This is a genomic window from Salarchaeum sp. III (genome assembly GCF_036418315.1).
Taxonomy (GTDB): Archaea; Halobacteriota; Halobacteria; order Halobacteriales; family Halobacteriaceae; genus Salarchaeum.
In genome coordinates, this window is sequence record NZ_JAZHPG010000012.1 from 1 (window position 1) to 52588 (window position 52588).

General features: G+C 67.2%; 64 protein-coding genes, 2 tRNA genes and 1 pseudogene (1 of these 67 cut by a window edge). 34 read left to right on the plus strand and 33 right to left on the minus strand.

Annotation, left to right across the window (positions count from 1 at the left end):
* A pseudogene (locus U3A55_RS01130) lies at positions 1 to 408 on the plus strand (tRNA 4-thiouridine(8) synthase ThiI); the annotation flags it as partial.
* Complete coding sequence (locus U3A55_RS01135) at positions 405 to 857, plus strand: DUF5804 family protein (RefSeq protein WP_330989680.1); 453 nt, start codon at positions 405 to 407, stop codon at positions 855 to 857. The pseudogene U3A55_RS01130 and the gene U3A55_RS01135, both read left to right, overlap by 4 nt.
* A 290-nt stretch (positions 858 to 1147) precedes the next feature.
* Here U3A55_RS01135 and U3A55_RS01140 read toward each other — a convergent pair whose 3' ends face one another.
* Complete coding sequence (locus U3A55_RS01140) at positions 1148 to 2104, minus strand: PLP-dependent cysteine synthase family protein (RefSeq protein ID WP_330989681.1); 957 nt, start codon at positions 2102 to 2104, stop codon at positions 1148 to 1150.
* A gap of 98 nt (positions 2105 to 2202) precedes the next feature.
* On the opposite strand from U3A55_RS01140, the gene U3A55_RS01145 reads away from it, so the two are divergent.
* The gene (locus U3A55_RS01145; RefSeq protein WP_330989682.1) at positions 2203 to 2586 is read left to right on the plus strand and encodes a thioredoxin family protein; all 384 of its coding nucleotides are present in this window, start codon (positions 2203 to 2205) and stop codon (positions 2584 to 2586) included.
* Here the strand turns inward: U3A55_RS01145 and U3A55_RS01150 are convergent.
* The gene (locus U3A55_RS01150) at positions 2576 to 4672 is read right to left on the minus strand and encodes a thioredoxin domain-containing protein (RefSeq protein WP_330989683.1); all 2097 of its coding nucleotides are present in this window, start codon (positions 4670 to 4672) and stop codon (positions 2576 to 2578) included. The genes U3A55_RS01145 and U3A55_RS01150 overlap by 11 nt on opposite strands.
* A 135-nt stretch (positions 4673 to 4807) precedes the next feature.
* Here U3A55_RS01150 and U3A55_RS01155 point away from each other — a divergent pair, with 135 nt between their 5' ends.
* The 4 genes from U3A55_RS01155 to U3A55_RS01170 all read left to right on the plus strand — a co-directional run bounded on the left by U3A55_RS01155 (position 4808) and on the right by U3A55_RS01170 (position 8068).
* Positions 4808 to 5974 (plus strand): MFS transporter, encoded by a 1167-nt coding sequence (locus tag U3A55_RS01155; protein WP_330989684.1) that lies wholly within the window; start codon positions 4808 to 4810, stop codon positions 5972 to 5974.
* A gap of 77 nt (positions 5975 to 6051) precedes the next feature.
* A complete protein-coding gene (gene purD / locus U3A55_RS01160; RefSeq protein ID WP_330989685.1) occupies positions 6052 to 7338 on the plus strand; it encodes a phosphoribosylamine--glycine ligase in 1287 nt (428 codons plus the stop codon).
* A 54-nt stretch (positions 7339 to 7392) separates the two neighbouring features.
* Positions 7393 to 7848, plus strand: coding sequence for a ferritin-like domain-containing protein (locus U3A55_RS01165; RefSeq protein WP_330989686.1), 456 nt, complete (start codon positions 7393 to 7395; stop codon positions 7846 to 7848).
* Between the two features lie 25 nt (positions 7849 to 7873).
* Positions 7874 to 8068, plus strand: coding sequence for a XapX domain-containing protein (locus tag U3A55_RS01170; protein WP_330989687.1), 195 nt, complete (start codon positions 7874 to 7876; stop codon positions 8066 to 8068).
* Here the strand turns inward: U3A55_RS01170 and U3A55_RS01175 are convergent.
* The 4 genes from U3A55_RS01175 to U3A55_RS01190 form a co-directional block, all read right to left on the minus strand.
* Positions 8065 to 9186 (minus strand): DUF63 family protein, encoded by a 1122-nt coding sequence (locus tag U3A55_RS01175; protein ID WP_330989688.1) that lies wholly within the window; start codon positions 9184 to 9186, stop codon positions 8065 to 8067. The genes U3A55_RS01170 and U3A55_RS01175 overlap by 4 nt on opposite strands.
* A 41-nt stretch (positions 9187 to 9227) precedes the next feature.
* On the minus strand, positions 9228 to 9677 hold the full coding sequence (locus tag U3A55_RS01180) for an Lrp/AsnC family transcriptional regulator (RefSeq protein WP_330989689.1): 450 nt from the start codon (positions 9675 to 9677) through the stop codon (positions 9228 to 9230).
* 34 nt (positions 9678 to 9711) lie between these two features.
* Positions 9712 to 10503 carry an inositol monophosphatase family protein gene (locus U3A55_RS01185; protein ID WP_330989690.1) on the minus strand — a complete coding sequence of 264 codons (792 nt, stop codon included), beginning with the start codon at positions 10501 to 10503 and terminating at the stop codon, positions 9712 to 9714.
* A 111-nt stretch (positions 10504 to 10614) separates the two neighbouring features.
* Positions 10615 to 10699, minus strand: a tRNA-Leu gene (locus U3A55_RS01190).
* 135 nt (positions 10700 to 10834) lie between these two features.
* Between U3A55_RS01190 and U3A55_RS01195 the strand changes: the two genes are divergently transcribed.
* Positions 10835 to 11671, plus strand: coding sequence for a succinylglutamate desuccinylase/aspartoacylase domain-containing protein (locus tag U3A55_RS01195; protein WP_330989691.1), 837 nt, complete (start codon positions 10835 to 10837; stop codon positions 11669 to 11671).
* On the opposite strand, the gene U3A55_RS01200 is transcribed toward U3A55_RS01195, so the two are convergent.
* On the minus strand, positions 11614 to 12057 hold the full coding sequence (locus tag U3A55_RS01200; RefSeq protein WP_330989692.1) for a UPF0179 family protein: 444 nt from the start codon (positions 12055 to 12057) through the stop codon (positions 11614 to 11616). The two genes, U3A55_RS01195 and U3A55_RS01200, sit on opposite strands and share 58 nt — an antisense overlap.
* A 44-nt stretch (positions 12058 to 12101) precedes the next feature.
* Between U3A55_RS01200 and U3A55_RS01205 the strand changes: the two genes are divergently transcribed.
* Complete coding sequence (locus U3A55_RS01205; RefSeq protein WP_330989693.1) at positions 12102 to 12554, plus strand: AAA family ATPase; 453 nt, start codon at positions 12102 to 12104, stop codon at positions 12552 to 12554.
* Here U3A55_RS01205 and U3A55_RS01210 read toward each other — a convergent pair.
* The 4 genes from U3A55_RS01210 to U3A55_RS01225 form a co-directional block, all read right to left on the minus strand.
* Entirely contained in the window at positions 12544 to 12927 is a 384-nt protein-coding gene (locus tag U3A55_RS01210) for a DUF5820 family protein (protein WP_330989694.1), read from the minus strand. The two genes, U3A55_RS01205 and U3A55_RS01210, sit on opposite strands and share 11 nt — an antisense overlap.
* 204 nt (positions 12928 to 13131) lie before the next feature.
* Positions 13132 to 13206, minus strand: a tRNA-Glu gene (locus U3A55_RS01215).
* A 111-nt stretch (positions 13207 to 13317) separates the two neighbouring features.
* Complete coding sequence (locus U3A55_RS01220; RefSeq protein WP_330989695.1) at positions 13318 to 13779, minus strand: hypothetical protein; 462 nt, start codon at positions 13777 to 13779, stop codon at positions 13318 to 13320.
* A 60-nt stretch (positions 13780 to 13839) separates the two neighbouring features.
* Positions 13840 to 15810, minus strand: coding sequence for a 3-hydroxyacyl-CoA dehydrogenase/enoyl-CoA hydratase family protein (locus tag U3A55_RS01225; protein ID WP_330989696.1), 1971 nt, complete (start codon positions 15808 to 15810; stop codon positions 13840 to 13842).
* Between the two features lie 124 nt (positions 15811 to 15934).
* Here U3A55_RS01225 and U3A55_RS01230 point away from each other — a divergent pair, with 124 nt between their 5' ends.
* Positions 15935 to 16507, plus strand: a complete 573-nt coding sequence (locus tag U3A55_RS01230; RefSeq protein WP_330989697.1) for a DNA-3-methyladenine glycosylase family protein — start codon at positions 15935 to 15937, stop codon at positions 16505 to 16507.
* On the opposite strand, the gene U3A55_RS01235 is transcribed toward U3A55_RS01230, so the two are convergent.
* Positions 16508 to 17851 (minus strand): putative ATP-dependent zinc protease, encoded by a 1344-nt coding sequence (locus U3A55_RS01235; RefSeq protein ID WP_442978250.1) that lies wholly within the window; start codon positions 17849 to 17851, stop codon positions 16508 to 16510.
* An 87-nt stretch (positions 17852 to 17938) separates the two neighbouring features.
* Here U3A55_RS01235 and U3A55_RS01240 point away from each other — a divergent pair, with 87 nt between their 5' ends.
* From U3A55_RS01240 to U3A55_RS01260, 5 genes are read left to right on the plus strand one after another with little or no spacing between them, the layout of a single operon-like run.
* On the plus strand, positions 17939 to 18961 hold the full coding sequence (locus U3A55_RS01240; RefSeq protein ID WP_330989699.1) for a succinylglutamate desuccinylase/aspartoacylase family protein: 1023 nt from the start codon (positions 17939 to 17941) through the stop codon (positions 18959 to 18961).
* Between the two features lie 51 nt (positions 18962 to 19012).
* Entirely contained in the window at positions 19013 to 19438 is a 426-nt protein-coding gene (gene sdhC / locus U3A55_RS01245) for a succinate dehydrogenase, cytochrome b556 subunit (protein ID WP_330989700.1), read from the plus strand.
* A gap of 1 nt (position 19439) precedes the next feature.
* Positions 19440 to 19811, plus strand: a complete 372-nt coding sequence (locus U3A55_RS01250) for a succinate dehydrogenase hydrophobic membrane anchor subunit (protein WP_330989701.1) — start codon at positions 19440 to 19442, stop codon at positions 19809 to 19811.
* The gene (locus U3A55_RS01255; protein WP_330989702.1) at positions 19808 to 20650 is read left to right on the plus strand and encodes a succinate dehydrogenase/fumarate reductase iron-sulfur subunit; all 843 of its coding nucleotides are present in this window, start codon (positions 19808 to 19810) and stop codon (positions 20648 to 20650) included. The genes U3A55_RS01250 and U3A55_RS01255 overlap by 4 nt, the downstream gene beginning before the upstream one ends.
* A 3-nt stretch (positions 20651 to 20653) precedes the next feature.
* Entirely contained in the window at positions 20654 to 22483 is a 1830-nt protein-coding gene (locus tag U3A55_RS01260; RefSeq protein ID WP_330989703.1) for an FAD-binding protein, read from the plus strand.
* A gap of 316 nt (positions 22484 to 22799) precedes the next feature.
* Here the strand turns inward: U3A55_RS01260 and U3A55_RS01265 are convergent, their stop codons facing one another.
* On the minus strand, positions 22800 to 23654 hold the full coding sequence (locus tag U3A55_RS01265; protein ID WP_330989704.1) for a translation initiation factor eIF-2B: 855 nt from the start codon (positions 23652 to 23654) through the stop codon (positions 22800 to 22802).
* A 59-nt stretch (positions 23655 to 23713) separates the two neighbouring features.
* Here U3A55_RS01265 and U3A55_RS01270 point away from each other — a divergent pair, with 59 nt between their 5' ends.
* Positions 23714 to 24061, plus strand: coding sequence for a hypothetical protein (locus U3A55_RS01270; protein WP_330989705.1), 348 nt, complete (start codon positions 23714 to 23716; stop codon positions 24059 to 24061).
* On the opposite strand, the gene U3A55_RS01275 is transcribed toward U3A55_RS01270, so the two are convergent.
* Genes U3A55_RS01275 through U3A55_RS01290 form a run of 4 tightly spaced genes read right to left on the minus strand, consistent with a single transcriptional unit; the run spans position 24051 to position 29210 of the window.
* Positions 24051 to 26945 (minus strand): RtcB family protein, encoded by a 2895-nt coding sequence (locus U3A55_RS01275; RefSeq protein ID WP_330989706.1) that lies wholly within the window; start codon positions 26943 to 26945, stop codon positions 24051 to 24053. The two genes, U3A55_RS01270 and U3A55_RS01275, sit on opposite strands and share 11 nt — an antisense overlap.
* A 38-nt stretch (positions 26946 to 26983) precedes the next feature.
* Positions 26984 to 28006 (minus strand): DoxX family protein, encoded by a 1023-nt coding sequence (locus U3A55_RS01280; RefSeq protein ID WP_330989707.1) that lies wholly within the window; start codon positions 28004 to 28006, stop codon positions 26984 to 26986.
* Between the two features lie 43 nt (positions 28007 to 28049).
* Positions 28050 to 28457 (minus strand): archease, encoded by a 408-nt coding sequence (locus tag U3A55_RS01285; RefSeq protein ID WP_330989708.1) that lies wholly within the window; start codon positions 28455 to 28457, stop codon positions 28050 to 28052.
* Entirely contained in the window at positions 28458 to 29210 is a 753-nt protein-coding gene (locus U3A55_RS01290) for a DUF502 domain-containing protein (RefSeq protein ID WP_330989709.1), read from the minus strand.
* Positions 29211 to 29296: 86 nt separating this feature from the next.
* Here U3A55_RS01290 and U3A55_RS01295 point away from each other — a divergent pair, with 86 nt between their 5' ends.
* Genes U3A55_RS01295 through U3A55_RS01305 form a run of 3 tightly spaced genes read left to right on the plus strand, consistent with a single transcriptional unit; the run spans position 29297 to position 31787 of the window.
* Positions 29297 to 29776 carry a GNAT family N-acetyltransferase gene (locus U3A55_RS01295; RefSeq protein WP_330989710.1) on the plus strand — a complete coding sequence of 160 codons (480 nt, stop codon included), beginning with the start codon at positions 29297 to 29299 and terminating at the stop codon, positions 29774 to 29776.
* Between the two features lie 41 nt (positions 29777 to 29817).
* Positions 29818 to 30993 carry a DNA primase small subunit PriS gene (gene priS / locus U3A55_RS01300; protein ID WP_330989711.1) on the plus strand — a complete coding sequence of 392 codons (1176 nt, stop codon included), beginning with the start codon at positions 29818 to 29820 and terminating at the stop codon, positions 30991 to 30993.
* Positions 30990 to 31787, plus strand: a complete 798-nt coding sequence (locus tag U3A55_RS01305) for a DNA replication complex subunit Gins51 (protein ID WP_330989712.1) — start codon at positions 30990 to 30992, stop codon at positions 31785 to 31787. Before priS ends, U3A55_RS01305 begins: the two co-directional genes overlap by 4 nt.
* Here U3A55_RS01305 and U3A55_RS01310 read toward each other — a convergent pair.
* Together U3A55_RS01310 and cyaB are read right to left on the minus strand one after the other, a co-directional pair.
* The gene (locus U3A55_RS01310; protein WP_330989713.1) at positions 31784 to 32989 is read right to left on the minus strand and encodes a methionine adenosyltransferase; all 1206 of its coding nucleotides are present in this window, start codon (positions 32987 to 32989) and stop codon (positions 31784 to 31786) included. The genes U3A55_RS01305 and U3A55_RS01310 overlap by 4 nt on opposite strands.
* A 69-nt stretch (positions 32990 to 33058) precedes the next feature.
* On the minus strand, positions 33059 to 33625 hold the full coding sequence (cyaB, locus tag U3A55_RS01315) for a class IV adenylate cyclase (protein ID WP_330989714.1): 567 nt from the start codon (positions 33623 to 33625) through the stop codon (positions 33059 to 33061).
* Between the two features lie 113 nt (positions 33626 to 33738).
* Between cyaB and U3A55_RS01320 the strand changes: the two genes are divergently transcribed.
* Both U3A55_RS01320 and U3A55_RS01325 read left to right on the plus strand, forming a co-directional pair.
* Positions 33739 to 33927: a DUF7511 domain-containing protein gene (locus tag U3A55_RS01320; protein ID WP_330989715.1), complete on the plus strand. Its 189-nt coding sequence runs from the start codon at positions 33739 to 33741 to the stop codon at positions 33925 to 33927.
* A gap of 48 nt (positions 33928 to 33975) precedes the next feature.
* On the plus strand, positions 33976 to 34890 hold the full coding sequence (locus U3A55_RS01325; RefSeq protein ID WP_330989716.1) for an FKBP-type peptidyl-prolyl cis-trans isomerase: 915 nt from the start codon (positions 33976 to 33978) through the stop codon (positions 34888 to 34890).
* A gap of 305 nt (positions 34891 to 35195) precedes the next feature.
* Here U3A55_RS01325 and U3A55_RS01330 read toward each other — a convergent pair whose 3' ends face one another.
* Complete coding sequence (locus tag U3A55_RS01330; RefSeq protein ID WP_330989717.1) at positions 35196 to 35756, minus strand: nucleotide-binding protein; 561 nt, start codon at positions 35754 to 35756, stop codon at positions 35196 to 35198.
* Between the two features lie 76 nt (positions 35757 to 35832).
* On the opposite strand from U3A55_RS01330, the gene pyrB reads away from it, so the two are divergent.
* From pyrB to U3A55_RS01345, 3 genes are all read left to right on the plus strand, one after another.
* Entirely contained in the window at positions 35833 to 36735 is a 903-nt protein-coding gene (gene pyrB, locus U3A55_RS01335) for an aspartate carbamoyltransferase (RefSeq protein WP_330989718.1), read from the plus strand.
* Complete coding sequence (gene pyrI / locus U3A55_RS01340) at positions 36732 to 37190, plus strand: aspartate carbamoyltransferase regulatory subunit (protein ID WP_330989719.1); 459 nt, start codon at positions 36732 to 36734, stop codon at positions 37188 to 37190. The genes pyrB and pyrI overlap by 4 nt, the downstream gene beginning before the upstream one ends.
* A 186-nt stretch (positions 37191 to 37376) precedes the next feature.
* Positions 37377 to 38204, plus strand: coding sequence for a hypothetical protein (locus U3A55_RS01345; RefSeq protein WP_330989720.1), 828 nt, complete (start codon positions 37377 to 37379; stop codon positions 38202 to 38204).
* On the opposite strand, the gene U3A55_RS01350 is transcribed toward U3A55_RS01345, so the two are convergent.
* Positions 38205 to 38765 carry an NUDIX hydrolase gene (locus U3A55_RS01350; RefSeq protein ID WP_330989721.1) on the minus strand — a complete coding sequence of 187 codons (561 nt, stop codon included), beginning with the start codon at positions 38763 to 38765 and terminating at the stop codon, positions 38205 to 38207. It abuts the gene before it with no gap.
* Positions 38766 to 38920: 155 nt separating this feature from the next.
* Between U3A55_RS01350 and U3A55_RS01355 the strand changes: the two genes are divergently transcribed.
* The 7 genes from U3A55_RS01355 (at position 38921) to U3A55_RS01385 (ending at position 43075) form a co-directional block, all read left to right on the plus strand.
* On the plus strand, positions 38921 to 39109 hold the full coding sequence (locus tag U3A55_RS01355) for a DUF1918 domain-containing protein (protein ID WP_330989722.1): 189 nt from the start codon (positions 38921 to 38923) through the stop codon (positions 39107 to 39109).
* Positions 39110 to 39271: 162 nt separating this feature from the next.
* Complete coding sequence (locus U3A55_RS01360) at positions 39272 to 39688, plus strand: RNA-binding protein (RefSeq protein WP_330989723.1); 417 nt, start codon at positions 39272 to 39274, stop codon at positions 39686 to 39688.
* A complete protein-coding gene (locus tag U3A55_RS01365; protein WP_330989724.1) occupies positions 39688 to 40383 on the plus strand; it encodes an RNase P subunit p30 family protein in 696 nt (231 codons plus the stop codon). Before U3A55_RS01360 ends, U3A55_RS01365 begins: the two co-directional genes overlap by 1 nt.
* A complete protein-coding gene (locus tag U3A55_RS01370) occupies positions 40367 to 41023 on the plus strand; it encodes a class I SAM-dependent methyltransferase (protein WP_330989725.1) in 657 nt (218 codons plus the stop codon). Before U3A55_RS01365 ends, U3A55_RS01370 begins: the two co-directional genes overlap by 17 nt.
* Complete coding sequence (locus tag U3A55_RS01375) at positions 41020 to 41499, plus strand: Rpp14/Pop5 family protein (RefSeq protein ID WP_330989726.1); 480 nt, start codon at positions 41020 to 41022, stop codon at positions 41497 to 41499. The genes U3A55_RS01370 and U3A55_RS01375 overlap by 4 nt, the downstream gene beginning before the upstream one ends.
* A gap of 3 nt (positions 41500 to 41502) precedes the next feature.
* Complete coding sequence (gene psmA / locus U3A55_RS01380) at positions 41503 to 42270, plus strand: archaeal proteasome endopeptidase complex subunit alpha (RefSeq protein ID WP_330989727.1); 768 nt, start codon at positions 41503 to 41505, stop codon at positions 42268 to 42270.
* A 79-nt stretch (positions 42271 to 42349) separates the two neighbouring features.
* A complete protein-coding gene (locus U3A55_RS01385) occupies positions 42350 to 43075 on the plus strand; it encodes a ribosome assembly factor SBDS (protein WP_330989728.1) in 726 nt (241 codons plus the stop codon).
* On the opposite strand, the gene U3A55_RS01390 is transcribed toward U3A55_RS01385, so the two are convergent.
* The 4 genes from U3A55_RS01390 to U3A55_RS01405 form a co-directional block, all read right to left on the minus strand.
* Positions 43072 to 43698 (minus strand): helix-turn-helix domain-containing protein, encoded by a 627-nt coding sequence (locus U3A55_RS01390; RefSeq protein ID WP_330989729.1) that lies wholly within the window; start codon positions 43696 to 43698, stop codon positions 43072 to 43074. The two genes, U3A55_RS01385 and U3A55_RS01390, sit on opposite strands and share 4 nt — an antisense overlap.
* A gap of 45 nt (positions 43699 to 43743) precedes the next feature.
* A complete protein-coding gene (locus U3A55_RS01395) occupies positions 43744 to 44130 on the minus strand; it encodes a group I truncated hemoglobin (RefSeq protein WP_330989730.1) in 387 nt (128 codons plus the stop codon).
* A 119-nt stretch (positions 44131 to 44249) separates the two neighbouring features.
* Positions 44250 to 45002, minus strand: coding sequence for a hypothetical protein (locus tag U3A55_RS01400; protein WP_330989731.1), 753 nt, complete (start codon positions 45000 to 45002; stop codon positions 44250 to 44252).
* A gap of 211 nt (positions 45003 to 45213) precedes the next feature.
* Entirely contained in the window at positions 45214 to 45534 is a 321-nt protein-coding gene (locus U3A55_RS01405; protein ID WP_330989732.1) for an FUN14 domain-containing protein, read from the minus strand.
* Between the two features lie 81 nt (positions 45535 to 45615).
* On the opposite strand from U3A55_RS01405, the gene hflX reads away from it, so the two are divergent.
* Positions 45616 to 46923 (plus strand): GTPase HflX, encoded by a 1308-nt coding sequence (gene hflX, locus U3A55_RS01410; protein WP_330989733.1) that lies wholly within the window; start codon positions 45616 to 45618, stop codon positions 46921 to 46923.
* A 40-nt stretch (positions 46924 to 46963) separates the two neighbouring features.
* On the opposite strand, the gene U3A55_RS01415 is transcribed toward hflX, so the two are convergent.
* The 5 genes from U3A55_RS01415 to U3A55_RS01435 are packed head-to-tail and all read right to left on the minus strand — an operon-like array spanning position 46964 to position 50955.
* Entirely contained in the window at positions 46964 to 47761 is a 798-nt protein-coding gene (locus U3A55_RS01415) for an SDR family NAD(P)-dependent oxidoreductase (protein WP_330989734.1), read from the minus strand.
* A 57-nt stretch (positions 47762 to 47818) separates the two neighbouring features.
* Positions 47819 to 48301: a cyclic pyranopterin monophosphate synthase MoaC gene (gene moaC, locus U3A55_RS01420; RefSeq protein ID WP_330989735.1), complete on the minus strand. Its 483-nt coding sequence runs from the start codon at positions 48299 to 48301 to the stop codon at positions 47819 to 47821.
* The gene (locus U3A55_RS01425) at positions 48294 to 49721 is read right to left on the minus strand and encodes an NAD(P)H-hydrate dehydratase (RefSeq protein ID WP_330989736.1); all 1428 of its coding nucleotides are present in this window, start codon (positions 49719 to 49721) and stop codon (positions 48294 to 48296) included. The genes moaC and U3A55_RS01425 overlap by 8 nt, the downstream gene beginning before the upstream one ends.
* A gap of 39 nt (positions 49722 to 49760) precedes the next feature.
* Complete coding sequence (locus U3A55_RS01430; protein WP_330989737.1) at positions 49761 to 50039, minus strand: acylphosphatase; 279 nt, start codon at positions 50037 to 50039, stop codon at positions 49761 to 49763.
* Between the two features lie 25 nt (positions 50040 to 50064).
* Positions 50065 to 50955, minus strand: coding sequence for a DNA-3-methyladenine glycosylase family protein (locus U3A55_RS01435; RefSeq protein WP_330989739.1), 891 nt, complete (start codon positions 50953 to 50955; stop codon positions 50065 to 50067).
* A gap of 94 nt (positions 50956 to 51049) precedes the next feature.
* On the opposite strand from U3A55_RS01435, the gene U3A55_RS01440 reads away from it, so the two are divergent.
* Positions 51050 to 51385, plus strand: a complete 336-nt coding sequence (locus U3A55_RS01440; protein ID WP_330989740.1) for a DUF555 domain-containing protein — start codon at positions 51050 to 51052, stop codon at positions 51383 to 51385.
* Between the two features lie 39 nt (positions 51386 to 51424).
* On the opposite strand, the gene U3A55_RS01445 is transcribed toward U3A55_RS01440, so the two are convergent.
* Positions 51425 to 51658 (minus strand): UPF0058 family protein, encoded by a 234-nt coding sequence (locus U3A55_RS01445; RefSeq protein ID WP_330989741.1) that lies wholly within the window; start codon positions 51656 to 51658, stop codon positions 51425 to 51427.
* Between the two features lie 126 nt (positions 51659 to 51784).
* On the opposite strand from U3A55_RS01445, the gene U3A55_RS01450 reads away from it, so the two are divergent.
* Positions 51785 to 52183 (plus strand): translation initiation factor IF-2 subunit beta, encoded by a 399-nt coding sequence (locus tag U3A55_RS01450; protein WP_330989742.1) that lies wholly within the window; start codon positions 51785 to 51787, stop codon positions 52181 to 52183.
* On the opposite strand, the gene U3A55_RS01455 is transcribed toward U3A55_RS01450, so the two are convergent.
* The gene (locus U3A55_RS01455) at positions 52180 to 52365 is read right to left on the minus strand and encodes a DUF7836 family putative zinc-binding protein (RefSeq protein ID WP_330989743.1); all 186 of its coding nucleotides are present in this window, start codon (positions 52363 to 52365) and stop codon (positions 52180 to 52182) included. The genes U3A55_RS01450 and U3A55_RS01455 overlap by 4 nt on opposite strands.
* A 43-nt stretch (positions 52366 to 52408) precedes the next feature.
* Positions 52409 to 52588 carry the 3' end of a DUF2267 domain-containing protein gene (locus U3A55_RS01460; RefSeq protein WP_330989744.1) on the minus strand. Its footprint extends 213 nt past the window's final position, so 180 of the gene's 393 nt are visible here — the last part of the coding sequence; the start codon falls outside the window, past its right edge; its stop codon occupies positions 52409 to 52411.

The window sequence follows — 52588 nt, forward strand, 5'->3', positions numbered from 1 at the left end:
CGCGTCGTCGAGGAGACGGGCGCGGAGCGGATGCTCGTCTACCGCCGCCTGATGTACCGCATCGCGGAAGCCGTCGCCCAGGAGGCGGGCGCGGTCGGCGTCGTCACGGGCGAGGCGCTCGGCCAGAAGTCGAGTCAGACCGCGGCGAACTTCGCCGCCGTGGACGACGCCACCACGCTCCCGATTCACCGGCCGCTGTTCACGCGGGACAAACAGGACATCGTCTCGCAAGCCCGCGACATCGGGACGTTCGACACCGCCACCGTCAACGCCGGCTGTAACCGCATCGCGCCCGACTACCCCGAGACGAACGCCGACCCCGCCGCGATTCGCGCGGCCGTCCCTGACGACCTCGCCGACCTCATCGACTCGGCGGTCGCCAACCGCGAGCGCGTGGAGGTAGCATGACGCGGGTCTGTCTCGTCGAGGACGACGACTCAAGCCTCCCACTCGACCTCTACGGCTACGACACCGCCCGCCACGCGCTCGCCACCTACGACATCGCCGAACCCTGGGACAACACGGTCGTCCTCGACACCGTCAGCCTCGGCGCCGCCGTCAGCCTCCTTAACGACCTCAACTGGTACCTCGCCCGCCTCACCAGCGACGCCTTCGTTCAGGACCCCAGTGTCAGCCGCCACGAGTGGCTCTCCCGCCCCCTCGCCCGCGAAATCCGCGACGGAAACGTCTCCCCCGACGACCCGATTAATCGCCTCAAGGTCTACGGCGTCGAAAACGGCCGCCTCGTCGACCCGACCAACGTCCTCCGCGGCAGCGGCGGCGACGGCGACTACGAACGAAGCGAATACGAGGACACCGTCGTTGTGAGAGTCACCCAGGACGAGTTCTTCGCATGAACGTTTTTACTCGGCGGGTCGGCGAAGGCGACCGCTTGAATAAACCCCTTCACGAAAAAGCCGAACGCGCCTCCGTCGCGTTCGGTGAATCGGCGACCTGCCGGGCTCTTTGAGCCGCTCGGTCGCCGAACGCTCCCACGTTCTTTCTGTCACACAGCGTGGCATCCGCGAGCGACCGGCTTGGAAAGCCCGAGCGACGCGGTTCCCCCGAGCGCGACGCGCTCGGTCTTTTTGGTGAAGGTTTTTGCCGCGAGTGGTCGCGCTTCGCGCGACCCGAGTGGTAAAAAAGTTCAGTTGAAGGTTCCTGCCGAGAGGTAGCGTTCGCCGGAGTCGGGGAGGATGGTGACGACGAGCGGGCAGTCGTCGTACTGGCCTCCGTCCGCGAGCGCGGCGGGTGGTTCGGGGCAGTCGAGTTCGGGCTGGGCGAGGCGTTCCGCGACGCGGGAGGCGACGATGGACGCCGCGCCGCTGGATTGGCCGACGAGGATGCCTTCCTCGCGGGCGAGCCTGCGGCATTCGGCTTCGGCGTCGTCCAACGGGACGGTTTCGACGGTGTCGAGGAGGTCGGTGTCGAGGAGGTCGCTGACGAACCCGGGACCCATGCCCTGGTAGTCGTCCTGCCCGGGTTCGCCCGTGGTGAGCACGGGGTTCTCCGCGGGTTCGACGCCGACGACGTCCATGTCGGGGTACTCCTCCAGGAGGCGGGTGGCAGTTCCGGTGATGGTGCCGCCGGTGCCGATGGCGGCGACGAGCGCGTCCACCTCGCGGCCCTCGACTTGCTCGATGATTTCCTCGGCGGTGGTGCGGTAGTGCGCGCGGGGGTTGGCTTCGTTCTCGAACTGGCTGACGAGGTAGGTGGCGGGGTTCTCGCGCGCCATCTCGGCGGCGCGGTCGTTCGCGTCCGTCATGTCGCCGTCGACGAGTTCGAGGTCCGCGCCGTAGGCCGCGAGGAGGCGTCGGCGTTCCTCGGACTTCGATTCGGGCATCACGATGGTGAGGTCGTAGCCGCGCGCGGCGCAGACGACCGCCAATCCGATGCCGGTGTTCCCGCTGGTCGCCTCGACCAGCCTGTCGCCCGGTCGGATGTCGCCGGTTTCCTCGGCGGCGCGAACCATCTCGCGCGCGGGCCGGTCCTTCCCGGACCCGCCGGGGTTGAAGGATTCGACCTTCGCGGCGACGGTCGCACCCTCGGGCGACGACAGGCGAACCAGCGGCGTTCCGATGGTGTCGAGGATGCTCGCTTTCATTGTTCGCACTAGGGACATCCAGGCGTAAACACGTACTGGACGCCGGCAGGGAGTGCCGCGACGTACCCGTTAAGCCCCCCGAGCACGTACTCGGGTGTATGACTCTCGACTGCATGACGCCGACCGCGGACTGGGACGAAGCCGCTCACGAGGACGCCGTGAAGACGCTCGCATCGCTGGACGACTCCACGCAGTTCCGAGTGTGGGGCGCGGACTGGTGTCCGGACTGCACGGGTCAGCTTCCCGCGTTCGCCGCGGCGCTCGCCGCCGCCGACGTGTCCGACGACCGCGTCTCCACGTACTCCGTGGAGCGCGAGAACGGCGTGAAGACCGGCGAGAAGATGACCGAGTACGAGGTCTCGCTCATCCCCACCGTCGTAGTGGAGGACGCGGACGGCGACGAACTCGCGCGGTTCGTCGAGGAGGAAGACCAGCCTATCGCCGAGTTCCTCGCGAGCGAACTCCGCGCGATCACGGCCTGAACTCCCGAACCCACTCCTCGATTTCTCCGGCGGTCGTGAGCGGCGGCGAGCACGCGCGCCGACACACGTACGCCGTCGCCCCTGCTCCCGTCTCCCCGCTGGCTTCCCGGCCCGCCCAAATCGGCGGGGCGTCCGAAACGTCGAGGTCGTCCAGCCACCCCGCGAGCGCGCCGTCGGTCGGCGGTCGCCGGGAGAGCAGGCGGTCGGGGAGGTAGGTGTCCGCGATAACTCGCCGCCAGTCTTCTGGAAGTTCGTCGGCGGCGACGGTGAGTTCGAGGTGGCCGGTCTCGTGGGTGTCCGCGGCGAGCGCGAGCGACGCGTGCCCGAGGGGCGACTCCCGTATCTTCGCGCCCTGCGTCTCCAGCGCCCGCTCTGCCACCTCCGCGAACCCCTCGTCGGGCGCGAACGCGTCCAGCGCGAGCAGGGTCTCGCAGGCGACGCCCACCGGTGACGGGGTGGAGCGGTCTTCGGTCTCCTGCGGGCGCGCGAGCGGCGTGTCGGGCGTGCTGAAGTAGAGCGCGCCCGTCCCCGAATCGTAGAACTGTTCGACGAGTTCGCGGGCGAGCGACAGCGCGAACACGAGGTGGCGGTGGTCGCCCGTCGCCTCGTACGTCGTGAGCGCGCCGCGCGCGAGGAAGGCGTAGTCGTCGAGGTAGCCCGGCCCCGAGCGCTCCCCGTCCAGCCACCGACGCGCGAGCACTCCATTTCCGTCCCAGAGTTCCTCGCGCGCGAAGTCGAGCGCCGCGGCCGCCCGCTCCGCGTACGCGTCGTCCAACACCAGTCCTGCCTCGGCGAACGCCCGTACGGCGAGGCCGTTCCACGCCGAAATCACCTTCTCGTCCCGGGCGGGTCGCGTCCGTTCCTCTCGCGCCTCGAAGACCTGTTCGCGGGCGCGGTCGAGGCGCTCTACGACCTCAGATTCGTGCAGGTCGTGGTCGTCCGCCAGCGCCGCCACGGACGCCGCGACGGTGAGCACGGTGTCGCCCTCGAAGTTCCCGGTCTCGGTGACGCCGTAGCGCGCCCGGAACAGCGCGGCGTCGGTGTCGTCCGCGACGGCGGCGTCCACCTCGTCCGGCGTCCAGACGTAGAACGACCCCTCCTCGTCGCCGCTGCGCGCGTCCAGTGTCGCGTAAAACCCTCGGCCGTCGCTGAGCTCGCGGTCGACGAAGTCGAGCGTCTCCCTCGCGATTTCCGCGTACCGGTCGTCGCCCGTGACCTGGTGGGCGGCGGCGTAGGCGCGTGCGAGTTCGGCGTTGTCGTACAGCATCTTCTCGAAGTGCGGCACCGTCCAGTCCCGGTCGACGCAGTACCGGTGGAAGCCGCCGCCGACGTGGTCGCGGAGGCCGCCGTCCGCCATCGCGTCCAGCGCCCGAGTCGCGGTGTCGAGGTACGCGTCCTCGCCGGTGCGGTCGGCGGCGCGGAGGAGCGCGTGCACCCGGCCGGGCTGTGGGAACTTCTGCTGGCCGCCCCAGCCGCCGTGCTCGTCGTCCGCGCGCTCCCTGGCCTCGTCCGCGACCGCGGTGAGCGCGTCGCTCCCCGGCGCGTCGTCGAGCGGGTCGGGCACGTCTTCGAGTTCGCCCCGGGCCGCCGCCGTCCACTGGTCGGCGCGCGCCTCGATGTCCTCGCGCTCCGTCCGCCACGACTCCGCGATGTCGTCCAGGAGTTGGCGGAACCCGGGCTGGTTCCGGCTCGCGTCCGGCGGGAAGTACGTCCCGACGTAGAACGGCTTCAGGTCGGGGGTGAGCCAGACGGAGAGCGGCCAGCCCCCGCCGCCGCGCACGAGCTGGCAGACCGTCATGAACACGTCGTCCAGGTCGGGGCGCTCCTCCCGGTCTATCTTCACGGGCACGAACTCCGCGTTCAGCTTCTCCGCGATATCGGGGTCGGAAAAGGACTCTTCTTCCATCACGTGACACCAGTGGCAGGCCGAGTAGCCGATGGAGACGAACAGCGGGCGGTCGCGTTCTCGGGCGGCCTCGATGGCCGCGTCGTCCCACGGTTGCCAGTGCACCGGATTGTCCGCGTGCTGACGGAGGTAGGGGCTTCCCTCTTCGTTCAGTCGGTTCCGCGCGAGCGGGTCACTCATACCGCTCCTTCGCGGGCCGCCCGGAAAAGCACGGAGTTCGCGGCCGCCCCGCGTGGTACGTGCGTACCGTGTGACTCTAGACACATAGTGTCTATCGATCGATACGTTATTTGGCGTGCCAAGCCCTCCCCCTGTATGGGTATTCGCTCACGCTTCCAGCCGGCGGTGCTCGCCGTCGCGCTGGCGACGTTCGCCTGCTTCCTCGGCATCGGCATCGTCGACCCGATACTCCCCAGCATCGCGCGCGAACTCGGGGCCTCGCACTTCATGGTCGAGTTCCTGTTCACCAGCTACCTCCTCGTGATGGGTGTCTCGATGCTGTTCGCGGGCGCGCTCGCCACCCGCATCGGAAGCAAGACCACGCTGCTCGCCGGCCTCGCTATCGTCGCCGTCTTCTCCGGGCTCTGCTACTTCGCGCAGTCGGTCGAGACGCTCGCCGTCCTCCGCGGGTTCTGGGGGCTCGGCAACGCCCTGTTCACCACGACCGCGCTCGCCATCCTCGTCGGCGTCGCCACCGGGAACGCCGAGCGCGCCATCGGCCTCTACGAGGCCTCCCTCGGCTTCGGTATCGCGTGCGGCCCCCTCATCGGCGGCGTGCTCGGCCGACAGGCCTGGCAACTCCCGTTCGCGGGCGCGAGCGTTATCCTCGCGGCCGCGTTCGTCTTCTCCGCGCTCACCGTCACCGAACCCGACGCCGAACGCCAGCAGACCGTCCGCGACGTCGTCGCCACCTTCCGCCACACCGGCGTCCGCACGAACGCGCTCGTCGGCCTCCTCTACACGTTCGGGTTCTTCACGCTCCTCGCGTACACGCCCCTCATCCTCGACCTCGCCACCTTCGAACTCGGGCTCGTGTTCTTCGCGTGGGGAATGCTCGTCATCGTCGGTTCCGCCGCTCTCGCACCCCGCCTCAACCGCCGGTTCGGCACGCCCGAAGTCACGCGCGCCACGCTCTCCGTCTTCGCCGTCGTCTTCGCCGTGATGTGGCTCTCGGACGGCAGCACGAGCGCGCTCGCCGCACTCACCGTCGCCGCCGGCCTTCTCTGCGGCGTTCTGAACGCGAACCTCACCACGCTCGCCATGGGGATCTCCGGCCACGGCCGCTCCCGCGCGTCCGGCGCGTTCAACAGCCTCCGATTCACCGGCGGCGCGCTCGCCCCTATCACCGCCGGGTACGTCGGCCAGCAGTACAGCGCGACCACTCCCTACGTCCTCGGGGCGCTCGCGCTCCTCGCCGGCATCGGCCTCCTCTCCGCGCGGTTCGGGGAGTTCCGGTTCACGGCACCCGACGCCCAGCACTAATGGGGTAGGCACGAACACGCATACTCACCCGCTCGTTAAGAGCAACCTTTACACTCCTTTGCTTACTCTCCTCGGGCATGACCGAGACCGTGCTCCTCGTCGGCGGTGGCGGCCGCGAACACGCCGTCGCTCGCTCGCTCGCGCCGGACTGCGACCTCCACGCGTGCGCGAGCAACCGCAACCCCGGAATCGACGCGCTCGCCGAGTCCTTCGAGACGCTGGACGAGACCGACCCGGACGCGGTCGCCGCGCACGCCGAGGCCGTAGACGCCGACCTCGCAGTCGTCGGCCCGGAAACCCCGCTCGCCGAAGGTGTCGTCGACGCGCTCGAAGCCGCGAACGTGTACGCGTTCGGGCCGCGGGAGGCCGACGCCCGCATCGAGACCGACAAGGCGTTCCAGCGGGAGTTCATGCGCGAACACGATATTCCGGGCTGTCCCGACTTCGAGACGTTCACCGACACCGAGGCCGCCTGCGAGTACATCGACGCCTACGACGGCGACCTCGCCGTGAAGCCCGCGGGTCTCACTGGCGGGAAGGGAGTGAAGGTCACGGGCGACCAGGTGACGAAAGAGGAAGCGAAGGCGTACCTCCGCGCGGAGGACTACGACGAGGTCGTGCTGGAGGAGCGGTTCGTCGGCGAGGAGTTCACGGTGCAGGCGTTCGTCGCGAACGGTGACGTACGACCCACGCCCGCCGTGCAGGACCACAAGCGTGCGTTCGAGGGCGACGAGGGCCCGAACACCGGCGGGATGGGGAGTTACTCGGACGCCGCCCGGACGCTCCCGTTCATGACTGCCGCCGACTACGACGACGCCGTCGGCGTGCTGGAGGCCGTTGTGGACGCCCTCCCCACGTATCGCGGCGTGCTCTACGGCCAGTTCATGCTCACCGCGGACGGCGTGAAGGTCGTGGAGTTCAACGCGCGCTTCGGCGACCCGGAGGCGATGAACACGCTCCCCGTCATGGAGACACCCTTCCTGGACGTGCTGACGGCCGCCCGGGACGGCGAACCCCTCCCCGACCTCGGGTTCGAACCCACCGCAACCGTCTGCAAGTACGCCGTCCCCGCCGGCTACCCCACCGACCCCGAGGCCGGCGCGCGCGTCACCGTCACCGAGGACTCGGTGGGCGAGAACGCCATCCTCTTCTACGCGAGCGTGGACGCCCGCGACGACGGCGTCTACACCACCACCTCCCGAAGCTTCGCCGTCGTCGGCTTGGGCGACACCATCGAAACCGCGGAGGAACGCGCGAGCGCCGCCCTCGAAGGCGTCGAGGACGGCTTCCGCATCCGCGAGGACATCGGGACCGCGGACCTCGTGCAGCGCCGCGTCGACCACGTCGACCGCCTGCGCGACTGACCGCACGCGAACCCAGCGAGTAGTTCTAAGTAGCTGCCAGTCGTCCCTCCAGGTATGTCGAAAAACGAAGTCACTCGGTTGCTCAAGCAGGCGTACCAGGACGAAATCGAGACCGTGATGAACTACATGTCGAACTCCATCGTGCTCGATGGTGTTCGCGCCGAGGAGATCAAGGAGTCCCTCCAGACGGACATTCAGGAGGAACTCGGGCACGCGGAACAGCTCGGCGAACGCCTCAAACAGCTCGACGAGTCCCCGCCCGGCTCCGGCGAGTTCGAGGCGCACCAGGAGAGCCTGCAGCCGCCCGCGGACACCACGGACGTGCTCTCCGTCATCGAGGGCGTCATCGAGGCCGAGGAGGACGCCATCTCGACCTACCGCGACCTCATCGACGCCGCGGAGGACGCGAACGACCCCGTGACCGAGGACCTTGCGGTGACGTTGCTAGCGGACGAGGAAGCCCACCGCACGGAGTTCCGCGGCTACCGCAAGGAGTACAAGAACGACTAACACCTCGTAGGGGCGACGTGCCGGTATGAACGCTATCTACGTCGTCCTCGCGCTCGTTACGGGTGCGATTACGGGCGCGCTGTTCCGATTTCTGGACGTGCCGATTCCCGCGCCGCCCAGCCTCGCGGGCGTAATGGGTATCGTCGGTATCTACGTCGGGTACAAGCTCGTGGAGTACGCGGGCGTCGAGTACGATATCGTGGAGGCGCTCGGCCTCTAGATGCCGAAGGTCGCACGGAGCATGTCGCGCGTCCCCGGACCGAGACCGACCGCGAGCACGGCGACGAGGAGGAGTACGGCGAACCGCGGGTTCTCCTCGTAGAGGTCGTCGTTGAACAGCCAGACGACGAACGTCGCCGCGACCAGTTTGAGAAGCAGGAACCCCCAGGCGTCCCCGATGACGGCCGTGATGCTCCCCGGGACGTACTGCTGGGTGAGGTCGATGACGGCGCTGTTCACGGGGTGTTTCGGGACGAGGTCGCCGTTCGGGTAGCCGAGTTCGCCGCCCCAGTCGAGGCCGATGACGTTCGACACGCCGTCGACGGCGTGTCCCCAGATGACGACCGCGCCCGCGACCCCGGTGCCGTAGTTGATTTCGGGCGCGAACGCGTCCGCGCCCTTGTAGATTGCCGCGGCGAGTACGGTGGCGATTCCGATGGTGAGTATCGTGAAGACGGGGAGGAAGTGGACGTGGTCGGTGGTCGCGGCGAGGTACCCGAGGTACGCGAGCGAGGCTGCGAGCACCGTGCTCCCGATGGCGGCGAGCGGCCGATAGAAGTCATCGGTGTAGTCGCGGCGGGCGAGCCAGACGGCGAGGACGAGCGCGCCGACCGCGACGAAGAAGACGGTGAAGTAGATGAGCGGACTGATGATGAAGGAGTTCCACGGGTAGGGGACGGCACTCCCGCCGATCGCGTCGTTCGCGTCCTCGACGACGCGGAGCGCGCCGCCGAAGAACACGAACGGCAGGAGCGCGAACAGTAGCCGGCGGTTCTCGCCGACCTTCAGGCGGTCAAGGAGGAAAACGACGCCGCTGAGCATCACGATGAGCGTCACCATGTACCCGACCTCGCTCACGAGCGTGTACCCGGGGTACGCCACGGGTTCGGTGGCCTGCGCGCACTGCACGGTGCTGTCGATGAGGACGGGGCTGCCGCCGTTCCAGGCCGCGCACGCCGCGCCGTGGGCGTCCGCGTACACCGGCCCCCAGAAGTAGTGCCAGACGAACCCGCCGTACACCGTGTCGTAGAAGAGGACGGACCCAACAACGAGCGCGAGCACGGCGGCGCCGACGCCCGCCGTCCACGCTCGCTCGCGGTCGGTCTCCGGGAAAGTCATGTGCGGGAAATCGTCTCAGCGGCCGCTTTACGCTTCCGGTCTCAGACCGGGAGTTCGTGCGTCCGGTACTCAGTGTCGAGGACGACCATCGTCTGGGAGCGCGAGAACCCCTCCACCTGCGCGATGCGGTCGAACATGAGTTCGCGGAGTTTCGCCGTGTCGGGCGCGTACACCCGCATCACGATGTCCCACTCGCCCGTGGTGAGCGTTATCTCCTGCACGCCGTCGATGCTCTTCAGGAGGTCGAGCGCCTCGTCCTCCCGGCCCTGCTCGACCCGCAGTCCGACGATAGCTGAGAGCCCGTAGCCGATGGCTTCCGGGTTCACGTCGGCGTGGTAGCCGCGGATGACGCCCTCCTCCTCCAGGCGCTTCACGCGGTCGTGGACGGTCGCGCTCGACATGTCGATACGCCTCGCTATCTCGCTGAACGCGACGCGCGCGTCCTCCTGAAGCGCCCGGAGGATGGCGCGGTCCGTGTCGTCGAGGTCCATAGTCCCCGTGGGTATTGCGCGCCCAATACGTTTGCTACTCGATTGCACGCCGCGCGGCGGCGAGCACCTCGCCGTGGCGGGTGTCGTTCGACGCCACCAGACCGGTGCTGTCCGGCGTCCACGGTTCGCCCTCGATGTCCGTCACGCGCCCGCCGGCCTGCCGAATCATGTGCACGCCCGCGACAGTGTCCCACGGATTGGCCTCGACGTTCGTCACCGTCGCCTCCAACTGTCCCGCGGCCACCATCGACAGCGTCACCTGCGCGCTCCCGAACCGCCGCATGTCGCCGAACCGCTCGACGACGCCCTCGCAGATGCGCGCGTACTCGTCGCGGTCCGCAAGCGGCCACCAGATTGTCGGCGACACCGCGAACGCCTCCGGGTCGTCCTCCGCGCTCACCGACACCGGGTCGCCGTTCAGCCACACGCCCTCGTCGTTCGAGACGTAGGTATCGCCGAGCGCGGGCAGGACGTTCGCCGCCGCGACCGCCTCCCCGTCCTCCACCGCCGCGACGCTCGTCGCCCACAGCGGGATGTCCCGCACGTAGTTGTTCGTCCCGTCGATGGGGTCGATGACCCACACCGGCCCCCGGTCGGGGACCTCCTTCAGCTCGTCCTCCTCCTCGCCCACGATGGCGTCCTCCGGGAAGGAGTCCCGAACCACCTCGATGACCTCGCGCTGGGCGTCCCGGTCCGCGTGCGTCACCACGTCAGTCTTCCCACCCTTCGTCTCCACCTCGATGTCCGTCCGGAAGAACTCGTCCGCCACGCGCGCACCGGCGCGCGCCGCCGACTCGACTACGGAAGCCCGCTCGTGTTCGCTCATAGTCGATGAACCGAGGGAACCGGCAAGAAAACGTCGATAAAGCGACCGCTATCGAGCGTTCGAGTTTGCGGGGGAAGTCCGCCTCGCGGACTTCCACGCATGGAATGACCATGCGGGGGAAGGGATTCGAACCCTTGAACTCCTACGAGAGCGGGGCTTGAACCCGCCGCCGTTGACCAGGCTTGGCGACCCCCGCACGCACCCGTGAATCCGGGGGTCGCGCGCTTAAGGACTGCGGATTACGGTGTGGTCGCGAATGCGGCGCGGGGACGCCGCAGTGCGTGTGGGGGAGCGCAACGCACTTCCCGAGCGCGCCCCTCCACTAGACTGAATGCGTGTCGAACAGTTGGGCGACGGCGACCCGGAGCTGGCCGTCGTCGGCGGAGTGCACGGCGACGAACCCTGTGGGGTTCGCGCGGTCGAACGACTCCTCGACGACGACCCCGACGTCGAACGCCCCGTGAAGTGCATCGTCGTCAACGAGAAAGCGCTCGAACGCGGCGTCCGATACGTGGACGCGGACTTGAACCGGTCGTTCGCGCCGGACACACCCGTGGACGCCCACGAGCGACAGCTCGCGCAGGAGCTCGCGGCCGAGGTTCAGGGGATGACCGTGTTCTCCATCCACTCGACGCAGTCGCACGCGGACCCGTTCGCGGTGAGCGACGGGCGCGCCGAGCACGTCCAGCGCATCGTCCCACGGCTCTCCGTCGTGGCGCTCGTGGACACCCACGACTTCGGTGAGGGCCGCATCTTCGCCGCGGACGCCGACATCGTCGAAGTCGAAGCCGGCCTTCAAGGCTCCGCGACCGCGGCGGAGAACGCGTACACGCTCGCCCGGGAGTTCCTCACTGTCGAGCGCGCGCTCCCCGGTGACACCGTCGAGCGCGAACTCCCCGCGTTCACGATGGGCGACCCGATTCCGAAACCCGCAGCCAAGGAGTACGAGGTGTTCGCGGAGAACTTCTCGTTCGTCGAGGAGGGCGACCCCGTCGCCGCCGCCGACGGCGAGGTCATCCGCGCCGACCGCGACTTCTACCCCGTGCTCCTCTCGCCGTACGGGTACGCGAACCAGTTCGGCTACCACGGACAGAAACAGGAGTCGCTCGGTCAGTCGCCCTCGGGCGCGAACTCCACAAGCGTCAACTCCCGGCCGAGCGCGCAGTAGTCGTGCGGCGGGTCGCCGACGATTTCGTCTATCTTCCGGTTCTCGTCGAACTCCACGCCCATCGGCTCGCAGTACTCGTGGCTCGGGCACTCGGTGTGCGGACACGGCCCCGAGAGCTGTCCCTTGCTGCCCGCGTACGCGCCCTTCGACGGGACGTTCGCGCGAACGCTCGCGGGTTCCACGTCCACTGCGACCACGCCGCCGTCGTGCACGCCGCAGTCGAGCTCCTGGCCGTTCTCCCGGACGTCAGTGACCTCGTACCGGACGCCCTCATCGAGGTTCAGGCACTGCTTGCGGTACGGACAGCCCTCGCACGCGCTCGCTTCGCCCCGGTAGACGAACTCCGTCCCGGAGTCGGCGAGCCGCGTCCCGACGAGCGTCAACATAGTCCGGAATTGCCGGCGAACACGCATAAGCCTCCCGTCACCGCATGAGCCTGCTCGCCGTCTTCGGCCCGCCCGCCGCCGGGAAGACCACGCTCGCGAACCGACTCGCGGGACGCTTCGACGCACCCGTCCTCCATTCGGACGACTACAACACTCGCACCTACGAGCGCCTGCTCGACGACGCGCGCGACCGCCTCCGCGAGCACGGCCTCGTCGTCCTCGACGGCACGTTCCACGACCCCGACTGGCGGGCGTGGACGCGCGACATCGACGACGCATACTTCCTGTACGCCACCGCCGACCTCGACACCTGCCTCCGACGCGACTGGGAGCGTGCGGACTCGATAGGCGAACCGGGCGTCAGAACCATCCACCGCGCGTTCCGCGAGCAGGACGCGACCGCGGACGCCGACTTCGTCGTCGATACGCGAATCCTCCCCGAAGAAACAGCGTTCGCGCTCGCCGGCGAGCGCGTCGCTGACTGGCTCAGTTCGTGAGTCGGTCGAGCTCGTCCAGGTACTCGTCGCGGGGAACCTGGTAGGCGTCACGGTACGCAACCTCCCCGCGCGAGAAGCGCTCCGCGAGGTCGGTCGCGGCCGCCACCGCCTCCGCGCGCGTGTCAACGGTCTCGTCCGCCTCCCGAGCCCGGACCTCGGGTTCGAGCGACAGCGAGACGTGCCACGGCCCGGTCGTCCGGTCGCGCTGTCGCAGCCGTTTTTCGGGACTGCGACGGCTCACGTAGATGGTCGGCATACAGGGCGCGGGGAAGTCGGCGCCGTCGAACACGTCCGGCCGGAACACGAGAACCGCGCGCCCGCCGTCCTCGTCGCTCCACACCGTCCACCCCTCGGGCAGCGACCACTCCGTCATCACTCCGAATTAGGACGGATTCCGGATAAGGCGTTCGGGGAACGTCGCCACTACAAAGAATAGCTCCGTGAGAATGCTCGATAGGGGATTCTGAACCTCGGTCACTCCGCGTCGCTCCGTTCCCTGGTTCAAATCCCCGCCGACTCCACGGTGTTCGGGAGGTTCTGGCGAGAGACGCCACTGCGCAAGGTTGGTCTTTGAAAATGCTCGATAGGGGATTTGAACCCCTGTCGGGGGCTCGAAAGGCCCTCATGATTGGCCGGACTACACCAATCGAGCGTTCGCATTCTGAGTGAGTGGATACGCACTCTTAAATCTCTCTAATCGCGTCGAGTATGGAAGACGGAACCACGCTCCGCCCCCCGCAGCTGGGCGCGTCCCGAAATCGGCTTAGTCGGTGGCGTCCCGTCCGGTGTACCAGACGAGTCCGGCGGCAGCGAGAAAGACGGTTGCCAGCAGGAACCCACCGCCCGCTGTCGACCGCCCCTCGAATTGTCGGAATATCTGGTACGTGGTGCCGTTCTCGGTGCGGACGAACATGGTCTTCCCGAGGTGGGTGTCGAGCGAGCCGAAGTGGTACTCGCCGTCGATGCGGACGACCGAGACGCGCTCGACGCCCGCGACCGAAATCGTCCACTCCCGCACGTCGACGGGGCCGTGGTCGATGACCGTGTGGACGCTATCGCGAGCGTCCGCGGGGAGCGAGGAGACGTTCGTGGTGCGGTCCGCGGGTGGGTCGTCCGCCTGCTCGGCGAACGCGACGCCGCTCTCGCCGGTCGTCGAGACCGCGACGAGGCTGCCAGCGGCGAGCACCACGAGGAGAACGACCGCCACGCGTCGGATGTCCGCCATCGAACAGAAGTCGGCGGACGCGTGGTAAGTGTCTTCGGGCGGTCAACCCGTTCGTTAGCGCTATTTGCCCTGGAAGTCGGGGTCGCGGTCGCCCATGAACGCGGTGACGCCCTCCATGAGGTCGTCGGTGTTCATGAGCTGGCCGAACGCCTGCGCCTCGGCTTCGAGGCCGGCTTCCGTGCTGTCGCGGCCGGCGCGCATCGCGCGCTTCGTGTACTTCTGCGCGAGCGGCGGGCCCTGCGCGAGGTCGCGAGCGAGGTCGAACGCCTCGTCTTCGAGGCTGTCGTTCTGCGTGACCTCGTTCACGAAGCCGTAGGACTCCATCTCGTCGGCCTCGTAGCGGTCGGCGGTGAAGATAATTTCCTTCGCGCGGCCCTCGCCGACGATGTTCTTCAACCGCTGGGTGCCGCCCCAGCCGGGGAGCAGGCCGAGGTTGTGTTCGGGCTGGCCGAACTCGCTTCGCTGGCTGGCGACGCGGAGGTCGGCGCAGGTCGCCATCTCCATGCCGCCGCCGAGACAGTAGCCGTCGATGCCGGCGACGACGGGGAGGTCGACGCGTTCGAGTTTGCCGAACGTGGACTGGCCGAGCCGGGAGAGTTCGACGGCGTCGAGCGGGTCGGCGCTCCCGGCCATGGACTGCACGTCCGCGCCGGCGCTGAACGCCTGGTCGCCCGCGCCCGTGATGAGGATGGCGCGCGCGTCCTCGTCGTCGTCCAGCACGTCGATGGCGGTGCCGAGTTCGTCCAGCAAGGCCTCGTTCACGGTGTTCATGCGGTGCGGGCGGTCGAGCGTGATGCGTCCGACGTTCTCCGTCACTTCGATGCTGATGGTGTCGAAGTCCTGCTCGGTCTCCTCACCGCCGTGCTCGGGGTGGAAGCTCTCCGCCGTATCGGCGAGTTCGACGAGGTAGTCCGCGGGCGCGTAGCGCTCCGCGCCCGTTTCCTCGTGGAGGTCGTCGAGCGTGTCTCGGAGCGTCGCGAGCCCAGTGTCGTCGGCGAGGCGGGCGGGGCCGTCCGGGAAGCCCGCGCCGAGCATCACGGCCTCGTCGATTTCCGCGGGGTCGGCCACGTCGTTCCCGACGAGCTTCGCGACCTCGTTCGCCATCACGGCGGTGAGCCGGAGGCGCACGTCCTCTGAGGACTCGTCGGTCGGCACGTCAGCGCCGCCGTCCTCGTAGTCGTAGAACCCCTGCCCGGACTTCTTCCCGAGTTCGTCCGCCTCAACCTTCTCCACGAGGAGCGGGCACGGCTCGTACGCCGCGCCGAGCACCTCGTTCATGTACTCGAGCACGTCGAGCGCCACGTCGATGCCGACCTGATCCGCGAGCTCGAACGACCCCATCGGGAGGCCCATGTCGTACTTGGTCGTGCTGTCGACCTCGGCGATGGTCGCGTCCTCCTCGTGGACGGTCCACGCGGCCTCGTTGAGCAGCGGGACGAGCACGCGGTTCACGATGAACCCCGGGCTGTCCTTCCGGACGCGAACGGGCGTCTTCCCGAACTCGCGCGCGAGGTCCTCGGTCAGGTCGAGCACTTCGTCGTCGGTGTGCTCGCCGGAGATGACTTCCACGAGCTGCATCCGAATCGGGGGGTTGAAGAAGTGCATTCCGCAGAAGCGCGCGGGCCGCTCCGTCACCTCGGAGAGCTCCGTGATGGAGAGCGAGGAGGTGTTCGTCGCGAACACCGCGTCCTCGGGCGCGTGGTCCTCAAGCTCCCGGTAGACGTTCTTCTTGATGTCCATCTTCTCGGGGACGGCCTCCACGACGAAGTCCGCGTCACCCGTCGCTTCCTCCATGTCGACGACCGGAGTTACGCGGTCGAGCGTGCTCTCGGCCTCGTCCTCGGTTATCTGACCGCTGTCGGCGAGCTTATCGAGGCTCCACTCGATCTGCTCGTAGCCGTTCTGCACGAACTCCTCCTTGATGTCTCGGAGGTTCACGTCGTACCCCGCGAGCGCGGCGACTTCCGCGATGCCGTGGCCCATGCTTCCGGCGCCGAGCACCGCGATGGTGTCGATGTCTTCGATGTCCATATTCGAGGACTCACACGGACGCCGATTGAAGGTTTCCCTCCCGCCCGACGTGAACGATTCGCGGGTTTACACGGGTTTTCACGGGTGACGTAACGCCTATTCTCGTCCCCGCCCTTCCACGGGTATGAGCGACCCCCACGAATTCCTCCGCGACGACCCCCATCTCGGGCCGCTGGTCGAGACGCACGGCGAACTCACCATCGAGCCCGCTGAGGACTTCTTCGCGCGGTTCGTCACTTCGGTCATCCGTCAGCAAGTGTCCATGGCGTCGGCGGCCGCGACCCGCGAACGCCTCTTCGACGCAGTCGAGGTCACCCCGGAAGGCGTTCTGGAGGCTGACGACGACCTGCTGCGGGACGCCGGTCTCTCACGGCAGAAGACGCGGTACGTGAACGAAATCGCCGGAGCGTTCGCCGAGAACGACTACAGCCGGGAGTTCTTCGCCGGGATGAGCGACGACGACGTGCGCGCGGAACTCACTTCGATTACGGGCGTCGGCGAGTGGACCGCGGACATGCAACTCCTGTTCGCGCTCGGCCGCGAGGACGTCTTCCCCGTCGGCGATTTGGGGATTCGAAAGGGAATGCAGACCGTCTTCGACGAGGAGATGACGCGCGCTGAGATGCGCGAACGCGCCGAGCGCTGGAGTCCGTACCGGAGTTACGCGACCCTCTACCTCTGGCGCGAACAGGACTAGCTACTCCTCGCTCAGCTCCTCCTCCTCGGCCTCCTCTCTGTCCGTCACTCGGGTCACGTCCACCTGGTAGTGCTCGAGGATGTCCCGGCCGAGCAGGAGCGGGTAGTCCATGTGGCCGCGGTCCTCGAGGCTCGCCGCGACGGTGTGGCGGTCGCCGTTCACGCTCACGACGATGTCCACGACGGGCCGCGCCTTCCCCTGTTTCAGGCTGCCCGACTTCACCTTCGTCATGCGCTTGATGGGGCCGGCGCCGATTTTCGCGGCGAGCGTCGTGTCGAGACTGGTGCGTGAGGCGCCCGTGTCGGACTTCGCGAGCGTGCGCTCGGTGCCGCTCGTCCCCGAGACGAGGACTTCCTCCGTGTACCCGATGACGCGCTGCTCCGCCGGCTGGCTCGGCGTTCGCGGCGCGCCGGACGGCATCGTGGTGTCGAACCGCCCGCGCAACTGTTCGACGTCGGCGTCGTTCACGCGTCCGCCCGCTCGCTGGACCGCGAGCCGCGCGATATCGGGGGCGGGACTCGTCCCGGTCGCCTTGAACAGGCCCTTGAACCCCGCGGTGGGGTTGACTTCGAGGACGTACCAGCCGTCCTCACCCTCCACGAGGTCGACGCCCGCCATGTCGAGGCCGAGCGTCGTCGCCGCGTCCCGCGCGAGCGATTCGGCGTCCGCGGGGAGGTCTGTAACCCCCTCCACCTCCCCGCCGAGCGCGACGTTCGTCCGCCAGTCGTTCTCGGGCGCGAACCGCCGCATCGACGCGACCACCTCGCCGTCCACGACGTACACGCGGAGGTCGCGGTGCCGGTCCTCGTCGCGGTCGATGAGCTCCTGGAGGAACGCGTACCGCTCGCCCACGCGCGGGTTCACGTCCTCCTCGCGTCCGACCTTCCACGTGCCGCCGCCGTGCGTCCCGATTGCGGTCTTGAACACTGCCTCCTCCCCGAACCGCGGGCGCTCCTCGTTCAATCGGTCCGCGGACAGCGAGAGGAACGCGTCCGGAACGCGGAGGCCGGCGGCAGTGAGGTGGGTGGCGGTCGCGTACTTGTGGAACGCCGTCAGGACGCTCGACGGCTCGTTCAGCATCGGCGTCACGCCCTCCAGCGTGTGCGCCAGCCCGAGCAGTTCCGCCGGCTGCTCCGTGTTCGAGAGGAGGAGACGGTTCACGACCACGTCGACGTCCGGCTCCAGCGTCACCGAGCCGTCCCGCACGTCCACGGACAGCGTCTCCTCGCGCAACCACGTCCCCTCGTGGCCGAGGTCCTCCACCGCGTTCAGGATGGCTTTCGTCTCCTTCGAGGTGTGCAAGCTCAGAACCCCCACGTGTACCGAATCAGTCATACGTGAGATGACTCGGGCGCGGGCTAAAGACGTGCCGCATCCACCCGGTTCGCCCGCCAGCACACGCTTTTACGCGTCGAGCGCCCAGGTCACGTAATGACAGACGGGGCGTTCACGTACAACGGCGGCCGGGTCGACCCGGGGGAGACCGCCGACATCAGGTACAGCATCAGCGAGACGTACCTCGGCGACCCCGTCCGCGTCCCGGTTACGATAGTGAACGGCCCCCACGACGGGCCGACAGTGTTCCTCTCAGCCGCGGTTCACGGCGACGAACTGAACGGCATCGAGGTCGTGCGGGAGGTCGCGCAGGACTGGCCGCACGACAACCTCCACGGCACGCTCGTCTGCCTGCCCGTCGTGAACGTCCCCGGGTTCATCGCCCAGCAGCGCTACCTCCCCGTCTACGACCGCGACCTCAACCGCTCGTTCCCCGGCGACGACACCTCGACGAGCGCGAAACGGATGGCGCACCAGCTGTTCACGAACTTCGTCGAACCCTGCGACTACGGCGTCGACTTCCACACCTCGACGCGCGGCCGGTCGAACATGCTGCACGTTCGCGCGGACATGGGAACCCAGGACGTCGCGGCGCTCGCGCGGGCGTTCGGGTCGAACGTCATCATCGACAGCACCGGCCCCGAGGGGACGCTCCGCCGGGAAGCGAGCGACGCCGGCGCCCCCACCATCACGGTCGAGATGGGGGAAGCCCACCGGTTCCAGCGGCGGTTCATCGACGAAGCGCTCGACGGCGTCGCGAGCGTGCTCGCCCAGTACGGCCTCCACCCCGCCGACCCCGTCGACTGGCCGGGCTGGCGGACCGTCATCGAATCGGGCGAGAAGACGTGGCTGCGCGCGGACGCCGGCGGAATCGTCGAAACCCACTACGAACACGGCGACCTCGTTCGCGAGGGCGACACCGTCTGCACCATCACGAACCCGTTCAAGTCCACGCGGGACGAGGTCGCCGCGCCCTTCACCGGCCTGCTCGTCGGCCTCCTCGAAAACCCGGTCGTCTACCCCGGGAACCCGCTCTGCCACCTCGTCGAACTCGACGAACGAACCCGGCGCGCGTACGAACGCGACCGCTCCGGCACGATGCCCGAACGCCCCGCGTAGGATGCGGGGTTAGTAACTTCTATGTGGAGCGGGTCCAGAGGTTCACGTGGTATGAGTCAGTCGTACGACCGGGGCCTCATCGAGGACTTCGGCCGATGGCGGGAGTTCTCGGCCGGCATGTGGGCCTGGGTGTTTCATAAGTTCACGGGATGGGTACTCATCGCGTACCTGTTCACGCACATCTCCGTTCTCAGCACCGCGATTCCGGCGGCAGACGCGTCCGCCGCGGTCATCGCGAACGGCGAGGACGTCTACACCCAGACGCTTCACGGCCTCGAAAGCATCGTCATCGTCCGGTTCCTCGAGGTCGGATTGCTCGCGGTCGCCGTCTTCCACATCCTGAACGGCATCCGCCTGCTCCTCGTGGACCTCGGACTCGGACTCGAACAGCAAGACAAGAGCTTCTACGCCTCGCTCGTCCTCACTGGCGCTATCGTCGTGGCGAGCGTGCCGACCTTCCTCTCGGGGGCATTCTAGCATGGCAGAACGTTACTCCTCATTCAATCGCGGCGGTCTTGCGTGGTTCCTGCAGCGAGTCACCGCGGCGTTCCTCGTGGTGACGCTCGCGTTCCACTTCTTCCTCCTGCACTTCTACAACCACGCGCCCGAAATCACGTTCGCGGGCAGCATGGGGCGGATGGAGGTACCGGCGTACTGGCTGACGATGGTGTTGTTCCTCGGAACAGCGACGTTCCACGGCGTCAACGGCGTCTACAACGCGCTCGTCAATCAGGGAATCAGCGGCACGCCGAAGCGCGTCGCGAAGTGGGTGCTGATCGTCGCGGGCGTCGCCCTGTTCGTGCAGGGACTCCGCGTCTCGTTCGCACTCGCCGGAGGTAGTCTACTATGAGCACGCAATCACCGGACACGCAGACGGAGTCGGAGACGGACCCGCAGGCGGAACGCCTCGAACGGAAGGAAGAACGCGCGAAGGAAACCGAATCCTCCGCCACCGAGACGGCGGAGGACACGGTCGAACTGAAGGTCTTCCGGTACGACCCCGAAATCGCGGACAAACAGGAACCGCGCTTCGACACGTTCCACGTCCCGCGAAAACAGGGGATGACCGTGCTGGACGCGCTGATGCACGCGCGCGACCACTTCGATTCCAGCCTGACGTTCCGGCACTCCTGCCGGCAGGCGGTCTGCGGGTCGGACGCCCTGTTCATCAACGGCAGCCAGCGCCTCGGCTGTCAGACCCAGATTCAGGACCTCAACAACTCGGACACGGTCCGCGTGGAGCCGCTCCCGCACGCCGACGTGGTGAAGGACCTCGTCGTGGAGATGGAGCACTTCTACGACCAGATGGAGTCCGTCGAACCCTACTTCGACCCGAACGAGGAACCCGAGGGCGAGCAGCTCCAGTCCCGCGAGAACCGGGAGAAAATCAAGATGAGCACGCGCTGCATCTGGTGTGGCGCGTGCATGTCCTCCTGTAACATCGCCGCTGGCGACAACGAGTACCTCGGTCCCGCGGCCATCAACAAAGCTTACCGGTTCTACTTCGACGACCGAGAGGGAGAGGACCGCCAGCAGGAACGCCTCGAAATCATCGAACAGGAACACGGCGTCTGGCGCTGCCAGACTCAGTTCTCCTGTACCACGGTCTGTCCGAAGGACATCCCGCTCACGGAACACATCCAAGAGCTCAAGCGGGAGGCCGTGAAGAGCAATCTCAAATTCTGGTAAATCATGTACGAACACGACGTACTCGTAGTCGGTGCAGGCGGCGCCGGACTCCGTGCGGCCATCGCGGCGCACGAGGAAGGCGCGGACGTGGCGCTCGTCACGAAACTCCACCCGGTTCGCTCCCACACGGGCGCGGCCGAGGGCGGTATCAACGCGGCGCTGCGGAACGGCGACTCGTGGCAGGACCACGCGTACGACACGATGAAGGGGTCGGATTACCTCGGTGACGCCCCCGCCGTCGAAACGCTCGCGCAGGACGCGCCTGAGAACGTCATTGAACTCGAAAACTGGGGGATGCCGTTCAGTCGGGAGGACGACGGCCGCGTCAGCCAGCGGCCGTTCGGCGGCCTCTCCTTCCCCCGCACCACGTACGCGGGCGCGGAGACCGGTCACCACCTCCTCCACACGCTCTACGAACAGGTCGTCAAGCGCGGCATCGAGGTGTACGACGAGTGGTACGTCACGAACGTCGCCGTCACGGACGAGGACGACCCGAACGAACGCAGCTGCCACGGCATCGTCGGCTACGACGTGCAGACCGGCGAACTCGCGGGCTTCCGCGCGAACGACGGCGTCATCCTCGCGACCGGCGGGATGGGGCAGGTGTTCGACCACACCACGAACGCGGTCGCGAACACCGGCGACGGCGTCGCGATGGCGTACCGCGCGGGCGTTCCGATGGAGGACATGGAGTTCATCCAGTTCCACCCGACGACGCTCCCCTCGACGGGCGTTCTCATCAGTGAGGGCGTGCGCGGCGAGGGCGGCATCCTCTACAACACGGAGGGCGAACGCTTCATGTTCGAGTACGGGTACGCGACCAACGACGGCGAACTCGCCAGCCGCGACGTGGTCGCGCGCGCCGAACTCACGGAAGTGAACGAGGGCCGCGGGTTCGAGGACGAGTACGTGATGCTCGACATGCGTCACCTCGGCGAAGAACGCATCCTCGACCGACTCGAAAACATCCTCCACCTCGCGGAGGACTTCGAGGGCGTCGACGGCCTCGAAGAACCGATGCCGGTCAAGCCCGGCCACCACTACGCCATGGGTGGCATCGAGACAAACGAGCACGGCCAGACGTGCATCGACGGCCTGTACGCCGTCGGCGAATGTGCGTGCGTGAGCGTGCACGGCGGGAACCGCCTCGGCGGGAACGCGCTCCCCGAACTCATCGTGTTCGGGAAGCGCGCCGGCTCGCACGCCGCCGGCCGCGACTTCGGCGAACCCAAGATTCAGACGGGACGCCCCGCGAACCCCGACCTCGAAGACCTCGACACCACCGCTTCCCTCGGAACCGTGAGCGACGACGACGCCGCTGCCGACGGCGGCCTCGCCGCCGCTGACCCCGAGACGGTGGTGAACGACGCGGTCGAACGCGAGGACGAACGCATCACTCGCCTCCTCGAAAAGGACGAGGGCACCCAGCACGCCGAAATCCGCTCCGACATCCAGAAGACGATGACCGCGAACGTCAACGTCTTCCGGGAGAAAGGCGCGCTTCAGGACGCCCTCCACGACATCCGTGACGCCCGCGAACGCTACGACGACGTGTACGTCGCGGACAAATCCCGGACGTTCAACACCGACCTCCAGCACACTCTCGAAACCCGGAACATCCTGGATATCGCGGAAGCCCTGACGATGGGCGCGCTCGCCCGCGACGAGTTCCGCGGCGCTCACTGGCGCAAGGAACACCAGGAACGCAAGGACGACGAGTGGCTCAAACACACCATGGTCTCCTGGAACGACGGCCAGCCCGACCTCTGGTACCGCCCCGTCCTCCTCGAAGGAGAAGGGAAGACCTACGAGCCGAAAGAACGCTCCTACTAACGGACTTTTTTACTCAGCGGGTCGCCGGAGGCGACCGCTTGAGTAAAAACCTCCACTATTCGCGAGAAGCAACGCTTCTCGCTATACAGCCAGAACGCGCAGCGTTCTGGCGATAAAAACGCTCGCTCCGCGAGCGAGTGAATCGCGGCGCGTCGCGCCGCGCCGCGAACCTTCTTCTCACTTCGCAGTAACTCGTACTCCGAGCGTTCAAGTACGATAGCGCGGCCAGCGGTCGGTATGTCCTGACTGGCGGGGCGTGCCGGACTCGCGAAATTCGGGGACGACCGGCGCGCTCGCAGGAGTCCTCGTGTTCGCCCTAGAACGTCTGTACGCCGTCCTCGGTGACGACGCGGTCGAGGAGACGGGTCGGCGTCTCGTCGTACGAGGGGTTCGCGACCTCGAACCCCTCAGGAGGTTCGCGGATGACTTCGCTGGCGGTGCGGAACTCGTTCTCGAACCGGAACCCCTCGCCGTTGACGATTTTCGCGCTCGACCCCGCCACCGTGACGGGCGTGTCCGTGTCGTTCGCGGTCGCGCAGAGCGGGTACGTGCCGACGCGATTGTAGAGCGTGTCGTCCACGATGCAGTCCATCCCGACGACGACTTCGTCGCAGTCGTCGAGGTAGTAGCCCGCGGCGCCGTCCACGATGAGCGTCGGACTGACGCGGTCAATCTCGGCGAGCACGCGTGCGGCCTTCCGCCCGAGGTGTCGCGGACGCGCTTCGGTCACGTACACGTCGAGGTACGCGCCGCCCTCCGCCGCGAGTTCGATGGCCTCCAGGACGGTGGTTGAGTAGTCGTGCGTCAGGATGGTCGCACCGTCATCGAGCGTCTCGGCGACGTGCTCCGCGGCCGCGTGCTTCGCGGATTCGACGCGTTCGACCACGCGGTCGACCGCCGCGCTCGTCTCGGCCTTCGCGACCTCGACTGATTCGGGGTCCGCGTTCCGGACCGCGTTCACGATCTCGCGCTGCGTCGTGACGAGACTCGCGTGCGAGGGGCTGGCGCGCCGGAGCGCGCGACTGTTCCGCTCCAGCGCCCGCACGTACTCTTCCACAGTCGGGAACTCCTGGTCGTCGAGCTCGCGGAGCGCCCGCGCGGCCTTCACGGCGACGACCGAGGAGGAGTGCGTTCGCATCTCCCGAAGTTCCTCGGCGGTCTCGTCTATCATACTCGGGGCGTCGCCGCCGCGGGGGAAATGCGTTTCGCCCCGCAGTCCCACTGTCGAGTATGGCCGACGTGACGTACTACTGTCCGCGCTGCGAGACGCTCGCGACCGTCGAGCGAGACGCCTACCTCGCCGATAAGTCCGTGACGCCGTATCCGCTCGAAGGCTGGTCGTACGAGTCGCCGACCGCGCTCCCGCACGCGGACGCGGACGGCGTGCGATTCGTCTGCGGGGAGAGCGACGGCGTCGAGTGGAGTGCGGACGGCTGCGGGGAGCCGTTCTACCTGAACTTCGTCCGGCACGACGAGGGACGGGAGATCGAGTCGGAACCCACGTCGGAGTACGTGGAACTCAACGTCGGGTCGAGCGAGCCACGCGGCCCGCGGGGGCCGGGCGGCCCTACCCCTTGATGTTGCAGACGGGGAACGTCCGCGCGACCTTGTCGCCGATACCGAGGTCGTCGGAGACGCGGATGACTTCGTCCACGTCCTTGTAGACGCCGGGCGCCTCCTCGGCGATGGTTTCGCCGCTCTGCGCTTTCACGTAGATGCGGTCGTGCTCTTCGAGGCCCGATTGCACGTCGGCCGCGTCGAACTGCTGTTTCGCGCGGGTGCGGCTCATCAGACGGCCAGCGCCGTGTGCGGTGGAGCCGAACGTCACGTCGAGGGAGTCCGCGCCGCCGCGGAGCACGTAGCTCCCCGCGCCCATGCTTCCCGGGATGATGACGGGCTGCCCGACATCGCGGTAGGCGGGCGGGACTTCCTCGCGGCCCGCGGGGAACGCGCGCGTCGCGCCCTTTCGGTGGACGTAGAGGTCTCGCTCCTCGCCGTCGACGGTGTGTGTCTCCCGCTTCGCGATGTTGTGCGCCACGTCGTAGAGCAGGTCCATCTCGAGGGCCTCCCACGACGTGTCGAACACGTCCGCGAACACCTGACGGGTTTGGTGCATGATGAGCTGACGGTTCACCCACGCGAAGTTGATGGCGGCGCACATCGCGCCGTAGTACTCGTCCGCGAGCTCGGAGTCCGCGGGCGCGGCTGCGAGGTTCTTGTCCGGGAGGCTGTCGAGGAAGTCCGGGTGTTCGTCCTCGATGCGCCGCAGGTAGTCAGAACACACCTGATGGCCGAGGCCGCGCGACCCGCAGTGAATGAGCACGACGATTTGGTCTTCTTCGAGTCCGTACGAGTCCGCCACGTCCGCTCGGAAGATGTCGGTGACGCGCTGGACTTCGAGGAAGTGGTTTCCCGACCCGAGACTCCCGATCTGGTTCGCGCCGCGGTCCTTCGCCTTCTGACTCACCGCGCTCGGGTCGGCGTCCGGCCGCCGCCCCTCGTCCTCGCAGTGTTCGAGGTCGCCGGGGACGGCGTAGCCTTCCCGGAGCGCCCACTCCATCCCGTCCTCCAGAATTCCCTCGACCGCGCTGTGACTGGAGTCCACGACGCCACCGCCACCGAGTCCCGTGGGGACGGCGTCGAACAGCGCGTCCACGAGTTCTTCTTCACGTCCCTGCACGTCCTCGTAAGTGAGGTTTGTCTTCACCATCCGGACGCCGCAGTTCGAGACGACGAACCCGTTCGCGACGAACGTGTGCGCGTCGTGGTCGACACCGATGTCGTACACGGGCTTCGTTCCGAGTTTGTCGATGGATTCGATTTCCACGTCGACGACGCCGTCCCCGTGGAGCGCCGTTCGGTCAGCGTACTCGTCGAAGTCGGGGAAGTCGCTCGCGGGACGCGGTCGTTCGGCGCGCTCACCGTAGATGCTGCGTTCGATGAATCTGTCGTTCACGCTGTCGAACGCGTCTTTCACCTCGGAGGGGGAGACACCACCGTCTGCCATCGCGCGTGCGTCCGCCGCAACGCGAGCGCGGGCATCGATGTGGCGTTCCTTTCGCTTGAGGTACTGTGCGGTGAGCGCCGACCGACGACGCTTCTCGGCGTTGTATCGGTAGCCGATCGTCGTGAGGAACCGCACGAGGTTCTCGGATTCGCTCGACACGCCGAACCGGAATCGAACTGTCTCGTGGGTCGCGTTCTCGCCGCGCTCGACGATCTCGAGCGCGTTCGTTCGAACCCCGATATCGTTCAGGTGCCGCATGAGATCACGCATGAACGCCTCGCCCGCGTCTTCTCGCTCTGCGATGCGGTTGTGCGAGACCGACGGCGCGTAGAAGTTCTTCGCGGAGACGGTGTCCGGGGTGCTCATTTCCGCCCCGAAGAACGCCGAGAGGTAGAGGGCTTTCTGCCAGTCTGCGAGCCTATCGAGGTAGTCGGGAGTCGTGAACGCGGACTCGACTTTTCGACTGGTCGGTGCGCCGAGCCGAACGAGCAGTTGCTTGAACGCGTTCGATGTCGATCGGACGCTGTACTCGGTCGCCTCGAACTCGCTTCCGCCGACGCTGTGCTCACGATCGCGTTCGTACACGCGTGATGGCGTGAAGCCGATGGATTCGATGTCGGTTCGGATCGATTCGAGGTCTTCCGGGTTCGCGTAGAACCACGTCTGGGTTCCGCTGAACGACCCGTCTCCGGTGTGGTAGCCGACGAGCTTGAGGAGGCGATGAAACGCGTCATCCGTCGACTTCAGGGGGAGGAGGTCGCGATCTTCGAGCACACGAACGAGCTGTGGGTCTTCGTCGGCGAAGTCGCTCGCGTCGAGCACCGTGAACTCCGGCGGGGTCTCGTCGGGCAGTCCCTCGAACGGATTTAGTCGAATCATATCGCCTTCCTCGAGATTGTCGAGTTCGACCTTCCCGTTGGGCGTGACGAACGGGTGGTCGCTCGTCGCCTCGACGGTGTCTCCGGTCGCGGTCGTTACTTCGTAGACCGTTTCGCGCGAGGTCTCCGTGAAGAGGTGGACGTCGGCTGCGACCTCAGTTCCGTCCTCCGCGACGACGCTGACGCGTCGGTTCTCGAATTCCTCGTCCAGTCTACGAATCGGTCGATACCGTCCGAAGGGAAGGGATACCTCCGCGTCTCCGGAGAGGCAGTTGATGTCGAATCCGACGCCGCCGGGGCTGATGCAGCCGTTTTCGGCGTCCATCGCGGCGACGCCGCCGACGGGGAAGCCGTAGCCCTGGTGGCCGTCGGGCATGCAGAGCGCGTGCTTGACGACGCCCGGGAGGTGGGTGACGTTCGCTATCTGTTCGAGCGTGTCGTCGTCCTTGATGTGTTCGAGGAGCGATTCGCTGGCGAGCACGCGGGCGGGCGTAGTCATGCCGTCCTCCTGGGGGAGTTCCCAGACGTGTTCGCGGACGCGTTCGAGGGTGACGCCGTCGGCGTCGAACGTGGTCATATCGTTCGGTGGGGCGGGACGGAAGAATACGTTTCGTCCTAGACGTCGTGCGCGGGGGTTTCGTCGGGCGCGCCGCGGTCGTGGATGTACGCGTCTATCGAGTAGGGACCGGCGCCGAGGACGAACAGCGCGCTGGTCATCCCGAAGAGCGTGACGTGTGCGAGAACGGGGTCGTCGGGCAGGCCGAACAGGGTGGTGGTGAGGACGACGAATCCGACGGCGGCGGTGGCGCGCGTGAACAGGCCGGCGAGGAGGAGGACGCCGATGGCGAGTTCGGTGAGTCCGGCGCCGACCACCCACAGGCCGGGGTCAACCGGGACGACGGTGGTGAGGTCGTACTTCTCGACGACTGCGAGCGCGGGCCCAGGGTTTGCGAGTTTCTCCCAGAAGCCGAGGATACTGAAGTTGATGCCGAGGCCGAGGCGGAGGACGACGGGCGTGTACTGTCGGTAGGGTTCGATTGCTTCGTTGAACCAGCTTACGGCGCCGTGAACGGGGTCGATTCGGCCGAACGTGGTGTTGGGAGCGTCCGCGACGCGGTGGAGGAGGTGGTCGGCGCTCGGCCGACCGCTCCCGACGAGGAGTAGGGCGAGGAAGCCGCCGACGTACTCGCTCGCGAGGACGAGACTGGGGTGGACGGCGAGGCCGACGAGGTAGCCCGCGAGACCGACTGCGGCGACGGCACGGGTGGCGAGCCCGAACAGCAGGAGGAAGCCGATGGCGACCTGGAAGATGCGTGTGGGGGCGGCGACACTGGGGCTGAAGAAGTAGCCGGCGAACCCGGCGCCGACGAGCGGTAGTCCGACGGCGAGTCGGAGCATCCACGGGAGGAACGCCTCGTAGTCGGTGAGCGCGTCCCGGAGAGCCTGCACGTCGGACTGCACGGGTCGGTAGCGGAGGTAGCCGGCCATCGCGGCGAGGACGCTGAGTGCGCCGATGCCGAGTAACGCGGCGTTCGTGGGGTTAGAGAGTACGTCCACGAGGAACTGTATCGCGCGGACGCTCGGCGCGCCGTCGACGACGTACTCGACGTGAGCGGGGGCGGTCGCGAGGCGCTGCATACGCCAATCGTCAGGCCGCTCGGCTAAAAGTCTGGTCGCGGCGTCAGACGTCGAAGACGACGTACGCCCGCCAGCCGTCGTCGGTCTCCTCGATGGCCATCTCGGAGTACGTGACTGCTTTGAGGTCGCGGGCGTGTACGTCCGCGAGGGGGATGCCGCGCGCGCTCCCGGTGAGCCGGTAGCCGCCGTCGGTTTCGGTGACGGTCGCGGTGTTGTCGACCGGGAGGACGCCGCGCACGTCGCGCTCGTAGATGAGGCGGTCGAGGTAGTCGTAGAGCAGTCGCTCCCGGGAGTCCGCGGTCTCCGCGACATCGAAGCGGTCGCCGCCGCCGGGGATGGTTTCGCACATTGCGGCCGCCATGCCGTCCGCGGCGGCGGCGAACGTCTCGCCGAGCGTGGCGCCTTCGGCTTCGACGGCGATGTCGGCGGTGTGCTCGCGGAGTTCGTACATCTACTCGTCGTCTGAGAGCGCGTCCGCCATGTCGCTTCCGGTGAGGCGGGAGAGTTCCTCCCGGGAGAGGCCGTCGGTGTCGTCGCCGGCGACGGCGACGCCCGTGGTGACGACGGCGCGCATCCCCTCCTCGACGGTCATGTCCACGTCCATGACGCGGTCTTCGGGGATGTGCGCGAGGAACCCGCCCATCACGGGGTTCGGGGCGAGCGGGAGGAAGAGCGTACGGAGGGTGTCGTCGCCGACGGCGTTCCGCAGCGGTTTCGGGGTGCGCGTTGTTTCGAACCCGAGCGTGTACGTGCCCTCGTGGGGGTACTCGACGATTTTCACCTCCTGGAAGTTGTTCGCGTCGGATTCGAGCATCACGTCGCTCATCTGCCGGAAGCTCTTGTAGACCGCGCCGATGCCGGGGACGCGTTCGACGAGTTTGTCGAAGTACGCGATGGCTTTCTGGCCGTAGGAGAATGAGGCGGTGAACCCGACGACGAAGATGACGGCGACGAGCAGGAGGACTGCGGTGAGTTCGATGAGGAGTTCGGACGCGAACGGGGCGACGTTCGCTTCCTGCATCGCGTCGCGGACTGGCTGCAGGAGGTCTTCGAACACGCCGATGGCGGCGGAAAGGACGTAGAGCGTGATGAGGAGTGGAACGATGACGGCGACGCCGGTGAGCGCGGCCTCGCGGACCTTCGCGTAGACAGTCTCTCCCGCTTCTTGGACGCGGTCCGGCGGCGGCATTGAGTCGGCCGACATGTGTCCGGTTCAACGCCGGGGGGTGCCGAAAGGATTGCGGCAGGGGGACGGTGGAATTATATTCGACTACGGCATACGCGTGGGTAGTGAGCGTCACTGTCGAGAAGCGCGTGGTTCCGCGGGGGGACGACGACTACCTCCAGGAGGCCTGGGCGTTGAAGGAGGGGATTCGGGAGGACGAATCCCTCCTGAAGCAGCGGTGGCGGTTCTTCGCGGACGCCTACGAGCGCGCGACCGTGTACGCGTACGTCGCGGGTGACGACACGCTCGTCGGGTTCGCAGCTGCGCGACGGGACGGCTACATCCTCTTCCTCGCGGTCTCTCCGGACTATCGCGGCGAGGGGTTCGGGGAGCGACTGGTGGCGGCGGTCGCGGAGGACGCGGAGACTGTGTCGTGTCACGCTCGCGCGTCGAACGAGAACGCGCTCGCGTTCTACAAACACCTCGGGTTCGAGGTGGAGCGCCGTATCGAGAACTACTACGAGGACGGCGGCACGGCGTACTACCTCCGGCTCGGGGAGCGCGGGAAGTTCCGGGACAAGCTCAGCGAGTTCCTCCGGCGGTAACGACACGTCTTTTACCGCGGCCGCGGTAGGGTTCGAGAAGCATGGAGGAGCGGACGCGAGCCTACCTGCGGGGGCGGTTCCGGGATTACTACCGGAACGTGAGTCTGTCGCCGCCGCCGGGCGCGGACGACCGCGAGTGGGGGTACATCCCGTGGACGTCCGGCCCGGACACGACGATGGTCCGGCATAAGTCCCTGCTCGACCTCGGCGACCTCGACGAGTTCGCGCGCCGGGAGCGCCCGCGCCACGTCTACTTCTCCGCGGGCTACTACGACGAACCGAGCGCGAGTTCGATGGACGCGAAGACGTGGCGGGAGTCCGACCTCGTTTTCGATTTAGACGCCGACCACTTGCCGAACGTGACGCTCGGCGAGGACTCGTATAGCGAGATGCTCGCGAAGTGTAAGGACGCGCTCTACCGCCTCCTCGACTTCCTTGACCGCGACTTCGGGTTCGATGACCTCGGACTCGTCTTCTCTGGTGGGCGCGGCTACCACGTTCACGTTCGCGACCCCGACATCAGGGGGTTGGAGCGCGAGCAGCGCCGCGAGGTCGTGGATTACGTGCTCGGGAACGGCCTCGAACTCGAGTCGCTCGTCCGGGAGGAGACGGTGAGCGGCGTCGGTCTGAAGAACCCGACGACGAAGCGCACGCTGCCGACCGACGGCGGGTGGGGGCGGCGCGCGGTCGACCACATCGGCGCGTTCGTGGACGACCTCCTCGAACTCGACGAGGACGAGGCCGTCTATCGGTTGCAGACGTTCGACGGCATCGGCGAGAAGTCCGCGCAGGCCATCTACAACGTCGTGCAGAACAACACGGCGGAGGTCAAGCGCGGGAACGTGGACGTGCATCCGGCGTTCCTGACGCTCGCGCGGGCTCTCATCGCGGAGACGGTGGAGGAACAACAGGCCGCAATCGACGAGCCCGTGACGACCGACACGCACCGCCTGATTCGGTTCCCGGGGACGCTCCACGGCGGGAGCGGCCTCGTCGTGCAGCGACTGTCCCGCGAGGAACTGGACGACTTCGACCCGGTCGTGGACGCCGTCCCCGAGACGTTCGTCGGCCACGACATCACGGTCGAGCCGACGCGGGAGTACGAGTTCTCCCTGCTCGGCGAAACGTTTAGTGTGGAGCCGGGCGTGGTATCGCTACCGGAGTACGCGGGCATCTTCCTGATGGCCCGCGGGTGGGCGGAGAAAGGCGAAGAATGAACTTAGAAGACCTCCGCGCGGTGCGCTCGCGCGAACGTTCCTCGGACAGCCTTCAGGACCTCCGCGCCTCCTTCTACGAGGAGGTCGCGGACTACATTCAGGAGCGAAAGGACGCGCGCGAGCGGGCTGCCGCCGAGGCGGACGACCCCTTTTCCTCGGAGGAGGTGCAAACGCTCACCGACGAGATAGAGACGGCGGAGCAGGTGGCGGAAGCCATCTACGAGCGTCGGATGGGGAAGCTCGTGAAGCAAGCGAGTCTCGCGGCCGCGGGCATGACCGGCGACACGGACGGGTTGACGAACGAGGAGCGCCGGCTGTACGAGGACCTCGTCGCGCGCATCGAGGAGAACAAGTCGCACGTCCTCGACGTGCTCGCTGGCGAGGTCGAACCCGGGGCGGAGGCGACCGGTGACGACGACGCCGAACCCGACCCGATCGACGCGGCGCACGCGAACCCCGAACCGGGCGAGCTTTCCGAACCGGCCGACGACGCCGTCGCGCCGCCCGATTCGGCGCGGGACGAGTCGAGTGCCGCGGCCGCGATGGGCGGCGGCCTCGACGGAGCCGAGGAGCCGGCAGCCGTGGACGACGCGGCTGTCTCGACATCGCGCGCGTCCGACGAGGAGGGCGACGAGGCGGGGGCGGAGCGGACGACCGTCCGCATCACGCGGGACGTGGGTGACGTGCTCGGCGTGGACGAACGCCAGTACTCGCTCGAGGCCGAGGACGTAGTGGTGCTGCCCGAGGAGAACGCGAAACCGCTCGTGGAGAAGGACGCCGCGGAAGAACTCTAGAACGTCGTCAGTTCGCCCTCGATGACGCGCTCGGTGATGTCGGTGACGTGTTCGAGGTGGTGGTCGATGCGCTCGCGGACTTCTTCCTCGATTTCCTCGATGTCCGTGTCGTCGGTGGTGACGAGGTGGGCGTCCGCGACGTGCGGTTCGTCGATGGGGCGGCCGATCTGACTCAGGAGGCGGATGCGGAGGTCGCGGATACCGTCGACTTCGTGCACCACGTCGTGCGCGATTTCGGTGGAGAGGAGGTTGTAAATCTTCCCGATGTGGTTCACGGGGTTCTTCCCGGAGGTGGCTTCCATGCTCATCGAGCGGTTCGGCGTGATGAGGCCGTTCGCGCGGTTTCCACGGCCGACGGAGCCGTCGTCGCCCTGTTCGGCGCTCGTGCCCGTGGTCGTGAGGTAGATGGAGCCGTCCTCGTAGTCGTCGGCGGTGTTGACGTGGACGGTCACGTCGCGGTCGGTGTGTTCCGCGGCGAGCGATTCGACGTACTCGCGGATGTCCTCGACTTCGTTCTTGTACGCCTCCATGTCGGGGACGTGTTCGTCCACCAACGCCGCGGCGACGGTGAGGTCTATCTGGTCGTTCTCGCGTTTCCCCATCACTTTCACGTCCTGCCCGATGGCGGGGTTCTCGTCGTGGTACTCGGTGTTGAGCCGGTACTCGGTCTGATGGACGAGCGTCTCGGTCTCGGTAAGCGGGGCGTGGCCGACGCCGAAGCTCGTGTCGTTCGCCATCGGCACGGCTTTGCCTTCCTCGCCGAAGACTGTCTGGAGGTCGCCGGAGCCTTCACCGATTTTTACGTCCACGATGACGTCGGTTTCGAGGTCGAGGGCGGGCAGTGTCTCGCGGAGGTAGTCGCGCGCGGCGTCCAGCGCGATGGCGTCCACGGGGATGTGCTGGCCGTCGTACTCCTTTGTGGCGCGGCCGACGATGAGGACGTAGATGGGTTCGATGACTTCGCCGCCGCCGAACGCGGGCGCGGCGTTGCCGGCGACGAGCTGGGTTTCGTCCGTGTTGTAGTGCAGGACTTTGCCGACGCGGTCGAGATAGGCCTGTGCGAGCGCCTGGGAGACGCGCTCGGCGATACCGTCACAGATGGAGTCGGGATGGCCGAGGCCCTTTCGCTCCACGATTTCGACTTCTTCGTCCTCGACCGCGTCCCGGTCGATAGGCTGGACGCGAATATTGCGCTCTGTCATTACCTGAGATACCCGGCAGCCGTTTCTATAACTTGCGGAAACGACCGACCCATCGAATATGCCTGGTAGTTATTCGAGGAGGAGGCCGAGGTAGGAGGTCCGAATCTGGTCGTCCGGGTCGAGGCCGAGGTCGCGGAGCGCGTCGTACGCCCGCGCCCGGGCATCCGGGATGTCCGCCTCCCGTTCGACTTCGAGTTCGACCTCGACGTACTCTCCGAGGTCGGTCACGTCGTCCAGCGTCACCGTCACGTCCTCGTACCCGTAGTACGACCGGACCTTCCGCACGCGCGCCGCCTCCGCGAACCCGAGGCCGTCGAGCACCGCGCGCAGCTCCGTACCCGACTCGACCCCCGTCTCGTGCTCCTCCCGTGTCTTCGACTCCTCGTCCACGAGCGGCCCCTTGTACGTCACGCGGGAGTCAGCACCGTCCAGTGCGTCCGTCGGCGACTCGCCCTCGCGGACGGTCGCCTGCTCGCGCACGCGGAGCGCCTCGTCCGTCTCCGCGAAATCGCGGTGGGGCGCGTCGAAGTACGTGTCCTCCTGCACCACTGTCCGTCCAGCGTCCGCGTCCCTCTCGTTGAGTTCGCGCCGCACGCGCTCGTGGTCCGCCGTCACCTTCACCTCGACCTCGTACATGGGCGTTCCTCGCGGCCGGCCCGCCGAAAGCCTGCCGACTCCGGACGGCTCCGGAGACCTATACGCGGCACATAGCAGGCTTCTTGCCCGTTCCATCGCCTCCCTCAGGTGTCGTGACTCATTCCACGCGACCCGCCGGTACCGGTGACGCGATTCCCCCGCTACGGGCACAAACGGTACGTTCGACGGACGGACGCGCGCGTTGCACGCTCTCGCCCGTCGACGCCAGCGACGACGAGCGAACGACCGCCTGGCTCACGGTGAATGCGTCCGTCCTCCGCCCGCTCGACGACTACCGGTAGCGCACCGGAACCGTGCTTCTTAAGGATGGAACGGCAGTCCATTGGGGTATGAGCGACGAACCTGAGGCCGACACGGCCGACGAATCCGCTGAAGGACTGCAGGAAGGCGACTTCATCAAACTCGCCTACACCGCCCGCACCGTCGAGGGCGGCGAACTCGTCGACACGACCGACGAGGAAGTCGCGGAGGAGGAGGGAGTCGACACCGAAGAACAGGAGTTCGCCCCCCGAACCATCATCCTCGGCGAAGGCCACATCTTCGAACCCGTCGAAGAGGACATCGTCGGCAAGGAAGTCGGCGACGAGGGTAGCGTCGTTGTCGACCAGCCGTTCGGCGAGTACGACGAGGAGCAGGTCCGTACCGTGAAGTCGGACAAGATCCCCGAGGACTCCCGGTACCCCGGCGCGCACGTCGACATCGACGGCGAGCACGGCCACGTCGAAACCATCGTCGGCGGCCGCGCCCGCGTCGACTTCAACCACGCGCTCGCCGGCCAGGACGTCGAGTACGACTACGAGATTCTCGGCGAGGTCACGGACCGCCTGGAGAAGGCGCAGGGCTTGCTCTCGATGTACTTCGACGTGGACCTCGACATGCACCTCGAAACGGACGAGGTCGAGGAGGAAGTCGAGACCGAGGAGGGCGAGACCGAAACGGAGACGGTCGAGAAGGAGACGCTCTACATCGACCAGAACCCCCAGCTCCAGTTCAATCAGCAGTGGATGATGGGTAAACAGCAGATCCTCCAGCAGGTCATCGACCAGCTCGACATCGACCGCGTCATCGTCCAGGAAGTCATCGACGGCTCCGGCATGGGCGGTATGATGGGCGGCATGGGCGGCATGATGGGCGGCGGCGCCGGCGGCGAGGACCTCGGCGACATCGAGGACGCGCTCGAGGACGCCGACGTCGACGCCGACGAAATCGCGGAAGAGCTCGAAGCCGAAGAGCTCGAGGAGTAAGCGAAGCCGAAGGCTTCGCTGGACGAACGAGCGCTGAACGGTAGTGAGGCGCGAGTAGGTCGCGCTTCGCGCGACCGAACACGAGAGCGCCGAGTCGGCGCGGCGCGAGTAAGCGAACTCGAAGAGTTCGCTGCACGGACGAGCGGCGAAGCCGCGAGTTATCGATGCCGCAGGCTTCGCTGGACGAACGAGCGCTGAACGGTAGTGAGGCGCGAGTAGGCTGCGCTTCGCGCGACCGAACAGGCGAGCGCCGAGGCTGCGAGTCAGCGAAGCGCGACTGGTGTGCCGTTCCACCGTTTTTCCAGTTATTTTCTCGGTGAGCGGCGGGGCTGGAGCGCGTCGGCGAGTCGGCCGTAGGCGGCGGCTGCGTTCGGGGCTGTGAGCGGTTCTTCGACGGTGGGGACTGCGACTGCGTGGTCGGCACCGATGGTTTCGGCGAGGCCGTCCGGGACGCGTCCGCGGTGCGTGACGACGAGTCCCGCTATCGGCGTGCCGACGGCGCGCGCGAGTTCGGCGGTTTTGAGGGCGTCCTCGACGGATTCGCGGCTGCCGGTGGTGACGGCGACGGCGCGGTCGGCGCGACGGACGGGGTCGATCGCGTCCGGGCCGGCGCCCGCCGGACAGTCGACGAGTACGGGACCGGGCGGTCGAGTCGGGAGGGCCTCGCTGACGTGGCGGCCGTTGCGGTTCGCGACCACGTCGACGCCGGTGAGGCCGGCGGCCTCGGCGGCGATGGCGAGGTTCGGCATGTCGCGGTCCGCGTCGACGACGGTGGGGCGGCGGCGCTGGCGGGCGTACGCGGCCGCGAGGCCGAGCGTCGTCGTGGTCTTTCCCGTTCCGCCCTTTCCGCCGGTGACGGCGAGCACGCCTCGGGATGTGCCGGCTTCCTATTTCAACTCCGGGTCGGGGGATTCAAGGTAGCGGCGCACCCCCTACTCGGTGATGCGTCACGACCACCTGCTGACCGCCAAACAACTCACGCGCGCTGACATCGAGGCCGTGCTCGACCGCGCGAGCGAGTTCGCGGCCGACCCCGCGGCGTTCCGGGAGCGACACCCCGAGTTGTTGCTCGCGCTCTGCTTCTTCGAGCCGAGCACGCGCACGAAGATGAGTTTCGAGACCGCGGCGAAGCGCCTGGGGGGCGACATCGTCGACATGGGGAGCGTGGAGTCGTCGTCGGTGAAGAAGGGCGAGTCGCTCGCTGACACGGTGCGCGTCATCGAGGGGTACGCGGACGCAATCGTCCTCCGACACCCCAAACAGGGCGCGGCCCAGCTCGCGAGCGAGTACGTGGACGTGCCTGTGGTGAACGCGGGCGACGGCGCGGGCCACCATCCGAGTCAGACCCTCCTCGATCTCTACACGATTCGGGAGAACGCCGGTCTGGACGACCTCTCCATCGGCATCCTCGGCGACCTGAAGTACGGCCGGACCGTGCACTCGCTCGCGCACGCGCTGACGAAGTTCGACGCCCGCCAGCACTTCATCAGCCCCGAATCCCTGAAACTCCCGCGGAGCGTCCGCTACGACCTCCACGAGGCCGGCGCGAACGTCCGCGAACACGAGAGCTTGGAGGACGTGCTGCCGAACCTCGACGTGCTGTACGTCACGCGCATCCAGCGCGAGCGCTTCCCGGACGAGGAGGAGTACCGGAAGGTCGCCGGGAAGTACAGTATCGACGCCGACACGCTCGACCGCGCCCGGGACGACCTCTCCATCATGCACCCGCTCCCGCGCGTGGACGAAATCGCGCCCGAACTCGACGATACCGAGCACGCGACGTACTTCAGTCAGGCGCACAACGGCGTTCCCGTCCGAATGGCCCTCCTCGACTCCCTGCTATGACAGACACCGAACTCCGCGTCAGCAAGATTCGTAACGGAACCGTCATCGACCACGTGAACGCGGGCGAAGCCCTGCACGTCCTCGCGCTCCTCGAAATCGACGGCTCGGGCGGCGAGACCGTGAGCCTCGGGATGAACGTCCCGAGTCAGACGATGGGGAAGAAGGACGTGGTGAAGGTTGAGGGCCGCGAACTCTCCGAGGACGAACTGGACGTGTTGTCACTCATCGCGCCGGACGCGACTATCAACATCATCCGCGAGTACGAGGTCGTGGAGAAGAAGCACGTCGAACCGCCGGAGACGGTGTCGGGCGTGCTCGCGTGCCCGAACCCGGACTGCATCACGAACGACGACGAGCCCGTCCGGCCGCGTTTCGACGTGCTCTCCGAGGGCGTGCGCTGTGCGTACTGCGAGACCATCGTGCGGGACGACCTGACGGACCACCTGCTCACGTAAGCCCTAACACTAAGGAGGGTGGCGGTCTATTGTCAGGTATGGCACGCAAGCTCCTGAAGGTCGGTATCGCCCTCATCCTGCTCTACGTCGCGGTGAAGTTCCTCACAGGAAGCGACGAGGACGAGGAAGCCGTCGACCGCATCGACTAACGAACCACTTACCCTTCCTGCGGCCCTCCCCGTTTCTATGTACGGCGTCGTCACGCGGAACGCCGAGGAACTGGACTGGCCGGAGTTCGACCGCGGGTTCTACGAGGTGAAGGACGTCACGGGCCGCCACACCGACCCCGTGGAGAACGGCGTGAACATGGTGTCCTGCTTCGGTGACACCGCCACCGCCGAAACCGAACCCGGCCTCGTTCCCGTGGACGCCGAGGGGAACGAGGCGACGAAGGAGCGCACGTACTTCGACTGGGGGTACGTCTGCCCCACCGCGTCGAACTACAAGAATGGCCTCATCGAAGTCATCGAGGCCTGCACCATCGCGAACGACGACGTGCGCCTCGACGACGTGGGCTTCCCCCGGGACGGTTACTGTCACTGCGAGCGCTGTGAACAGCGATTTGCGGAAAGTGAGGTCGACGACTGGTACGACTGGCGCGCGTCCGTCATCACGGAGTTCGTCGCCGAAGTGCGCGACCGCGTCCCCGGCGACCTCTACTTCACGCTCTACCCCGACCCCTATCCCGGCCACCTCTACGAGCGCGCCGGCCTCGACATCGACGCGCTCAGCGAGTACGTGGACGAGTTCGTCGTCCCCATCTACGACACGAACTACGGGACGACGTACTGGCTCGAAACCATCGCCTCGGGCTTCCAGTCCCTCCTCGACACGCCGTTCAGCGTCGAACTCTACGCCGTCGACATCGACATCGACAACCTCCTCCACGCGACCGAAGTCGCCGAGGAGTACGCGAACGACGTGTTCTTCGGCTACCACGCCGGTAACGCCCGCGCCGCGCTCCGCCGCATTGACGCGGAGACGCGGGAGGGAGTGGAGTTCGGCGGGGAGTAGTCAGGCGAGCACGCGGTTCCGCCACTGTTCGAGGTCGTCCCTATCTCGGGTGTCGTCGGGGAGGTCGTCGAACCAGCGGGCGGCGCTGATTTCGTCGTCGGGGTCGCTGATTTCGGGGGCGGTGCAGTCGGTGGCGTCGGCGGCGAAGACGGGGAGGACGCCCTGGGTTTCGTAGGGGCCGGAGCGGACGGTGATGCGGGTGAGCATCGCGAGGCCGCGGTAGGCGGCGTCGACGCCGGCTTCCTCGTCGAGTTCGCGTTCGGCGGCTTCGCGGTAGGTTTCGTCGGTTTCGACGCCGCCGCCGGGGAGCACCCAGAGGTCGACGCCGTCGTGGCGGACGAGGAGGAGTTCGCCGGACGGCCGGTAGACGATGGTGTGCGCGCCGAACGGTGCGCCGGTCTCCTCGATGCGTTCAGCGAGCGTGCGGAAGCGCCGGCGGTCCACGTGGCGCGTGCGGGAGAACTCCATGAAGTCGTCGTGCGCCTCGCTGATGCGGTGGAAGGCGCGTTCGGCGGTCTGTTCCGCGCGCTGCGCGAGGAACCACGTGTCGTCAATCGGCATTGCTCGGCGGTTTGTGCGTGTGTCTCCGCTGGCGGTTCGGCGTGCGCGTGGTGTGGGCGTGGAGTGTCATGGGTTTATGTTGCCGACAATGCGGCATAACGTTTCTGTCGGGGCGAACCGGGGGGCTTTTGGCCGGGCCGCGGGAATCCGGGGGTATGAGCTTCGAAGAAGGCGACGCGGTCGTACTGCACGACGAGCACAGCGATTACGACGGCGAGACGGGCGAAATCACGCAGAAGGTCGAGACGATGTTCGGCGACGCGAACTACACGATTTCGTTCGACGACGGTCAGGAAGCGGGCGTTCCCGAGGATAACCTCGAAGCCGTCGAAGACGAGGAGTAAGCGAAGCCGAAGGCTTCGCTGCACGGACGAGCGCTGAACGGTAGTGAGGCGCGAGTAAGCGAACTCGAAGAGTTCGCTGAACAGCGAGCGGCGACGCCGCGAGCGAGTGCGGGTGGTCCGCGAACAACCGCGTTTTTCTCCCTGCGGTGCGTAGAGCGGGTAATGAGTTCGGTTCCGTTCCACTACATCGACCTCCGGGCGTTCTGTTACGAGACGGAGGCGGACGAGCGCGTCGAGGCCGCGCTCCGACACTTCCTACCGGAGGAGACGGACGTGCAGCGCGCGGAGAGCCGCGGGCACAACGGGGACCGAATCGTGGTGTTCTCGGCGCGCGTGGAGCTGGCAGACGACCTGCGCCACGTGCTCGAACGGCTGCGCGAGGGCGCGGACATCGACCAACTGCGCGACGAACTAGACGACCGCGTGACGGAGAACTGCGAGTTCTTCGCGCACCTCGACAAACAGGCCGCGTTCGAGGGGGACGCCGAACTGGGCGACGGAATCTCGCTGCGGGCGAAGGTGGAGGCGTACCCGGCGAAGCGCGAGGCGGCGCTGGAGAACGCTCGCGAGGCGCTGTGATGTACGAGGCCGCGTTCGCGCATCCGGACGGCGCGAGCACGGTCTCTCGCGTCGCGAAGACGCTCGCGGGCATGGCGTACGACGGCGTGGTCGTACGGAATCGCGCGGGCGCCCGGCCCGACTACGACCCGGAGCAGGTCCGCGAGGAGCACGGTATCGACGTGGTTCGGGGCGTGACGGTGGACGCCGAGGACCCAACGGGGGCGAGTGGCGCGGTGGCGAACCTCCGGTCGGACGTGACGGTCCTCTGCGTGCGGGGCGGGAACGCGACGCTTAATCGGTATGTGGCGGAGGAGGAGAAGGTGGACGTGCTCTCGCGGCCGGGGAGCGAGGTGAATCACGTGGTGGTGAAGGCGGCGAAGCGGAACGCGGTGCGCGTGGAGTTCGATTTCGGGCCGGTGTTGCGCGAGTCGGGCGGCGAGCGCGTGAAGGCGCTTCGCGGCCTCCGGAAACTCCGGGAAATCGTCGAGCACTACGACGCGCCGTACGTTGTGAGCGCGGCGCCGGAGAGCCACCTGGCCGTTCGTGCGCCTCGCGAACTCGTCGCCGTCGGCGAGCAAGCGGGGTTCAGCGAGGAGTGGATTCGCGCCGGCTTGCGGGAGTGGGGCGTGCTCGCGGCGCGGAACCGGGAGCGGATGTCCGCCGACTTCATAGCGCCCGGCGTGCGTAGGGGACGGTATGAAGAAGACGCTTGACGAGCACGCCGCGCGCTTCGACGACATCGCCGCGGAGTACGACGAGAACAAGAGCGAGGAGTACAACGAGTGCGTCCGCCTCGTCGTTGAGCACGCCACGCGCGGCTTGGCGGGCGACGAGACGGTGCTCGATTTGGCGACGGGGACGGGCGCCATCGCGCTCGCCGTCGCCGACGCGGCGGGCCGCGTAGTCGGCCGCGACATCAGCGAGGGGATGATGGAGGAAGCCCGCGCGAAGGCGGCCGAGCGCGGCGTCTCGAACGTCGAGTTCGGGGAGGGACGATTCCGCGCTCCGAACTACGACGGTTCCGTCGACGTGGTGGCCTCGAACTTCGCGATGCACCACCTCGCGGACGACGAGAAGCGCGAGGCCATCGACGTCATCGCCGGCCTCGACCCCGACAAAATCGTGCTCGGGGACGTGATGTTGTTCGACGGGACGCTACGCGTTCCGGAAGACGCGAGCGGTGAGGAGCCGCGAGCCGAGCCGAACTCGGACGAGCCGTTCTTCAGTCCCGACGTGGACGACCCGGCGACTGTGGGAGTGCTCGCGGACGCGTTCACGGACGCCGGATACGCGCTCACGGCGGTCGAGATGGTGCACGACCAGGTGGGGGTGCTGGTCGCCGAGCGCGTATGAAGCACCTCCCGAAGCACCTGCGGCCGCGGTGGCGGTACCTCGCTGTCGAACTGGAAGGCTGGCCGGACGCCGCGTTCTCGCGGAGCGACTTCCAGCGCGCGCTCTGGTACGCGGCCGGGAACCTCCTCGGCGACCCGGGGAGCGCGGACGCCGACCTCCGCGTGTTCTCGTTCGCGTTCGAGGACGGGGCGGGCGAGGCCATCGTGCGGGCGCGCCGCGGCAACGTGAGCGAGGCGCGAGCGGCGCTCGCGTGCGTGAACGCCGTCGACGGTGAGGTGGTTCGCGTCGCCGTCCGCGGGGTTTCGGGGACGGTGCGTGCCGCGGAAGAAAACTATTTAGGACGCGCGAGTTTAAGTACGGGCGAGGAAGAAGTCGTGTTCAGGAACGCCACCCGGCGCGCCGTCGCTCGCGACGGCCGCATCGACATCGACGTCGAGGGTGCGTACGTGGGCGCGACCCGCTCTGATTTGGACTAAACTATGCAGGGTCAAAACCAACAGCAAGCATACGACCGAGGTATCACTATCTTCTCCCCGGACGGTCGGCTCTACCAGGTGGAGTACGCCCGGGAAGCCGTCAAACGAGGCTCCGCATCCATCGGGGTGCGCGCCGAGGACGGCGTCGTCCTCCTCGTGGACAAGCGCATCCGCTCCTCCCTGATGGAGGAGACGAGCGTCGAGAAGATTCACAAGGCGGACAACCACATCGGTATCGCGTCCGCAGGACACGTCGCCGACGCCCGCCAGCTCATCGACTTCGCGCGCCGGAACGCGCAGGTCAACCGCCTCCGCTACGACGAGGCGATCGGCGTGGAGACGCTGACGAAGGACATCACCGACCACATCCAGCAGTACACGCAGGTCGGTGGCGCGCGGCCGTTCGGCGTCGCGCTCCTCATCGGCGGCGTGGACGAGGACGGCAGCCCCCGGCTGTTCGAGACGGACCCGTCCGGCACGCCGAACGAGTGGAAGGCACTCGCTATCGGATCCGGCCGCGACGACATCCAGGGCTACCTGGAGGATAACTACAACCCCGAGTTGGAGCTCGACGAGGCTGTCGGCCTCGCGCTCCGCTCGCTCGCGGAGACCCACGAGGAGGGTCTCACCGCGTCCGGTATCGGCGTCGCCACCGTGGACGCGGAGTCCCGGAGCTTCGTCGAACTGACGAACGACGAGATCGACGAGTACCTCGACGAGTTCGACCTGCAGGCTGACTCCGCGGACGACACCAACGAACCCGACGAGTAACCCCGTCGCAGTCTTTTGTTTCTCGAACCGTCGAGCCGCGGCTACCACCTTTTTCCCGGCAGGGCGCGTACGCTCGGATATGATTTCGCTCGACGAAGCCGTCACCGCACGGTTGGAGTCCCACGGCGAACGGTTCGAGGTGCTTATCGACCCGGACGCGGCGCTCGCGATGAAGCGCGGCGAGTTCGACGGCGACCTGGAAGACGTCATCGCCGCGCGGGACGTGTTCGAGAACGCCAGCCGCGGTGACCGGCCCGCGGAGGAGGACTTAGAGGAGGTGTTCGGGACGACGGACCCGCTCGAAATCATCCCCGAGGTCGTCGAACGCGGGGAGATTCAGATTACGGCCGAACAGCGACAGGAGATGCAGGAGCAAAAGCGCAAGCAGCTCATCAACACCATCGCGCGGAACGCGGTGAACCCCCAGATGGATAACGCGCCGCATCCGCCGGACCGCATCGAGAACGCGCTGGAGCAGGCGGGGTTCACGGTGGACCCGATGGAGCCGGTGGAGAACCAGGTGGACGACGCGCTTGACGCGCTGCGGCCCGTGATTCCGATTCGGTTCGACGAGGTGACGGTGGCGGTGCAGGTGCCGGCGGACTACGCGGGGAGCGCGCAGGCGCAGATTCGGCAGTTCGGCGACCTGGAGCGCGAGGAGTGGCAGGCCGACGGTTCCTGGGTTGGCGTTCTCACGTTCCCGGCGGGGATGCAGAACGAGTTCTACGACCTCGTGAACGAGCACACGAGCGGCGAGGCGGAGACTCAAATCATCAAGGAGAAAGACGAATTGTCGACGCGCTAAGCGTCGAAGTAGGCGTCGACGAGCGCGCGTTCCGCGCGGTGGAGGATACCGCTGACTGTTGATTTCGCCAACCCTACGTCGTCCGCCACGTCGGTGAGTGAGCACGCGCGCGGTTCGTCGTAGTAGCCGGCCGCGGCGGCCGCTTCTAGCACGTCGCGCTGGCGGTCGGTCAACGGGTCGGGTTTCCTGGTGGCGTCCGCGTCCAGGCGTTCCAGTCGATAGTCGACGCCGCGCGCGTCGAGTTCGTCGCCGAGCCGTGTGAGTCGTTCGTGGGTGGCTGTGAGCGTCCAGCGTGCGACGCCGTCGCTGACTTCGAATGGGAAGTCGAGCGGGAGTTTTGCGGAGCGCGTCGCGGAGAGCAGGGTCGGCGTGCGTGTCTCGAATTGGACGAGCACGCCGTCCTCGGCCGGGAGCACGTCGCCGTCGCGGAGCGCGTCGCTCGACGCGACGACGGTCCGCATCGTTTCTGGCGGGATGTCTCGTGCTTCGACCAATCCGACGCCGGCGCCGTCCTCGGCGGGAAGCGCGGAGAGCACGCGGAACGTCGCGTCGGGGTTCTCGCGGGTGACGGGAGCGAGCCACATCTCGTCGGGGAGCGTGATGGAGAGCGTCGCGCGCGGCACGCTCACGGCTACGGCGCTCAGCGAAAAAACTCCGCCGATGACCGCCTACACCGCGCCCGCCGGGGCGGCGACGTCTTCCTCGACGACGGGGTCGCGGAGTGCTTCGACGTCGTCGAGAATCGTCGCGATGTGTTCGTCGGGCACGTCGTTCTCGCGGAGCGCGGCTTCGAGCTTCTCCGCGGTTCGGTCGAACGCCTCGTGCGTGATGCCCATGCCGTCGTGCGCAGCGTCCATGTCCTCGCCGTCGTACTCGACGGGGCCGCCGGCGACGGCGCTGATGAACTGGACCTGGTGGGCGAACAGCGCCTGTTTGTCGACGCCCTCGAAGTACGGCGTGAGGTCGTCGTCGGCGAACATGCGGTCGTAGAAATCGGAGACGACGGCCTCGACCGCTTCACGGCCGCCGATTTCCGCGTAGATGCTCTGAGACATTGCACGCGGTGGTTCGAGCGCGCGACCGGTGTAGTTACTCCCGAACGTGTTCGCGATGGTGTGCTACCAAGAGCCAGGGCTGTCGGGTGTGCGCGAAAGAAGGAACGTCGTTCTCGCTGTTATGCCCAGGTGGGCTTCGTGACGGTTACGTCGCCCCGTTCGAACGCGAACTGCTTCGAGACGGTCGCGGTTTCGCCGTTAATCGTCGTCGTGTAGCTCACGGAGATGTCGGTGACGAATCCGTTGGGCGTGACGGTCGCGGTCAGGGTTTCGGTGGTGACCTCGCCGTAGTCCGTGGTGACGTTGAGGGGGCCGGACGCGCGGAGCGCGAAGTTACCCTCGTCGGTCTCGGACACCTCTAGCTGGCCGGAGGCGACGAGCGTGTAGAGGGACTCGCTCCACTGGTCGGGCGTGCGGACGAGGTCGGTGTCGCCCGCGCTGCCGACGGTCGTAGTGGTCGTGTTGCCGTCGTCGTGCGTGTACTGGATGACGCCGGTGCTGGCGTTCGCCCAGAACTCGGCGCTGCTGACGTTGTTACCCGATGGAGTCGCGCTGTAGCTTCGGGACGCCGACATGGTGTCGCCGGCGGCTTTCGTGGTCTGCATGTACGCTTTGTATCCCGAGCCGTTGACGCGGATGGACGTGATTTCGGTGACCGTGTAGTCCGCCGTCCGGAGCGTCTCGGCGTGCGCGCCGGTGAGTTCGAATCCGCTTTCGACGCCGTCAGCGCTGACGCCCGGCGGGTAGTCGACGGAGGCCTGCGTCGTGGTCGTGTTCGTGGTCGGTGCGGTCGTGGTCCCGCTGGTGCCGCCGCAGCCCGCGAGTGCGAGCATGGCTGCGAGCGCCACGGCGAGGAGGGCAGTCCTTCGCATGCTTTCGAATCGAAGCATCCTTCGGATAAGTAATTTCGCTTATAGTAGTGGTATGGGTACACATGGCGCGGAAGGCGCTGGCTCACCCAACGCACGGCGGAAGTCCGAGAAAACCGCTATCCGCGCCGGAACCCGAGGAAAAAACCGCCCGTGAACCCCCACTTTTTCCGGGTGTGCGTTCGCGTACCCGGAAAACCTGGAGGAAAAACCGCTATCCGCGCCGGAACCCGAGGAAAAAACCGCCCGTGAAGCCGGCGGAGACGGAGAGCGTAGAGAGAATCGTGTTTATCCACTCGGGCGGGGTGCCGTTCTGTGCGGCCTCGCTTGCTTTCACCGCACCGGCGGTGAGGCGCTCCCAGTCGACGGTGAGGATGCCGCGGGATTCGAGGAACTTGAACAGCGCGAGTTCGAGGCCGACGAGGATGGCGATGAGTTTCGCGACCTTTTTCGCCGCGAACCCAATGATGCCGCCGATGACGGCGCCGCTCCCGAACTCGATGCCGAGGGAGGTCGGGTCGATGTTGACTGCCATACTCTACCCGTCGTCGCCCGCTTTTAAGGCTCTTGTGTCGCGCCCGATGCTTAAGTATTCTCAGCCCCTACCCTCGTGTGAGTGACAGGCGAACGTACACCCGACACGGCGGTCGTCGCGAAGCGCGTCGACTCGGGCACCGCGAACACGGACGAGATTCGCGACCTGGTTCGCGCGGCGGACTACGACGTCGTCGGAGAGGTCACGCAGGCACGCAAAGCCGACCCCGCGCTCCAGCTCGGTGAGGGGAAGGTCGAGGAACTCGCGACGCTGGTCCGGGACACCGGCGCTGACACGGTCGTGTTCGACAACCGGCTCGGCCCCTACCAGATATTCAACCTCGGCGGGAACCTCCCGGACGGGGTGGAAGTCGTGGACCGGTTCACGCTCATCCTCGACATCTTCGGCCAGCGCGCACACACCCGGAAAGCCCAGCTGCAGGTCGAACTCGCGGAACTCCGGTACGAACTCCCGCGCGCCGAGGCGAAGACCAGCCTCGCGAAGCGCGACGAGAAACCCGGGTTCATGGGGCTCGGCGAGTACGACGAGTCCCGCGAGCGGGACATCAAGGACCGCATCAGCCGCATCCGGGACGAACTCTCGAACATCGAGAAAACGGAGGAACACCGGCGCGACCAGCGCCGCGAATCCGGCTTCGACCTGGTCGCGCTCGCCGGGTACACGAACGCCGGCAAGAGCACGCTGATGCGGTCGCTCGCCGCCGACCTCGATGTCGACGAGAACGACCAGCGTCACCCCGACCTCGACACCACCGCGGAGTCCCAGGACCGGCTGTTTACCACGCTGGGAACGACGACGCGCCGTCTCGACATGGACCACCGGGACGTCCTGCTCACGGACACGGTCGGGTTCATCAGCGACCTCCCGCACTGGCTCGTCGAGTCGTTCAAGTCGACGCTGGAGTCCGTCTATCAGTCCGACCTCGTGCTGCTCGTCGTGGACGCCACCGAGTCCGTCGAGGACATCCGGGAGAAACTCGTGACGAGCCACGACACGCTCTACGAGCGCAACGAGGCACCCATCGTCACCGTGCTCAACAAGGTGGACGAGGTGCCGGCGGACGAGCTCGCGGAGAAGCGCGAGGCGCTCTCCGCGCTCGCACCCGACCCGGTCGCGGTCTCCGGAAAGGAGGAACTGAACCTCGACGCGCTCCGCGAGCGTATTCACGGCGAACTCCCTACCCGGGAGCGCGAACGCCTCGTCCTCCCCTTGACGGACGACACGATGAGCGTCGTCTCCTGGGTGCACGACAACGCGCACGTCCGCGACGTGTCCTACGGCGACGACGAGGTCGTCGTGGACTTCGAGGCCCGTCCGAGCGTCGTCGAGAAGACGCGCTCGAAGGCGAGCAGTCTCGCCGAAGCCTGACACGCCGTCGGACGCTCGCTTCGATACTGCGCCCTGGCCGTCACACGTCGATGCTCGGAATCGCCCCGCCGTCGATGCGGTACGTCGAGCCGGTGACGTAGGACGCGACGTCGCTCGCGAGGAACGCCGCGACGCCCGCGACCTCCTCGGGATCGGCGAACCGCTCGATGTCGATCATCGGTTTTTCCTCCTCCAGGAACACCTGCACGGCCTCAGATTCCGTGATACCGCGCTCTTCGGCGATGTCCGCCATCATCTCCTCGACGAGCGGCGTCATCGTCGTTCCCGGGGCGATCGCGTTCACGAGCAGGCCGTCGTCAGCGTACGCGCGCGAGAGGTTCGTCGTGAGGTTCACGAGGCCGGCTTTCGCGGCGCTGTACTGTGGCATCTTCGCGTGCGGCATGAGCGCCGCGTCCGACGCGACGTTCACGACGCGTCCCCAGTCGTCCTCGCGGAGGTAGGGGAGCGCGGTCTTCGTCACCGCCATCGCGGAGAAGAGCGTCGTCTCCATGACGAACTCCCACTCCTCGCGGGGGACGCTGTCGAGCGGGTCGAAGCTCGCGGTCGTCCCGACATTGTTCACGAGAACGTCGACCGTTCCGTACTCTTCGACCGTCCGCGCGACCAACCGATCCACGTCCTCCTGGTCGGTCACGTCGGCCTGGACCGGCAGGACGTCGCCGTCGATCTCCGCCGCGGCAGCTTCGAGCGTGTCCGCGCCGCGCGCACAGACCGTGACCTGCGCGCCCTCCCCGGCGAGCCGTTCGGCGATCGCTTTCCCGATCCCCTTGCTTCCGCCGGTGACGATCGCGGCCTTCCCGTCGATTCCGAGATCCATACGCGCAGGTGCGTGCGTCGAACCGTTAGGCGTAACGACCGCCGTGACGCTCGCCGCCTACTCGAGCGTGTGCTTCTCCTTCGATACGACCTCGACGTTCTCGATACGCGTCCCCGGATATTGGCCCTCGTCGTCCTTCTCGGCGGCTTTTACCATATCCCAGACGACGTTCAGACCCGTCGTCACGCCCTCCAGTGCCTCCATCTCGCAGCCGGTCTTCCCGGTGGTCTCGACGGCGACTTCGAGCGAAACCCTCTCGGTTTCGAGCGCGAACTCGGTGTCGACGTTCGTGATGGGTATCTGGTGACACATCGGAATCGTCTCCCACGTGTGTTTCACGGCCTGTACCGCGCCGACGCGGGCGGTGGCGAGCACGTCGCCCTTCCCGATTTCGTCCGCGCGAATCGCGTCCACGGTCGATTCCCGAAGGTGAATCTCCCCGCGTGCGACGGCGCGCCGGTGGCTGTCGGGTTTCTCGCCAACGTCCACCATTTGCACGTCGCCCTCGTCCGTGGTGTGCGTCAGGTCGTCGTCAGTCATCGTCGTAGAGTGCGTGTGGGAGCCTCGTAAGCAGGTCGCTCGCGAGCAGGCCGTAGCCGTTCTCGGAGATGGCGGCGTCGCCGGCGCGGCCGTTCGCGTACGCGGCGAGCGCGCCCGCCCCCACGGGGTCGGTGACGGAGAGGAGTGCGCCGGTCGCGCCCGCGAGCACGTCCCCGGTTCCGCCGACGGTCATTCCGGGGTTGCCCGTGCGGTTCGCGCGGGTCGTCTCCCCGTCGGTGACGATGTCGTGCGCGCCCTTCACGAGGACCGTGTGCCCGAGGTCGGCCGCGAACGACTCGACCGCAGCCATTCGGTCGCGCCACTCGGATTCGCGGGGGCCACCCATCTTCGCGAGCTCTCCCTGGTGGGGCGTGCAGACGAGCGTCGCCTCGGTGTCGACATCGGGGACGACCTGGAGGGCGTCGGCGTCCACGACCGCGCGCCCCTCGTAGCCCGCGAGGAACTTCCGGACCGCACGCAGGGTGTCGTCCGCGTCGCCGAGACCCGGGCCGAGGACGACCACGTCGCGGTCGCTCGTGCGGTCGAGGAGGTCCTCGACGTGCGTCGGCTGGAGGCGCGTGCCGACGAACGGTTCGACGATGAGGTCCTCGCTGTACCCCTGCACGGCGTCCGCGACGGGTTCGGGGCACGCGACGTACGCGAGGTCAGCGCCGGAGCGGAGCGCCGCCTGCGCGGACAGCGCGGGAGCGCCAGTGTACGGGCCGCCGCCGATGACCGTAACCTTCCCGAAGTCGCCCTTGTGCGCCTGCGGGTCGCGGCCGAGCACGTTCCGGTCGCCCGGCCCGACGAACAGTTCTGCGGCCTCGGGGATGCCGATGTCCGCGACGGTGACGGTTTTGTCCGCCAGGCCGGGTTTCGCGTCGTGGAACGTCACCACGCGGTCGGCGTCCACGACCGCTCCCGGCGCCTCGCCCGTGTCCGCGTCCATGCCCGAGGGAACGTCCACGGAGACGACGGTCGCGTCAGCCGCGTTGATGGCGGCGATGGCCGACGCTTCGGGTTCGCGGGGCGCGCCCGACACGCCCGTCCCCAGCAGCGCGTCCACGATCACGTCCGGCTCTCCGAGGTCGAGCGCGCGCGAGTCCGAGACTTCCTCTGCGGCGATGTCGCTCTCCGTGAGCGCGTCCCAGTTCTCCCGACTAATCGCGGTGGTGATGGTCTCGCGGCGGCCGAGGAGGTGGACGGACACGTCGTAGTCGGAGAGGAAGCGCGCGGCGACGAACGCGTCCCCGCCGTTGTTCCCCCGGCCTGCGACGACCGCGACCGACGCGCCCTGGTCGGTCAGGTCGCGGACCTCGCGGGCGACGGCGTTTCCGCTCGACTCCATCAGCTGCTTGCGGGAGACGCCGAGCGCCTCCGCGTTCTCGTCCACGGCGGCCATCCGCCTGCTCGAAATCATGGCTGTGCCTACCCGCTCGCCCGCCGTAAATCCGCGGGCCTACCGCCGAATCTCGAACGACTCGAACCCCTCCGGCTCTCCGTACTCCACGGAGACATCCTTGACCTCGGCGGCCGTACTGCCCGTGTGACACCACTCCACCATCGCCTCCACGGCGTCCGCCTCACCCTCGAAGACGGCCTCGACGCGGCCGTCCGCGAGGTTCTTCACCCAGCCGTCCACGTCGCGCTCGCGTGCGGCGTCCCGGGTGCTCGCCCGGTAGTAGACGCCCTGTACGGTCCCGGAGACGAAGACGTGCGCGCGGGTTCGCTCGCTCATACCCGGCGCTTGTGCCGCGCGTTCCTTAACTTCCGCCGCCGTTCCGCAGGTGGTGGAAGAGGTAGGTCTGCGTGTAGCCGGCGTACGGGCCGAACTGCTCGCGGAGCGCGCGCGAGGTGTCGGCGTAGTTCCCGCGTGCGCAGTCGGGGTAGTAGTCCTCGATGGCGGTTCGAATCCAGGTGTCGAGGGGGACGGCGTCGAGGTAGTCGAGGCTGAACAGGAGCACGCAGTCCGCGACCTTCTCGCCGACGCCGACGAACCCCGTCATCGCGTCGCGAGCGTCCTCGTAGTCCCGTCCGAGAATATCGTCCCTGGTGAGTTCGCCGGACGCGACGAGTTCGGCGGTGCGCTGGACGTAGGGCGCGCGGTAGCCGAGGCCGAGGTCGCGGAGTTCGTCCTCGGTCGTCTCGGCGAGCGCGTCGGGCGTCGGGAACGCGTGGTAGGTGCGGCCGTCGAACTCGATTCGCTCGCCGTACGCTTCTCTGAGCGATTCCTGCATACCGAAGATGCGCTCGACCCGCATCTGCGCCGAGCAGATGAACGATACCAGGCAGCCGAAGAAGGGGTCGGAGACGATTCGCATCCCCCAGTAACGGTCGTACGCGGCGTCGATGAGGTCGTCCGTGTTCGCGGCGGCGCGTATCTCGTCGAGGTCGTCGTCGAGTCTGAGGAGGTCGTAGAGGAGGTCGTCGGCGTCCGTGGTGGACTCCCAGGCGAGTTCGGCGTCGGTCTGACGCACCCGAATCACTTCGCCGTCGACGACGGTCGCGTACCACGCGTCGCCGCCGTGCGCGCCGTCGGTCTCGTAGGTCGCGCCGTCCTCGCGCGTCCAGAGGTAGGACTGGCCGGACTCCAGCGTGGATTGGAGGTCGAGCGCGGACGCGAGGGAGTCGAGGGGTATCGACCCGGTTTCCATACTCCTTCTCGGTCGCGTCCCGGGCAAGTGTCCGTCGGTCTCGCGTGGTGTCATGGGGCAAAGAACTATAGCGGCCCGGGAGAGACGCCCCGCTATGGACCGCCGCGTCGTCCTGGAGGCCGCTGTTCCCGTCTACGACGTCGAGACGCCCGACGAAGCCGTCCGCATCGCCATCTCGAAAACCGGGGAACTCCTCAACCCCGACCTGAACTACGTCGAAATCGGGCCGGCGACCCGCGAGTGCCCGAACTGCGGCGATACCGAGGACGCCGCGTTCGTCGCCGCGGACGAGGGACTGGTCGCGCTCGAACTCGAACTCACCGTCTACAACGTCGACCGCGACGAACACGCCGCCCGCATCGCGCGCTCGGAGCTCGGACAACACCTCACTGACATCCCGCTCTCGGTGCTGGACGTGACGGACGCGTAGCTACGCGGGGTTATGTATGCCGCGAGAACTCTCGATGGTTTAGTCAGCCTGGGCCGCAACCGTCTCGGCCTCGGACTCCACGGACGTCGTGATGCCGGACGCCAGCGCGAACACTGCCGCTTTGTGTTCCGTTTTCGATTTGTGGATAGATGTCGGTCGCACGCCGAGGTCCTGGTATTTGTCAAGCGAGACACCGTCGTCCTCCACCCCCTCGTAGAAGTTGCTTACTTCCGCGAGCAGTCCGTGCAGGTGGATGAGCTCCTGCTTCTTCATGACAAAACGTTCTAACGGCTACGGGGACTTAGTAGTATCTTGAGGAGAGTTAACACACTTCTCTGTGGGTAGCTCAGCCCGTCTCGTGCCGAACCGCTTTTACGTCCTCTCGCCCCAACTCCCGGTATGGATTACGAGGAGCAACTCGACCGAGCGATGAGCGAGAAGCCCGACGTCGCCGGGAGCGAGAGCCGGTTCGACGTTCCCGAACCCACGGTCCGCAAGGAGGGGAACGTCACCGTCTACGAGAACTTCCAGGAGACCCTCGACCGGCTCGACCGGGACGAGGAGCACGTCCTCAAGTTTGTGCAGGACGAACTCGCGACGAGCGCGCAGATAGACGAGAGCGGCCGCGCGCGCTTCACGGGCGAGTTCGGCCCCGGCCGCGTCGAAGCCGTGCTCGACGACTACGTCGACACCTACGTTCTGTGTCCCGAGTGCGGGCTTCCGGACACGAACCTCGAAACGGAGAACGGGACGGAACGCCTCCACTGCGAGGCGTGCGGCGCGCGCTCGGCGGTCTAACTCTGGAGTTCTTTGAGGTTTTCGAGGTCGCGGTCCGTCCGCATGAACTCGGCCGTGCGCCGGGTCGCGTGACAGTCCGGACAGTTGTAGTTCTCGTCGTGTGCCGGGAGTTCACTCGGCGTCATCTCCCAGTCCTTGCTGCATTCGGGGCAGAGCAACTGCACGTACGCTTCGTGTGCCATAGTTCGGTGTGGGGGAGGTGTTCGGAAAAAGATTACCGCCGGATCACTCGTAGTAGTCCTCGCCGACGAGGTCGAAGAGGTCGTCGTACTCCTCGGGGAGCTGGCTCGTCACGTCGAGCAGTTCGCTGGATTGCGCGGCTTCGCTCGTGACGTCCATCACGACCTGCGCGTAGTAGTGCGCGTCAGCGGGGTCGGCGTTCGCGCGCTCCGCGACGCGCCGCGT

Bases quoted from the DNA above. Each gene is read 5' to 3' on its own strand.
- U3A55_RS01135 (WP_330989680.1), top strand. From the start codon at position 405: ATGACGCGGGTCTGTCTCGTCGAGGACGACGACTCAAGCCTCCCACTC.
- U3A55_RS01140 (WP_330989681.1), bottom strand. From the start codon at position 2,104: ATGAAAGCGAGCATCCTCGACACCATCGGAACGCCGCTGGTTCGCCTG.
- U3A55_RS01145 (WP_330989682.1), top strand. From the start codon at position 2,203: ATGACTCTCGACTGCATGACGCCGACCGCGGACTGGGACGAAGCCGCT.
- U3A55_RS01150 (WP_330989683.1), bottom strand. From the start codon at position 4,672: ATGAGTGACCCGCTCGCGCGGAACCGACTGAACGAAGAGGGAAGCCCC.
- U3A55_RS01155 (WP_330989684.1), top strand. From the start codon at position 4,808: ATGGGTATTCGCTCACGCTTCCAGCCGGCGGTGCTCGCCGTCGCGCTG.
- purD (WP_330989685.1), top strand. From the start codon at position 6,052: ATGACCGAGACCGTGCTCCTCGTCGGCGGTGGCGGCCGCGAACACGCC.
- U3A55_RS01165 (WP_330989686.1), top strand. From the start codon at position 7,393: ATGTCGAAAAACGAAGTCACTCGGTTGCTCAAGCAGGCGTACCAGGAC.
- U3A55_RS01170 (WP_330989687.1), top strand. From the start codon at position 7,874: ATGAACGCTATCTACGTCGTCCTCGCGCTCGTTACGGGTGCGATTACG.
- U3A55_RS01175 (WP_330989688.1), bottom strand. From the start codon at position 9,186: ATGACTTTCCCGGAGACCGACCGCGAGCGAGCGTGGACGGCGGGCGTC.
- U3A55_RS01180 (WP_330989689.1), bottom strand. From the start codon at position 9,677: ATGGACCTCGACGACACGGACCGCGCCATCCTCCGGGCGCTTCAGGAG.
- U3A55_RS01185 (WP_330989690.1), bottom strand. From the start codon at position 10,503: ATGAGCGAACACGAGCGGGCTTCCGTAGTCGAGTCGGCGGCGCGCGCC.
- U3A55_RS01195 (WP_330989691.1), top strand. From the start codon at position 10,835: ATGCGTGTCGAACAGTTGGGCGACGGCGACCCGGAGCTGGCCGTCGTC.
- U3A55_RS01200 (WP_330989692.1), bottom strand. From the start codon at position 12,057: ATGTTGACGCTCGTCGGGACGCGGCTCGCCGACTCCGGGACGGAGTTC.
- U3A55_RS01205 (WP_330989693.1), top strand. From the start codon at position 12,102: ATGAGCCTGCTCGCCGTCTTCGGCCCGCCCGCCGCCGGGAAGACCACG.
- U3A55_RS01210 (WP_330989694.1), bottom strand. From the start codon at position 12,927: ATGACGGAGTGGTCGCTGCCCGAGGGGTGGACGGTGTGGAGCGACGAG.
- U3A55_RS01220 (WP_330989695.1), bottom strand. From the start codon at position 13,779: ATGGCGGACATCCGACGCGTGGCGGTCGTTCTCCTCGTGGTGCTCGCC.
- U3A55_RS01225 (WP_330989696.1), bottom strand. From the start codon at position 15,810: ATGGACATCGAAGACATCGACACCATCGCGGTGCTCGGCGCCGGAAGC.
- U3A55_RS01230 (WP_330989697.1), top strand. From the start codon at position 15,935: ATGAGCGACCCCCACGAATTCCTCCGCGACGACCCCCATCTCGGGCCG.
- U3A55_RS01240 (WP_330989699.1), top strand. From the start codon at position 17,939: ATGACAGACGGGGCGTTCACGTACAACGGCGGCCGGGTCGACCCGGGG.
- sdhC (WP_330989700.1), top strand. From the start codon at position 19,013: ATGAGTCAGTCGTACGACCGGGGCCTCATCGAGGACTTCGGCCGATGG.
- U3A55_RS01250 (WP_330989701.1), top strand. From the start codon at position 19,440: ATGGCAGAACGTTACTCCTCATTCAATCGCGGCGGTCTTGCGTGGTTC.
- U3A55_RS01255 (WP_330989702.1), top strand. From the start codon at position 19,808: ATGAGCACGCAATCACCGGACACGCAGACGGAGTCGGAGACGGACCCG.
- U3A55_RS01260 (WP_330989703.1), top strand. From the start codon at position 20,654: ATGTACGAACACGACGTACTCGTAGTCGGTGCAGGCGGCGCCGGACTC.
- U3A55_RS01265 (WP_330989704.1), bottom strand. From the start codon at position 23,654: ATGATAGACGAGACCGCCGAGGAACTTCGGGAGATGCGAACGCACTCC.
- U3A55_RS01270 (WP_330989705.1), top strand. From the start codon at position 23,714: ATGGCCGACGTGACGTACTACTGTCCGCGCTGCGAGACGCTCGCGACC.
- U3A55_RS01275 (WP_330989706.1), bottom strand. From the start codon at position 26,945: ATGACCACGTTCGACGCCGACGGCGTCACCCTCGAACGCGTCCGCGAA.
- U3A55_RS01280 (WP_330989707.1), bottom strand. From the start codon at position 28,006: ATGCAGCGCCTCGCGACCGCCCCCGCTCACGTCGAGTACGTCGTCGAC.
- U3A55_RS01285 (WP_330989708.1), bottom strand. From the start codon at position 28,457: ATGTACGAACTCCGCGAGCACACCGCCGACATCGCCGTCGAAGCCGAA.
- U3A55_RS01290 (WP_330989709.1), bottom strand. From the start codon at position 29,210: ATGTCGGCCGACTCAATGCCGCCGCCGGACCGCGTCCAAGAAGCGGGA.
- priS (WP_330989711.1), top strand. From the start codon at position 29,818: ATGGAGGAGCGGACGCGAGCCTACCTGCGGGGGCGGTTCCGGGATTAC.
- U3A55_RS01305 (WP_330989712.1), top strand. From the start codon at position 30,990: ATGAACTTAGAAGACCTCCGCGCGGTGCGCTCGCGCGAACGTTCCTCG.
- U3A55_RS01310 (WP_330989713.1), bottom strand. From the start codon at position 32,989: ATGACAGAGCGCAATATTCGCGTCCAGCCTATCGACCGGGACGCGGTC.
- cyaB (WP_330989714.1), bottom strand. From the start codon at position 33,625: ATGTACGAGGTCGAGGTGAAGGTGACGGCGGACCACGAGCGCGTGCGG.
- U3A55_RS01325 (WP_330989716.1), top strand. From the start codon at position 33,976: ATGAGCGACGAACCTGAGGCCGACACGGCCGACGAATCCGCTGAAGGA.
- pyrB (WP_330989718.1), top strand. From the start codon at position 35,833: ATGCGTCACGACCACCTGCTGACCGCCAAACAACTCACGCGCGCTGAC.
- pyrI (WP_330989719.1), top strand. From the start codon at position 36,732: ATGACAGACACCGAACTCCGCGTCAGCAAGATTCGTAACGGAACCGTC.
- U3A55_RS01345 (WP_330989720.1), top strand. From the start codon at position 37,377: ATGTACGGCGTCGTCACGCGGAACGCCGAGGAACTGGACTGGCCGGAG.
- U3A55_RS01350 (WP_330989721.1), bottom strand. From the start codon at position 38,765: ATGCCGATTGACGACACGTGGTTCCTCGCGCAGCGCGCGGAACAGACC.
- U3A55_RS01355 (WP_330989722.1), top strand. From the start codon at position 38,921: ATGAGCTTCGAAGAAGGCGACGCGGTCGTACTGCACGACGAGCACAGC.
- U3A55_RS01360 (WP_330989723.1), top strand. From the start codon at position 39,272: ATGAGTTCGGTTCCGTTCCACTACATCGACCTCCGGGCGTTCTGTTAC.
- U3A55_RS01365 (WP_330989724.1), top strand. From the start codon at position 39,688: ATGTACGAGGCCGCGTTCGCGCATCCGGACGGCGCGAGCACGGTCTCT.
- U3A55_RS01370 (WP_330989725.1), top strand. From the start codon at position 40,367: ATGAAGAAGACGCTTGACGAGCACGCCGCGCGCTTCGACGACATCGCC.
- U3A55_RS01375 (WP_330989726.1), top strand. From the start codon at position 41,020: ATGAAGCACCTCCCGAAGCACCTGCGGCCGCGGTGGCGGTACCTCGCT.
- psmA (WP_330989727.1), top strand. From the start codon at position 41,503: ATGCAGGGTCAAAACCAACAGCAAGCATACGACCGAGGTATCACTATC.
- U3A55_RS01385 (WP_330989728.1), top strand. From the start codon at position 42,350: ATGATTTCGCTCGACGAAGCCGTCACCGCACGGTTGGAGTCCCACGGC.
- U3A55_RS01395 (WP_330989730.1), bottom strand. From the start codon at position 44,130: ATGTCTCAGAGCATCTACGCGGAAATCGGCGGCCGTGAAGCGGTCGAG.
- U3A55_RS01400 (WP_330989731.1), bottom strand. From the start codon at position 45,002: ATGCGAAGGACTGCCCTCCTCGCCGTGGCGCTCGCAGCCATGCTCGCA.
- U3A55_RS01405 (WP_330989732.1), bottom strand. From the start codon at position 45,534: ATGGCAGTCAACATCGACCCGACCTCCCTCGGCATCGAGTTCGGGAGC.
- U3A55_RS01415 (WP_330989734.1), bottom strand. From the start codon at position 47,761: ATGGATCTCGGAATCGACGGGAAGGCCGCGATCGTCACCGGCGGAAGC.
- moaC (WP_330989735.1), bottom strand. From the start codon at position 48,301: ATGACTGACGACGACCTGACGCACACCACGGACGAGGGCGACGTGCAA.
- U3A55_RS01425 (WP_330989736.1), bottom strand. From the start codon at position 49,721: ATGATTTCGAGCAGGCGGATGGCCGCCGTGGACGAGAACGCGGAGGCG.
- U3A55_RS01430 (WP_330989737.1), bottom strand. From the start codon at position 50,039: ATGAGCGAGCGAACCCGCGCGCACGTCTTCGTCTCCGGGACCGTACAG.
- U3A55_RS01435 (WP_330989739.1), bottom strand. From the start codon at position 50,955: ATGGAAACCGGGTCGATACCCCTCGACTCCCTCGCGTCCGCGCTCGAC.
- U3A55_RS01440 (WP_330989740.1), top strand. From the start codon at position 51,050: ATGGACCGCCGCGTCGTCCTGGAGGCCGCTGTTCCCGTCTACGACGTC.
- U3A55_RS01445 (WP_330989741.1), bottom strand. From the start codon at position 51,658: ATGAAGAAGCAGGAGCTCATCCACCTGCACGGACTGCTCGCGGAAGTA.
- U3A55_RS01450 (WP_330989742.1), top strand. From the start codon at position 51,785: ATGGATTACGAGGAGCAACTCGACCGAGCGATGAGCGAGAAGCCCGAC.
- U3A55_RS01455 (WP_330989743.1), bottom strand. From the start codon at position 52,365: ATGGCACACGAAGCGTACGTGCAGTTGCTCTGCCCCGAATGCAGCAAG.